Source organism: Falsibacillus pallidus, assembly GCF_003350505.1.
GTDB lineage: Bacteria > Bacillota > Bacilli > Bacillales > DSM-25281 > Falsibacillus > Falsibacillus pallidus.
Genome location: NZ_QQAY01000007.1, coordinates 57,672 through 115,342, shown reverse-complemented (window position 1 = coordinate 115,342; position 57,671 = coordinate 57,672). Strand labels below are relative to the sequence as shown.

Below are 57,671 nucleotides of genomic sequence, written 5' to 3'. Positions count from 1 at the left end.
TTTTTATAGAGGACCAAAAAATTAATAATATCCATAAAATAAATAACGGAGCAAATGCTGCTAACTGGACTACAAGGAATAAAGTAACCACTAGTACCGTCAAAGCACTAATAATTGGATCACGCGTGGAGTCTCCAATTCTACATAACAGTGATATAAAAAGCGGTCCTATTAGAAAACCAAACCAACTAAAATTAGCGATTGCTTCTTCTAACCAACTTGTCGTCATTCCCCAACCAATATATTGAGGTGGCATAGATAACATTGCAGAAGTAAAATAAACTGCATATGGCCATGGTTTTTCCGGCCACCACTTTCTTGGAATATACATTAATAAATTGTAAAGTATACTTTGTCCTCTATACTCTAATATCTCCATACGATCAGGATGTATCTCGGAATAGATTGTCATCTTTGTTACATCATCTCTACCATAATCAACTCTTATATTTTCATATTTTTGCTTAAAACTTAAACTAGGACCGTTGTCGTATCTTAAATTTTGCTGGTAAAGGCTAGAATATCCGACAATAAATATTACCGCTATCATGATTGAGACAAGTAATCTCCAAGACTTTAATAATCCATTATGCCAAAGAGCATAGCCAAGCATTAACACAACTACAGCGACAATCGCTCTCTTACCATTAAGCCATACTGAAAATATTAGCCAAGGAAGAATGATTAAAACATTCGATAATTTAAGTTTATCCCTTAATAAAAGAAGTGCACATCCACTAACTACACTTATAAACGTAATTAACGAAATAATAGAATGGTAGGATCGTATTTCTTCACTAATGAATTCCCCTACCAATATTGCTCCATAATGTGTATAGAATAATGGATTAGGAGCAAAAATTAAAGCTATTAATGGGCTAATTAATAAGATTACAAAGAGCGGTCTAAACGGTTTGAATAATTGATAATCAACCTTTTTTATTAAATCCCTTGAATATTTCTTTGGTTTTCCTGTTAACCACCAAATTATTGGTATGAAACTAATATAAAAACAATAAATTATAGATACAAGATCATCATTTTTTGAAAGCTCAAAACCAGGGTAATATCTGTAAAAAGGTTTACCTATAAAGAGATCTAAGGCAATAGGTATTGCAAAAAAAACATAAAGTACAATAATTGCAAAAAGAATTGAATAAAATGTCCTCTTAACTAATTTCACAATTGAAAATACAAACCATATAGTCAGCCATGTAAATGTTAAGAAGTTTAATATATCAACCATAAATATTCTCCATTTTTCTTACCACGCTTCTAAGATCATATCCTGAAACCCTAAGGGCATTCTCTCTTTCCTCCCAAGATGGTAAGTTTAAAACTAATGAATTTATTATCTCTTTTGTCCAAGTATCAATACCAGCTTTTAAATCTACAAACTTAATTAATTGATTATTCATATCAACTTCTTTAGTTATAGAGCTAGATATAACACATGGTATTCCAGCAGCCTGTGCTTCTACAAGAACGACTGGTAATCCTTCAAAAAGAGATGGAAATAAAAATAGATCAATTGCTGATAATATTTCTGGTACATCATTTCTAACACCAAGAAAGTGAACGTTGCTTTGTATCCCTTTATTAAATACTAAATCCTCTATCTCTTTTTTTAATGCTCCTTCACCAACAAGTAATAGGTTAGAATCAGGAGATTCCTTTAAAACTCCCTCGAATACTTCTATTAATAAATGATGGTTCTTTTGCTTGCTAAAACGACCAATATGCCCTAATAATGGGCCATTGACTGGTAAGTTTAGTTTTTTCCTTAACTCTTTTTTATCTAATTCAATATTTTTGAAAGGAACAAGATCTACCGCATTTGGTATGACAAATACTCTATTGTCTTCCCAACAATTTATTCCGAATAAAGACTCACATGCTGCTTTAGAACATCCAGGAAGGTGTGTTGCATTTTTATCAATTAGCCTACTTGTGTACCAACGATATAAATTCCTTTTTATTGAAGATGCATGTCCATCTTGTGTATTATGGCTGTGAGCTAACCTGATAGGTATATCCATTTGTTTGGCAATTTGTAGTACAAACCCACTAAAATGATGAACATGGCTATGAATTCCTTCAAATGGTCCTTTACTTTTTATAGTTTCTTTAAGTGCTTGTCTGTAAGCTTTTAATCCTGAAGTAGTGGGATTTGGGTGACTGAATATTCGACCGCCTAATGATTTTATTTCCTCATCGAAATGACACTGCTCGGATGTATTTACCGCAAAGTCAAATTGAATCTTTGTCCGATCAATCTTTCTATATATATTCATAATTAAGGTTTCAGCACCGCCGCGATTCATTGCGCCAACTATGTGCAGTATTCTAACTTGATTATTATTATCCATTATTGAATTGACCTCCAGATTGCTTTCTTTTATCTCTAAAAATGAAAATATTAATTAGTAAACTACCAAGAAATTGAATTACCCCGGCAATTATTAATCCGTAAATTGCCCCCCTCATACCAAAAACGGGCACTAATAAAATTGAAAATATTACATTGGAGAGTGTTACAACAATGAATAGTAAAGGTTGGATTTTAAACAAACGCGCAGCGGTCATACTGTAACCTAAAAATGAACTTAAATACGCAAAAAAAGCATAGACCATTACAAGCACAAACTCACTTGAATAATTACTATATTCATTATTGTACAAAAGACTCAATATCTGCTTTCCAAAGAAAAATGCAATTAATATTCCTAAACTGCCTAATAAAGAAGCTATAATAACTAATTTTACTAATAACCGTCTAGCTTCTTTCAACTCTCTATTCGCAAAATTTTTAGAAAGCCTTGGCGTTGCAGACTGCCCTAATGCATTTACAACCGTTGTTCCTGCAATAACAATATATGCGATAGCAGAATAATATCCTAAAGAATCAGCATCTAAATAATGGTCGATTATATATCTTGGAACATTTGAATTAAAAGATAGTAACATCATTACAATTCCTAAAGGTAAACTTAATCGGATTAATTCAAAAAAGGAACCTTTTTCAAAATAAGGTTTTATTGTAGTGAGATGGCGTACATTTTTAATATCATATAGTAACATAACTAGTAACCATGCAAATGCTAAAGCTACTACACTATAAATTAAATTTTGTGTTATCAATAAGGTTATTCCCATAAAAAGAATGGAGGTAATACCTTTTATAATCATAGATTTTGATATAAAATCCATTCTCTCTTCTTTCTGTAATACTCCATATATCACATCACTAGTAGCCTCTATACCTTTTGCAAGACAGATTATTAATAGAACTGCAACCGTTTGGTAATTGTAATTTGCCATAAAAATTATAATTGAAATGATAATTATTGCTAATAATATACAAATTAATCTTAAACCAAGATAATTGTTAAAGGAGTGTTTTCCTTCGGTATCCGTAGCTATTACTGATCTTAATTGTAAATTGGTTAACATAAAAACTGGTGCTGTTAGCGCTAACCCTAAAGAATAAATACCGACCATATCAGGACTTCCGAATTTCGCCAACATTATTAATAATCCCCATTGACAAGCAGCATAAATGATATTACCAATTAAAGTCCAAGAAAAATTCAGACGTAGAGACAGTGGGATTTTATTTTTTTCTAACGTTTTCATATACGATCATCCCTTATTATTAACCTTTGCTCAATTCACAGAACTCTTTATAGAAAGTAAGCCTCTTATTTTCTAATAATTTTGTATCAAATTCTTTCGCCTTTTTAAAACTACGGCATGCCTCTTCTAGCATCATGTTCTTATCCGTGTTTTTTAGCAATCTGTATATCTCATCTACTGATCCAGCACTAAAAGTAAAGTTTTCATCTATCAGTTCAGGTATCCCTCCTATATTAGAGCCCAAAGATGGACATCCTCTACTCATAGCCTCAACCAAAGCTCGAGGTAACCCTTCTGTTTTACTTGGCTGAATATAAATATCGATATTATCCAAGTACTCAAATACTTTTTCATGAGGTAACGATCCTAGAAACTTTACCTTATCAAGAACACCATATTTTTCTGCAATAGACTTCAAATAGGTGTTCTCACCGCCTCCTGCTAAGTGATACTCGATGTTATAACCTTCCCTAATTAACCTTGACATAGCTTTAATGACATATTCTTGCCCTTTATATTTTACATTTACAGCAGCAGTAGTTCCAATTATTAAAGGCTTGTCTTCTTGATTATTAATTCTTAATAACCGCTTCTTAAGTATACCTTCATCTAATTTAGGTAAAGATACATCCGAACACCCTATCACTCTACCTTTACAAGGATATCTATGCTGTAAAAATTCATTTGTTACATATAATGTGTAAGGTGCTCTTTTCACAGCTCTTTTCATAGCTAAATAACTAGGTAAAGCAGCGAACTTCCCTTTATAACTATGACTCCAGTAAACATCCCTAGGACAACCTACCACTTCTACAAGATATGGTTTTTGTTTTGTTTTTGCTGTTTTAACTACTATATTTCCTGTTACGCATGGCAGGCGAGCAATAATTATGTCAGCTTCTGCTACCGCCTTTTCTATTTGTCCTTTTACTTTTAGACTGTTATAAATGATCTCTTTCAAAGAAGATATATTGGGACATTCCGTAACATAAAAGTTCTCTGAATTTATTTTCGTAAATTTTTTAAGTTCTTTCTCATCAAAAACTTCTTTAACTCGTGTAAAGATATTTACTTCATTAGCAATTTTAAAATATCGGGATAGCATTTTATCTGTGATAGTTCTACTATAATAATTCCCTTCTTTATCTTTAATAAGCGGGCCGGTATAACTAAATAATAATTTCATGTTATAACCCTCTAACTCTTTAATATTAATAAGTCTTTCTTTATCTTAGTCGTAGATATCTCGGGCGTTCTTTGTAAGTAGACCACCTCACAAGAATCTTCTAAAAAGTTAAACTTATCTTTCCAGTCATCACCCATTACAAATGTATCAACTCTATATTCTTGGACATCTTTAACCTTCTGGTCCCAATTTTTTTCAGGTATTACCAAATCTACGTATCTAATAGCTTCTAACAATTTTTTTCTTTCTTCATAGGTGAAATAAGTATTTTTGCCCTTTTGCTCGCTGTTAAATTCATCTGTAGATAATGCAACAATCAGATAATCACCTAATGCCTTAGCTCTACGCAACAAGTTTATATGGCCATAATGTAACAAATCAAAAGTACCGTATGTTATTACTCTTTTCATCTTCAATCCCCTCATTCTGAATTAATATTTTTATAAATAGTATCTAAAGAAACTTTTGTTCCATTTCCATAACTCTGAACGTAGAAGCTGCGAAAGTCCCTCACTAACTTCATCACATTTTTATATGGTAAGTCCTTAATTAACTCTAATAGTTCATTCTCGTTAATTGTTCCACCAGGCAATGATTCTCTAATATCAAAGTACAATCCACGTCTATCGACATAATTTTCATAGTCGTATGCATAGCAAAGCATAGGTCTATCTAATATCGAGTAATCAAAGAAAATACTAGAATAATCCGAGATTAATAAATCGGATGCTATCATTAGGTCATTCAATACTGGATAGTTAGATACATCATACACAAATCCATTATCAGCTTTTACATTCAATACTTCTGCCACTTCGTAATGCGCACGAAGTAAAACGATATACTCACTGCCAATTTCCCTTTTCCATTTATCAAAATCAATTGGAGGAGCAATCACGCAATTAAGCTGGTTGTCTCTTTCATATTCCCGAAAGGTAGGTGCATAAAGGATTACTTTCTTATCTAAAGGTAATCCTATTTTCTGCATCATTTCCTTCTTGGTCTTAGCAGTAGCTTTTGCCAAACTATCATTTCTTGGCAAACCGCATACCAAAAATTTCTCCCTATCTATATTAAAGACTCTTGAAAAAATATCAGCTTCATACTTACTTTGCGAAGTCATTATATCAACATTCCATTTAGCCTTTGTCCCGAATGATTTATTCCCATTAGAAATATCCATTCCCATTTTTTTAATTGGCGTTCCATGCCAGGTGTTGAAATAGAAGGTGTTCTTCCCTTTGAAACTTAACCCCCGTTCTACCCTAGAATTAGTAATCCAACATTGTGCCTTTAAAGCCGTAATAAAATACTTAAATGAATCAGTTTTTGCTTTTCTTCCTCTTGGAATTATAAAATCACCTGGATTGTGAAAAGCCCAAACTAATTTATAGTTTTTAAAACGATTATCTTTAATCATCTCATCATATATTTCCCTTGGGCTATCATCAAATTTCTTTCCACCAAAACTGATAAAAAGAACCAGCTTATCGTCTGGCTTAACCATAAACTTAATAAGGTTTAATATAAGTGAACCAGCCCAATAATAAATTATATATAATGGCTTAAAATATTTTATAATCTTCATTAAATATCTCTTCAACGTTACACCTCTGAATATATTTTCTCCATATCATTAATTACATTATTTATATCGAATGCCAATATTAATCTATTATTATATTCACCCATAACCTCTCTTTGAGAAGTATTCTGCTCTAATTTTTTAATAGCATTCGAGAAGCCTTCAATATTATCTGGCTCTAGTAAGTAACCCCCACTACCATCTTGAATTAAATCACTATTTCCTCTAATTCTCGAACAAACCACTGGTAGTCCCGAGCACATAGCTTCCATTAGAGACAGTGATAATCCCTCACGGAATGAAGGGAACGCGAAAATATCTGAAACTTGACTAATTTCAGCTATATCTGTTCGATACCCAAATAACCTTACTTGCTCCTCCAATCCTAGTTCCTTAACTAGTTTTTTTAGGTGGTTTTTTAGCAGGCCTTCTCCACATATTACGTAATAAATATTAGGGTTACCTAATTTCGCTATAGCTCTAATAATGGTTTCATGATTTTTATTCTTATTCAACTCTCCAACAGAAAGAACGATTATACTATCCTTTGGAATCCCAATTTCATTGCGTTTTTTTGTTTTATTTACTAGTATCTCACTGAATTTATGAGTATCTATTCCAACACCAGGAACATACTCTATATGTTTAGCTTTAAATTTCTGGGCCCTACTATAATCTTCTTTATTAATAGTAATAAGTACATCTGTATATCTCGCTAACCATCTCTCAACTGGATAATATAATAACCAATTTGTAATAGGTGCACCTTTATAAAAATGAAATCCATGGGCAGTATAGAAGACCTTAGTGTTATCCCTTCTTGTGTTACGTGCTGCTATTCTTGCCAGAACTCCGCCCATTGGTGTATGACAATGAATAATATCAAATTCATTCGAATCTATTATTTGTTTTAGCTGTTTATAGGTGTTAAAATTATTTTTTTTAATTGGCGACCTTTCAAAAGGAAGGTCATAATAAATGTCGCAATATGGTATGACACATTCTTCTTTGTTTTCATAATCATTTTTTGCACAAACATATGTCTCATATCCATTCTCTTTAAACCATTTTAAAAAAGGAATATGGAACACCATAATATGAGCTTTTACAACAGTAGCTACTAACAATACTTTTTTCTTTTTCATTTTCATTTCTCCGTTAATCTTATAGATGTCTCAAAATCATAAATTGTATATCTATTTTTGTATTCATCTATTTGCTTATCATATACCAAGTTACCAAAAATCTTCTTTACTGTGCTAATCCTAATTAGTCTTATGAAAAAATTAAATGATTTTGTCATTCTTATCTTAGTACCGTGTAATTCTGCTATCATTTCAACCATTTCTGACGTACAGACATAGTCAGCATTCTGGGGGAAGAATAAACCAGAGTTAGAATCATCTATTATGAATCGTATAAATTCACTTAGATTATCAATATAAATCATACTACGCATATTCTCTATTCTTGGAAATATGGGAATCTTTAGTGCGAGACTTCCTAATCTGGAATAGTTACCTTTACAACCTTTACCATATATCATTGGAGGACGAATAATTGCTAGCTTAAACTCATTACTCTCTAGAGGTTTTATTAACTCCTCGGCTTGTAGCTTAGATTTACCATAATTACTTTTAGGTTTAAGAGGAGAGCTTTTATCGATCACACCACTCTCAATCCCATAAACACTCATGGAACTAAGAAATATGAACTGTTTAACGCCTTCAAATTTTGCCTTTTGAGCAACTTCGTAAGCTAAATCACGGTTCACCTTGTAATAAAGAGATGCATTTTCCTTTGTTTCCTTTATATGCGCTATACCCGCTACACAAACTACAGCATCATATTTAGAGAAGTCTTTGTCCTTCCACGATTCACTTCTTAAACTAATTGAATCTAATAAATATTTATCTGGATAATTTGCAAGCCATTTTTGCAAACTAGTTCCTACATAGCTACTTTTCCCTGTTATTAGTATTTTTTTCATTTTGAAATGCGCTCCTTAGCACTTGCTACTTCCTTCTTACTAGTCACTCCCGTACCACCTTCAACAACACCGTCACTTTTTACAACACTAACGATGGTGCCAAAGAAGCACTTTACATCCATCAACAGACTAATCTTTTCAACGTACTCCCCATCCAAATTCGCTTTCACCTCAATAGGAAGCTCATCTCTACCATTGATCTGAGCCCAACCAGTTATGCCAGGTGGTACATCATTGGCCCCATATTTATCTCGTTCAGTTATTAAATCATACTGGTTCCAAAGCGCTGGTCTCGGACCAATGATACTCATCTGACCAACAAAGATATTCCAGATTTGTGGAAGTTCATCTAGTGAAGTTTTCCTCAAGAACTTACCCATTTTAGTAATGTATTGATCCGGGTTATCTAACAAATGAGTGGGAGTGTCCTTAGGCGTATCTATTCTCATTGTACGAAACTTCAATATATTGAAATGTGTCTTATTGATTCCAATACGCTTTTGTTTGAACAGAACAGGGCCTCTAGAATCAAGTTTAATAGCAATAATGAGGATTAAGAAAATAGGTGATAAAACAATAAGTCCAATAAAGGAAAGAAGAATATCTATTAGTCTTTTGACTTTCATATACATGCCTGTAACACTCCTTGAAAAGTTATTTAGTAAGTTAATACTTAATTGGAATCTTCAAATCTCCATTCCAATCAACTACTAAACCACTAAAATTGTTATCTATAAAGCATAGCCACCTCGCATTAAATATGCAATATGAGAAATAGATGAAAATATCAACACGTAGTATATATTCGTTGAAAAATTCAACTTAAACCACTACATATTGTGTTTTCTTATCGAAATCCAATACTCACCTCGTAATATCTATTCAATCTACCTTACAAATACGAAATAGATATTCTTACATTCATCACTTATAATCGTGTTTCTTCCTATTATATACCATTCAATCAATCTATAAATCCCACTAAAAATGCCCCAATCCCTTATCCCGCAAGGTTTCTAGCGTTTAATCTAACTATGATAGTCAGTTCCTTAACTCCATTCAATATTTTTCCATATTTTAGGTTCTTAAAAAGCCCGTCAAATCAACGTTTTCCAGAATCAAAACACCTTATTTTAGCCTTTTTATCTTTTTATACTAACAAAATGATACTATGTTAAATAGATAAAACCCATATATTGAACATTACCTAGATTTTTAACTAAATATCATACTACATGTTGTGGTTATCTGATTACGATAGTCAATTCCCCATCCACCATTCAAAAAAACACCCACAATCAATCCCCTGAACAACGACCAAAAAATCACACCCTACAAATAAGGCACGCCATCTCCCACATCACCATCCTCTTCAGGAACAACTTCAGAGTGTACACTACAAATAACAGCACCCTCCTCATAAACAAACTCCCCACGACCAGGACACAAATCTCTATCATATTGCCTCAAAAATTCAGCAAACAAAACCTCAGAAGTATCTTCACCCTCCAAAGTTAAATATTGACGATAGTCCTTCTCCACTGTCACTCGATTAAGATGACAAACATCCTTTTCCGATTTTTCAATAATAGAAGAGTAAGATAACACCGCAATCGACATAACAATTCCCAATACCACAATCACGGCTAACAATTCGATTAATGTAAATCCCCTATCATTACCATTTCTACAAATAATCCACTTACCCCTATTCACCCAGTAGTTCCTCCTAGTTATCTTTATGTACATGAAAGAAATAATCTAGGTGTTCAAATACTTCATGAATTTAACTACCATTACCATAAATAGTCACGAGACCGAAAGGGCTCGCAATAAAAACAGCTCCACAATCCCACACATCAACAAAAAAAGAGAACGGATCACCTCTAGATCCATCCTCTTCTCATAATAATCCTACTTCACAATAACATCTTCCTCTTCCAAAACCCTCTTCAAGTACTCCAAAACCTGCCCCCTCAGATCCTCCCTCTCCAAAGCAAAATCCAAAGTAGCCTTAATAAACCCAAACTTATCCCCAACATCATGCCTTACCCCATCAAACTCACACCCAACAACCATCTGCATTTCATTCAACTTCTTAATAGCATCAGTCAGCTGTATCTCTCCACCAGCTCCCGGTGTCTGGTTCTCTAAAATCTCAAAAATCTCCGGTCGCAATATATACCGCCCCATAATGGCATAGTTAGAAGGTGCAACTTCTTTCTTAGGCTTCTCCACCAAATCATCAATATGGAAGATACCTTGATCCATTCCATTATTGCTGATAGAAATCACACCATACTTCGAAACATCTTCTTCCGGAACCTGCTTGACTCCAATGACGGAGGAGTTATAGCGGCTGTATACATCAATCAACTGCTTCAAGCAAGGCTTTTCCGGAGAATGAACAATATCATCCCCAAGCAATACCGCAAATGGCTCGTCACCGATAAATCGGCTGGCACATGCAATCGCATGCCCTAAACCAAGCGGCTCTTTTTGACGTATATAGTGAATGTTAGCCAACTTCGAAATCCCTTGAACCTCTGCCAGCTGCTCAAGCTTCCCCTTTTTCGCCAATGTTTCTTCGAGCTCATAAGACTTATCAAAGTGATCCTCAATCGCACGCTTTCCCCGTCCCGTAACGATGATGATATCTTCAATTCCAGAAGCAACAGCCTCTTCAATGATATATTGAATTGTCGGCTTATCGACGATCGGCAGCATTTCCTTCGGCTGCGCCTTGGTAGCAGGCAGGAACCTTGTCCCAAGCCCTGCTGCCGGAATGATGGCTTTTCTTACTCTTTGCATTCAGTAATCCCCCCTATTACACATGATTCAATAAATCGATTTCCTTTTTATTGGCCATGCCTAAGACTATTTCTTTCAACCGTTCTGGTTCCATTTCTAAAAATGAATCAATCAAGTGATTAACTGTTGAATAATTGAACTCCACTGTTTTCCCAATGAAAATCTTCGGAAATACCGGTTTCTGATGAACTTCATTTTCCCCAAGAAGCTCTTCGAACATCTTCTCACCAGGGCGGATTCCGGCGAATTTGATTCCGATTTCTTCTATTGTATAGCCTGACAGTTGAATCAAGTTTTTCGCTAGATCGACAATCTTGACCGGCTCTCCCATATCGAGGACAAAGACTTCTCCTCCACGAGCTAGTGCACCTGCCTGAAGTACGAGTCTCGACGCTTCCGGTATGGTCATGAAGTACCTCGTCATATCCGGATGAGTTACTGTAACCGGACCGCCTGTCTGAATTTGCTTTTTGAACAATGGAATAACGCTGCCGCGGCTGCCGAGTACATTCCCGAATCGAACAGCGACATACTTAGTCGAGCTGTGCTTGTCTAGGTTTTGGATAACCATTTCAGCAATGCGCTTTGTGGAACCCATTACGTTCGTTGGATTCACAGCTTTATCTGATGATACAAGCACAAATGTCTCTACACCGAACGTGTCGGCTGCTTCTGCGACGTTCCGTGTTCCGATGACATTGTTTTTGACAGCTTCTTTCGGATTATATTCCATCAACGGCACATGCTTATGGGCAGCTGCATGATAGACAACATCCGGACGGTGCCTTTCAACAATTTCAAAGATACGGTCTCGGTCCTGGACATCTGCAATGACAGGGATGATTTCGATCTCTTCAAGCTTCAGTCCTCTCAGCTCCATATCGATTCCATAGATGCTGTTTTCTCCATGTCCTAAAAGCAATAGCTTCTTCGGGTTGAAGCGGGAAATCTGACGGCAGATCTCCGAACCGATGGAACCGCCTGCTCCCGTTACAAGGATGGTCTTGCCGGTTACGTACTCCGAGATGCTTTCGATATCAAGCTTGACCGGCTCCCTTCCAAGAAGGTCCTCCACTTGGACATCACGGAATTGATTGACGGATACCTTGCCGGAGATGATATCTTCAATCATCGGCATGATCTGCGTCTTTGCTGCTGTTTTGGCGCATTCATCAAAGATTCTCTTTAAGTCCTGTTTCGATAAGGACGGGATTGCAATGATGATGTTATCGATTTTATAGCTTTCAACCGCCTGTTTGATGGTTGTCGAATCGCCGACAACCGGTATTCCGAAATATTGAAGCCGGAATTTCTTCGGATCGTCATCGATATAGGCTACAGGCATCAAGTCAGTATCTGCATTCTTATTCAGCTGACGGACGGCCATATGCCCTCCCGCACCCGCTCCGATAATCAAGGTGCGTTTTTTAATTCGATTCGTATGTATGTATCGATCACGGTAAACTCGCCACGAGAAGCGTGAACCACCAATGAAAATAATATGTAGCATCCACGTGATCATCAAAGCACGGAAATAAATGTCTCCGTTATAAAGGAATTGGATGATGGCTGTTGTGATGATCGAATAGGTGACTGCTTTGACAATCGCTGTCAATTCACTGACGCTTGCATATTCCCATGCCTTGTTATACAAGCGGTAAAGAGAGGCAAACAAATGATGGCTGACTAATAATGCAATGGAACTCAATATGAGTTTCGGATACTGAAGGACCACCAAATACGGATGCAGTGTGAGGTAGCTTAAGTAGATAGCCGACAAAACAATGATTGAATCTAATACAATTAACAAACTCAGCCTTTTGTGATACGTCAAATCTCTTTCCCCCTTTTTAAATCAATATTTGTAATACTTCTTTTAGGATAAAAATAAATACCTAGTGAAAACACACGTGTCTTGACATGCGCTTTCACTAAGTATTCATATGAATATTCCCTTAATAAATAAGGTGGGCATCTAACCCGCCCTCACGCCACACTATCGACGACTACGCGTCTAAGGTCCTGCTGATTACCACTGCCCACAGCATGGCCGAGTACCTCCATTGATAACGGAAAGGAGACATTACCAGTTATGTAAAATTTTTTAAACCAGATAAAAATCAAGGAATCTTCTTAAAAGATTCCTAGGAATTTCTTCTTCCCAACCCTTTCAGGCATTTCTTTGAGTACACTTTTGCCTTCAAATAAAAGATATGGATTTTCCTGAAATAGATATTCCACATCTGTTCCGAACTGCTTCTTAATCCGGCTGTAGGCTTCTGCCATATAAAAGCCCCGGGTAGTATTATTGTGGGCGTCCGATGCAACAAAATGCGTCAAATTCGCGGCGATAAGCTGAGCAGAAAACCTTTGGATTTTCTTTCCGAATTTACCGGCCACGCTTCCTGCCGTAACTTGTGTGAATGCACCGTTTTTTACCAATTTATAAAGGAGATCTGGATTCTCCATCAGTTCTTGATTACGCTCCGGATGAACAATGATTGGCATGAGCCCTTTCAACTGGAGATCGTATAAGAGCTTTTCCGCATATCTCGGGACATGTCCGGATGGAAACTCAATCAGAATGAATGGCGTTCTGTCAGCAAGCGTGAGGATGTCCCCACTCTCGTATTCCTCCATGATTTCTCCGAATACTCTGACTTCCTGGCCCGCAAGGATCTCTATATCGACTCTCTGTTCCTTAAGATAGTCATTGAGTTTTGCTGCTTCTTCAAGGACGGATTCTTTCGGATTCACATACTTTTCGTTCTTATGATGGGGAGTGGCGATGATCGTATGAATGCCTTCCTCTTCTGCTTTTTTAGCCATCAGCAAGCTTGCTTCCAGATCTGCTGCTCCATCGTCCAACCCTGGAAGTATATGACAATGCAAATCAATCATTACGCCTCACTCCTTGTCGAAAAGTAAAAACAGTACTTTAATAGTACTATTTACTCATTTATCTGTAAACCGTTGTAAATTGTCGAATCTTGACTATTTTGACCCGTAATAATAATAATATTGAGAGTTATTCATTTTCTTATTGTTTAAAACTACACCGATCAATTTCGTTTTTGACGCTTCTAATAAATCTTTTGCCTTAATTGCCTGCTCATTTTCCGTCGATCCACTGGAAATGACCAGAATTGTTCCATCACATTGATTAGCAAGAACTTGGGCATCCGTCACTGCAGTTACTGGAGGTGTATCAAAAAGGACGATATCATACCTTTCATAAACATTCGCCAGGAAATTCTCCATTGATCCGGAACTCAAAAGCTCAGCTGGGTTAGGCGGAATTGGTCCACTGGCCAGGATGTCCAGATTATCGACATCTGATGACTGGATGGCTTCTGTCAAAGTGGTCTGCTTCGAAAGGACGTTTGTCAGACCAACTGTGTTCATCATGCCAAATGTATAATGAACGGTCGGTTTGCGTAGGTCTGCGTCTGTGAGCAAGACTTTCTTCCCTTGCTGTGCAAAGACGACGGCAAGGTTAGCCGTTGTGGTCGATTTCCCTTCTGCCGGCCCCGATGACGTTATCATCAAGGATCGCAGCGGCCTGTCTACTGATGAAAACTGGATATTCGTCCGGATTGTTCGGTACTGCTCTGAGATTGGGGATTTAGGGCTTAATTTCGCAATGAGCTTTCGCTTAGTATTTAATAATGATGATTTTTTTTGTTTTTTAAGAGCCAAGTACTTTCCCTCCTTTTACACGGCTGCGGCGGTTTGCTTTTATTTCTTCCTCATTCAATTCATCGGATTCAATCTTAGAGATTGCGCCCAATACAGGAAGTCCGAGTAACTTCTCGACATCCTGCTCTGTCTTGATAGTGTTATCCAAGTATTCCAGCAAGAAAGCTATACCTACCCCAGCCATCAATCCCACTACAACAGCGATAGCAATGTTCAACAACGGTTTTGGTTTGATGGGGGAAGGATCCTCAGCTACGACAGCTTTCGATAAGATGCTTACGTTGTCGACATTCATTATATTCACGATTTCTTTTTGGAAGACAAGTGCAGTTCCGTTGGCTATGTCCGCTGCCAATGCTGCATCCGCATCTTGGACTGTGATATTCACCACTTGCGAATCCTTCTCGCTGGCCACGTTAATTTTGGAAGTTAACTGACTTACTGTCATATCCAAATCCAGATTTTCAATTACTTTTTCTAATATGACCGGACTCTTCATGATGACATTATATGTATTGATTAATTGAAGATTAGTTTGAACTTCACTCATATTGTACATGCCATTTTGCTGATCTTTGGACTGATTCACTAGAAGCTGGGTAGAAGCCTGGTAAATCGGAGTCAGTATATAAAAGCTCATAATCCCACTGATAACCGCAGCAATAACGGTCAAGGATAGGATTAAAATCATTCGTTTGCGTAATGTGGCCATCAACTCTTTTAAACTAATTGTTTCTTCCATGAGGTCCTCCTGTGCACTTTTTCTCATACTCTTGTTAAATTATACCATGAAAATATTCCTATAATAATATTTTTGTCATCTTTTTAATAGTTTTGAAATTTAACTTCCTTTAGTTAACTATTGTAGCAAAATTATTCAATTGGTGGTGAAGGATTTTTCCCATGGAATAATTTACATAGTTGAAAAGCGGAACCGCCTTGTTCAGCTCCGACCAGCATTAGACGGAACTCGAAGGAAATCCCGATTTCCGTAGAGGTACGGCTTATGACTCGAGGGGCTAGGTGCGGAGCTGGACAATAGAAAAGCGGAGCCGCCTGATTAGAGGCGCCGAGGTTGGACTGAAGCGCTGCGAGATAAAGGAAACACGAAGAGCGGAGCGATTCGATGTTGACTTATCGTAAGCGCGCTGAAGGAAACCTCCCAGCCTCTAGGCGGGGGAGCTGGAAAAGAAAAAACCCCGAAAGCCTTTACGGCTTCCGGGGTTCTTTGTTTCTTAAAACTCACCTAATTTATCCAATAGACGGTATAGCATGACAGCTGCTTCTGCACGTGTCGTTTTATCTTTCGGATCGAAATGGTTGTTCGAACGTCCTTTAATGACACCAAGCTCTGCTGCCTGGGATACAGCTTCAGCTGCATAAGCATTTACTTTGCTGCTATCGCTGAATTTCGCATCGCCTTTAAGATCTTTTAGTAGATCTTTATTTTGGAACTCAACTGCACGGATGATCATCGCTGCGATCTGCTCACGCGTGATTTCCTGATCAGGATTGAATGATCCTTTCAGGTCGCCGTTGATGATGCCTGCTTTGTAGGCAGCTTCCACACTTGTGGCAGCCCAGCCTTTGCTTTCAGGCACATCCGGGAAGATTCCTTCAAACTCGCTGCCTTGAAGGTTAAGGACTCTGGACAATAAAACTGCAAATTCTGCACGAGTCAATTTTTGATCCGGTGCAAATGTATCTGCTGTTTTACCGCCAGTGATGGAACGGGATGCAAGCACCTCGATCTCATCCTGCGCCCAGTTCTTCTTGATATCTTTGAACGTCACTTCTTTTTCAATGACTGCATACTTGGAGAAGTGATGCGTATTGAAAACGAATTGCTCGCCTGATACCTTACCGCCGACATACTCCCAAGTCTTTTCGGACTCGTTGTAGTAGTAAGCAGCTGCTTTGCGCTTGTCGTTGAATGTGTTTCCTTTAACGGAAAGAGCTACAGTTACAGGCTTACTGAATGTGGAATAAGCTGTTTCTTTTCCGTCTTTTTCTACCTTAATGGATAGATCGTAAACATCTGAAGCCAGTTTGCCATTTGCCGCCGGTGCATCAGATTTTGTCAATGCGATATTGACGTTGCCTGTTGCTTTGGATGCAATGTCACTGACTACTGTTTCTGGAAGTGTTACAGATGCAGCACCTGTATCCACTACAAGCGGCTTCTTACTTTCTGCCACTTTCTTCACAGTGCTTGCAGTCATTTGTGCTTTAACTGTGTTCGTGTTTTTATCTGCTGCTTTTGACAAATCAATTGTTACGTTTGATTTTGTCTTATCTTTAATGGATTCTTCTACGTTTGTTTCATTAACTTCAAGTGTGGCAATTCCTTTTGCATCATCGACTTTGATATCGTCAGTAGATGTAGCTGGTGGTGTGGATGGGACAGATGGTACTGTAGCACCGCCACCGCCTGTATTACCGGTATTGCCACCAGTGTTGCCGCCGGTGCCATTGTCTCCACCATTGCCTGTGTCGCCGCCAGTGCCGCTTCCGTTATCTCCGCCTTGATCTCCGCCAGTGCCGTTATCGCCACCGTCGTCGCCAGAAACCGGACCGTTTACCTTCGTAATCTTAATTGTTTTTGTTGTGCGGTGGCCAGAGAAATCTCTGACTTCGAATACAAATGTATTCTCACCGTCTTTCAAATCAAGATTCACTTCAATGTTTTTATCGAATGCTCTCATTTCATACGGTTCTACAAATTCATTGAAGAATTTTTCGCTGCCGTTGACGAGTAAACGAATATCATCAAAGTTATCTTTCACGTTTACGTTTACTTTCACTGTGTCTGTGTTTGCTGTTTCAGGCGCATCTACATCCAAAGTTGCAGGTGTGCTATCTACAAAAATGGTACGGGAGAATCCTGCTTTATTGTCTTCCTTATCTACCGCTTCAACATAGAATGTATGGACGCCGTCTTCTTCAAACGTCAATTCTGTATTGAATTCATACTGTCCAGTTTCTTCATTAAGAGTTACATCGATTGGCTTTCCATCGATTGTAAATGACTTAAGACCGGACTGTTCGTTGATATAGCCTGAGAATGTAGTGGATTTCGTATCAAAAATCCCAAATGGTTCTGGACTCTTCAAATGAATATCCGGAATAAGCGTTTCAAGTACTTGATCGTTCATATTGCCTGCATAATCGTAGGCAATGACATCAACTGTTTGAGTTGTTTTCAATACATCAGGCAGTTCATATGATGGAGTATCAGGAGCAAGCGGAGCATCAAGAATCGATTTTCCGTCTACCAATACATCAATATAGGAAACGCCGCTGCCATTTTCGTTATCTTTAACGTCTGTTAACGTAATGGTCTTTTTGTCTTCGCCAAGCGTTGCTTGAAGATTAGGTGCCGTATTGTCAACGATTACTGGCATCTTGAATGATTGCCATTCAGCTCCAGGGTAATCGATCAATGTACGGAATTCATAGTAATATTGACCTTCAGGTGCTGTTTTCAGATCGATTTGACCATCCCATGTACGATCAGAAACATAGGAGTACTCTGGTTCCAATCCGCGGTCATAATAATTCTTACGGACATTGTTTTCTGTACGGATCGTTCTTAGATTTTTGCCATCTGCGTCCAAAATATTAAGCTGGACTTTTTTCGCATTCCGCAAGAACGAAACGAGTGGAAGAACAGTATCCTGCACGCCATCGCCGTTTGGTGAAATCGCGATATGATTCGGCTCAATCTTATCTGTAAAGTAGTTGTAGCCTAAGAAATTATCCTGTGCATCCAGCATGCCTGTCATTTTGTAGAATGTATTCGCATCCCACATTGGAGCATCCATGACTGGTGCTGCATTCCAATCACCTTTGAACCCGTTGTAAGGTACGGAAAGGGTTGGGTTTGTATCTGTTGAGTCTTTTAGTGTTACATAGCCTTCGACGAAATAGCCGTTCGGGAAGACCTGAGTTGGATTTACATAATTGTCAGCAGTTTCATCAAAAACTTTGGCATCTGTTAAATCCAAGTTAACCGTAATGGATTTTTCTTCTCCTGCAGCAAGTGTAACAGTAGAAGAGTCTCCTCCATTGACTGTCACGACTACGCCTTCAAGCGGCTGTGCTTCAAGCTCACTTGCCTTATAGCCTAATTCGCCAAATAGCGCCAAGTCTGTTTGGACGTTAACTGCTACATCATAAGAAACTTCTTTATCGGAATAGTTTTTCGCCTTCAATGTGAATGAAGCCGTATCTCCATCAATTTGTTTCAACGCAACTTTTCCTTCATTGGATGCCGCTTCTGTTACGACAACAGGTGTTGCTAATGCAGAATGAAGCTGCATCAACCCTGCGCCTTGTCTGCGCGGAGAGTAAGGAATATCAAATCCAAACATTCCATTGATAGTTCCTTTATCAATGATTGGCTTAGCTGTATTCAATAGGATGTTTTTGGCCATGCGTACACGATCAGGGCCTTTCAATCCAAAGTCTTTGTCTACTCTTTCAAGGATTAAAGCAGCTCCGCCGGCTACGTGTGGAGAAGCCATGGACGTTCCGCTCATCATCCCGTATTGATTTTCATTAAATGTAGAAAGAATCTGTCCGCCCGGCGCTGTGATTTCTGGTTTGAAATCAAGGCTTGGCGTTGTTCCCCATGAAGTAAAGTCACTCATGTGATCAGCAAGAGGGTTCTGTGCTTTCGTTTGATCCCCCTTGAATTCGATGCTTACTGCTTTGCCTGCTTTCAATTGCGCAGCAAGGTTATCTCCATCGCTCTTCAGCATGAACAGCTGAGGAATTGTGATAGAAGCATCTGTCGCCATATTGACGAAGCCATCTGCATTGTTGTATACGATGACGCCAAGCGCACCTTTGTCTTGAGCATTTTTTGCTTTTGTTACAAAGTCAAGAGTTCCACGCTGGATCAAAGCATACTTTCCTGCTACATCTGTTAATTCATCCGGATTTCCGATTCCGCCAAGGGCTAAATCGAATGTCTTTGTATCTACATCATTCGGATGGATGCTGCTCGCAGAAAGGAATGGCACTTTGCCGCCTTCTGTCCCATCGATGCTGTACGTGATTGCATCAAGGTTCATAAAGCTGTTCTCAATGGAAGCAACTTCTAATGAACTGTTTGCAAGACCTGGAGATCCGGTTACACCGATATCCGGGTTGGATGCATACGGATTCGCATATGGGAATCCATTGCCCAAGTGTGCAGAGTTGCCTGCGGAAATCGCCACAAGAACTCCGTTGTCCACTGCTTTTTGAACCGCTTTTTGTTCCGGATCATCAGGAGCTACGAAGCCTGCTGTTGCCCCTAAACTCATATTTAACACGTCGACGCCCAATTTAATCGCGTCGTCGATTGCTTTCACATAAATATCGCTGTACGTTGTGGAAAGTTCAGGGTCATTTCCGAATACTTTCAGCGCCAATAATTGCGCTTCCGGAGCAATCCCTTTGATTCCGCCGTTTTCTTCGTCGCCATTGGCTGCAACTGTACCAGATACGTGCATTCCGTGCATGGATGCACCTGCCGCAACATCTCTGATTTCAGAATCATGGTCCATATAGTTGTAGCCGTAAGGCACCTTGTCCGTATAATACTTGCCCGGGAGCTTGTTATAGGATACAAGGTTGTCTACTTTTTCTTTAGTCAGTTTGATCGGCGTGTCTTTAGAAACGATCATATCACGGTGTGTGTAGTCGATTCCTGTATCGATGACGCCGACAAGCATACCTTCGCCTTTATAGCCGTAGTCATCCCAAGCTTTTTGAGCTTGAACAAGCTCTTTGCTGTAGATCATTTCCGGCTTTTCAGTCGGGCGCTGATATTCATGTACGATATGTACATCCTGTACGCCTGATGCCTGTTTAATGAATTTGATATTGCCGTAGTCGACCTCGGCGCTGAATCCATTGACAACAGTCGTAAAGTTATCTAAATACGTCAGGTTTAGTTTTTTAGCATCTAATTGTGATTTAACTGTATCTTGTGATTTTAAAGCATCTGATTCAAGCTTTTGTTTTGTTGCTTTTGATAGATCACTATATTTGACATTCTGCTGTTGAGCATAGTCAATCGTCGGATTATCCGTTAATTCAACAATGACACGGACTTTATCCGTCGGCTTATACTGTTCCCCAAAACCATTCATGCTTTGCGGCGTTGCTGGACGCTGCATTTTAGATGGTTGAGAAATAGAAGCTGCCATTGCCATGCTGGAAAACGATAGCAATAAGATTAATAAGATGGCAAAACTTTTTTTAATCAACGTCTTTCCCCCCAAAAGTTATGATACTTCTAAAAAATGTGCTCCTTTCTATTAATTTCTAATATTCTAGTTAGTAAATATTTTCTGATAATAGTAAAAATATCACAAATTTCTATTAAATGTAAGCTTAAACCTTCGATTGTCGATAGATTTTTGTTACTTTTGTAGGATAATGAAGGAAAATGTCGGAAAAATACATATAAACAGGAAAAAGGACTGCTATACATGCAGCCCCCAATTTCTTTTATGCATACTTTCCTTTAATCATTTTAAAACTACTACTCTAGAATCAGATCTCTAGAGCTCTGATTATCACTTGCCGCGGCTGTTTCTCCCTCAAATGAAGTTGACACCAATTCTGCTAATATAGCAGTTTCTAGGAACTGCTTCTTCGTTTGTTTTTTCCAATTCGAACAGCATTTTATTGTAAAATTCACTTTATTACAATTTGATAGATGGGTAATTTTGTTTTTTCTAATTTTGGTCCTTTTTACTATGACAAGATTCTACATGATGGTTTTGTAGGGATTATTCTATATAGAATTGTTGATATAATTTTGTTAAATTAAGACTCATCTCTCAAAGTTGATTGCTTAAGCCATTAAAACAGGATTACTTAGGCGATTAAATACTGTTTTAGCAGGAAAAGAGCCTGGATGCTATATTGCAAAGCACCAAACAACTAATGTAGCGTTAAAATCGTCATTAAGATTTAAACAACAATGGATACGAAGACGACCTAAATTCAATGCGAGGAGTTACGAAAATGAAGATTACTGACCTGAAAAAACAATTAAAAGATCTTAATCAAAAGGAGCTTATCACGCTTATTGCTGATTTATATAAGTTGAATTCGGAAGTGAAAGACTATTTATCCAGCAAATTTTCCGGAGAAGAAGCCCACATAGAGCTTCATGAAAAAGCGCGTTTGCAAATTCGGAACGAGTTTTTTCCGGATAGAGGACACGGGAAGCTGCGGCTCACTGAAGCGAAAAAAGCCATCTCGACTTTTAAAAAGCTAGTGGGGGATCCTGCGCGGACACTAGACCTCATGCTTTACTATGTGGAACTCGGAACGGAATTTACGAATACCTTCGGGGATATTGATATGACTTTCTACAACAGTTTGGTGTCGATGTATGATAAGGCTGCAGTTGAGTGCGATAAGGATGTGGCTTTAGTAGAGGCATTCCATGATCGTTTTTATCGTTTGGTCCGCGAGTCTGAAGGAATTGGCTGGGGGTATTCTATGGCAATAGAGGAGATTTATTATTCAATGGGCTGGGATGAAGAGGATGCTGATGTTATTGAGTAATAATGTCTTATTACATTGCAACGGCGGGACAGTAAACCTGTCCCCGTGTCCCATGCTTCCTATCATGAAAAAAGAAGCAAGGGAACTTTGCCCTTGCTTCTTCCAACGGGACAATAAACCTGTCCCTGCGTCCCTATATTTATGAACCAACGCGCTTGGTTGCCGGCTGCCAATTAATATCCGGAATGCTGTTATTTCTGTTAGTCCCCTCGTTACCTTCGTAGGATTTGCTGCCGATGTCCAACCGAATGGTGAATTTATATTGATGGTCATCCCATACGGAGATGGCCCTATCTTGATACTCTTTGGAATGGTTGGCGGTCTTGGTGAACGTCTCAATGAATTTCTCTGCTGTCGCCCTGGAATTTGGTACATCCGCACCGTCCTTGAATTCGAGGACAAAGTACAGGATACCCCCTTCACCTGAATAGAAAAACTCTGCTACATCAGGGTTTTTCTTCGCTTCTGCTTCAGCTGCCTTGACCCATTCTTCATCGAATGGCACCCTGTTTTTGATGATGTCTTCAAGATTCACATAGTCTGCAGGGAACTCCACATCCGGCTTATATTTATCGGCCTGTTCGTTTGCGGCAAGTTCTGTTACTTCTATGTCGGAGACTAGTGTATCAGTCAAGTCGTAGCCTTTTAGACTGAGAATGATTCCATTTTCTGTATCGATTTTGGCTTTGAAACGGTCGATATCTGGGTCTCTGTATGCTTTAGCTGGTATTGGTCCAGACAACTCTCCCCTTATTTCAATCCATTGTTCCTTCGTATTGGTTTGTTCTATGGTCCATTTATAGTAGTTGTCAGCGAGAGAATAATGACTGATGGTGTTTGGGAAAATCGGGAGAAGCGTCAATCTGTGATACTTATTCAGTGTATTCATGTTGCCTCCAGTAACACCTTGCTTCTCGTATCTCTTTTGGTTGTGATCCAACAGATACTGTGTACCATTTTTGAAAATGAGGCGCTCGCTGATTTTCGTGAAATCAGGGTTGGCGAAATCTCTGTAATTGTATACCAGTTTTCCATCTTTCATTTCACTGTCGATGATATAGCTATGTCTTGCATCATTCTTATTTAAATAGCTAAAATTCGTCGTATATTTTAGATGGAGGTTATCAAATACCCTGTCTTCCTGCGCCCACAGGTTTTTGAAATGGAGCCTCCATTCCTCTGCTGATTTTTCCTTTGGTTCTGTTTGAGCTGTTTGTTGATTCTGTTTATGTGAATCATTTGGACCTTCAATTCCTTCTAAAGTGTATGCTATTTCATTTTCATTTTTATTTACTTTAGCGGATGTTGCCGAATCACCACTATCATTTTTTAAATTTTGCTGGGTAATCAGTGGATAAGACACAAGGAATACCAAAAATACGGCTGCGGCAATGGCGGTAGGGTATATCCATTTTTTCATTTGTATTCTTTTTGTCTCCTTTTTCATTTTAATTTGATATAAAATTTCACGTTTTTTTGATTTAACTGGGACTTTGGAGAAAATTTCCCGATCAAGCTCCTTCTTCAGATTCTTGAATTGATCGTCTTTCATGCTTCAGCTCTCCTTTCATTGAGCTCCTTCAGCTGCTTGCGCGCCCTGTCCAGCTTCGTCCTGATTGTGGATGGGCTTTGGTCGAGCAGAGCGGCAATTTCGTTTGTATTCAATTCTTCGTAATAGTATAAGATTATGATTTCTCGATATTTGACTGGCAGAGCAAGGACGTCTTGCGCGAGACTTGCGTTTTGGTGTTTTTCCTGAAGCATGTCTTCAGGTGTCTTCTCTTCCTGGTGGGTAAACACCCTTTGGATAAAGGAGGTCAGCTTTCGCTTCCTGCTCTCTTGGACTCTTAGAAAATCTTTGCATTGGTTGGCTGTTATGCTGAAGAGCCACGTCTTCATGGAAGACCTCTGCTGGAAAGACTCCAGCTTTCCGTAGACTTTGATGAATACCTCCTGCGTGATGTCCTGCGCGGCTCCCCAATCCTTGACATAGGTAAACGCGAATTGGGTGATGGCCGTTTCATATTGATCTATTAAATTTTCCAGTATGGCTGTTTGACTTGATGTTTGGTCTTGGTGGTCCTGATAGTCCCGTTCCCCCCGGTACTGGCTTTTCTCCATTGCGCTGTACAATCCCTTCACTTCCTTTTTTTGTATCTGACACTTCGACGTGAGATGGCCGATATGTGTCTCAAAAAAAGGGTATTTTTGGTTCGACATAATTCGAGGCATGACTGTCACTAAAAAAAGCGGAAGCGCCTTGGTCAACCCCGACCAGCATAAGACGGAACTCGAAGGAAATCCTGATTTCCGTAGAGGTACGACTTATGACTCGAGGGGCTAGGGGCTGGAGCTGGACACCGCCCGAAAAATCTTTTTTCGACAAAACCGGGTGGGGACAGCATCTTCGTGCCGCCACCCGGTTTTAGTTGGAATATTTCTTGGCTTTTTCCAGAAACTGTTTGTAATGACATTGTAACAATGGAGGGATTTGATGGGTGTTTCTAGAGGGAAGTTCTTTTTGGTAATTTTTTCAATATCTATACTGACGGCTGGTTGTCAGGCCAGCCCCGGAGCCGAGGCGAAGCAGCCCGGGAAGCGGAATGTGATTTTCATGGTGATGGACGGGACGAATTCCGATGTGGTGACGCTCGCCAGGTGGTATAAGGGCGGATCGCTGAATTTGGATAAGATTTTGACCGGTGGTGTGCGGACGTATTCTTTGGAGTCTTCGATTACGGATTCAGCCGCTGCCGGGACGGCTCTTGCCACGGGGCATAAGACGGTGACGGATGCGATCGGGATGGTGCCTGTTGATTCTGAGGGGAGGAGCGAGAAGCAACGGCGGTCCTTCCGTCCAGTCGTGAATGTACTGGAAGCTGCACAGGCAGAAGGGTTGGCTACCGGAATTGTTTCTACTTCCCCTGTCCAGCATGCGACCCCCGCTGCTTTTTCGTCCCACTCCATTGCCCGGGATGATTTTGACGATATCGGCGAGCAGCAGGTGTATCAAGGGATGGATGTGGTGCTCGGCGGCGGGAAGCTTTCGTTGATTCCTAAGTCGGAGTTGGATGATGGGAATCTGGAGAAGGTGCCATTTGGGGCGAAGGATGCCCGGAAGGATGGCGAGAATTTGGTTAGTGTCATCCGGGACAAGGGGTACTCTTTTGTGGAGACGAAGAGGCAGATGGAACGTGCTTCCGGTTCCAAGTTGTGGGGAAGCTTCGCTTATGGCGATGTTGCCTACGAGTTTGACCGTGCAAAACTGCACCCGAATCAGCCTTCTCTGGCTGAGATGACGGGGAAAGCGATTGATGTTTTGTCCAAGGATCGGGATGGGTTCTTTCTGTTTGTGGAAGGCAGCAAAGTTGACTGGGCTGCCCATAAGAATGATCCGATTGGGATGATCAGTGAGGTTTTATCATTTGATGAAGCCGTTGGTGAGGCGCTGGATTTTGCGAAGAAAGATGGGAATACGATGGTTGTGGCTGTCACGGACCATGGGAACAGTGGGTTGACCATCGGGGGGCGGACGACGAATAAAACGTATGCGCATACGCCGATTGAGAAGATTGTCGGGCCGCTGAAGAAAGCAGAGCTCACCGTGGAAGGTGCGGTTTCCGAGTTGAAGGAAGACCGCTCTAATTTAAAAAGTGTGTTGGCGGACTACGGATTGGATGGGTTGTCTGTCGATGATTTTTCCATGGTGGCGAGTTCTAAAGATGTTGGCGGCGAAATGGTGAAGCTTTTGGCTGAGCATGCGAATCTCGGTTTTACGACACATGGGCACACTGGCGAAGATGTGTTTTTGTATTCGTATGGGCCTGGGAAGCCAACTGGGCTTGTTAATAATATTGAGATTTCGAAGTATATCGCGGATTTTATCGGGATGGATATGAAAGGTGTTGGGTCGAAGCTGTTTGTGAATGCTGCTGAGTATTATAAGGCTGAGGGATTTGATGTTTCTGTGGATGATTCGGACGCGGAGAATCCGGTTTTTGTGGCGAAGAAAGATAGTTTGGTGATTCAGTATCCCGAGAATAAAAATGTGCGGATTGAGAATGGGAAGGCGACGGAACTTAGTGGGGTGAATGTGTTTAATGGTGAGGAGTTTTTTATACCGGTGGAGTGAGTGGGACAGGGGGACAGGTTTATTGTCCCATTGTTGCCAGACAGCATGTTGCCGACTCCATTTTGCCTGTCACGTCCCGGTTTTTGTCGAATGATGTTGGGGCAAATTTAATAAAGTTGGTGGAGGATTGGACGGTGGCGCATAGGATGGTGTTTTTCGCGCATAGGCCGTTTGGTTTGGCGCATAGCCCTGGGGTTTTGGCTCATAGACTGGAGGGTTTGGCGCATAGGCCAACAGTTTTCACGCATAGAGCCTGTTTGGCGAGTGATTACCCCATGATTTTTCTGCAATTCATCTTATTCTCGCTTCCTTCCACCCAATTTTGCCCAGCGAACACTCCTTTTCGCACAATTTCACGGCAGTATCTTCATCCTTTTCATCAATAGCAGTTCTTTTCGGACACGAGTCCATTTAGATTACGAAATCAGCCCCGCTTGATGATCGAGCAGGGCTGGTTTCGTGCTAAAATCGTTTATCATTCCAAAAATTCATTTCAACATTTTTTCCAGGGGCGTATTTTTCAAGGGAATATCCCTGATTGTGAAGGTACTCGATCAGCTGCGGCAGGATTTTAGCCGTGGCTTCTTTTTCGTGCATGAGAATGACGAGCGGTTCTTTGCTGTTGATCCGCTGCATTCTGGCGACACCGTTTTTGATGTTGGCCATAATTTGAGTTGTATTGTCTCCGAGTGCCCAGTCGTCAGAGTCGACGTTCCAGTCCCACAGTTTGTAATGTTCTGCAGCCAGAACGTTCCTGTAGTCGCCTGTCAGGTAGGGTTTGCTGCCGTATGGGACTCGGACAAGTTGTGTATTGAATCCGGCATTTTGCTTGATGAGATTTTGGGTGACGGTGATTTCGTTCATGAAGCTTGCCGGGCTGTAGTAGACCTTTGATTTGTCATGGGAATAGCTGTGGATCCCGATATAGTGGCCAGCTTGTGCTTCGGCTTTGGATGCTTTAGGGTATTCTTTTACGTTCAGTCCAATTTGGAAGAAGGTCGCTTTGATGTCGTATTTGGAGAGGGCTGAGATGAATTGTCCTGTATAGCGGCTTGGGCCGTCGTCGAATGTAAGGTAGGCAGTTTTTGGCTCTTTTCGCTCGATGACGATGCTGGTGCTGTTTTTTGTGATGAATTCATTGTGGCTCAGGTGCTTCGGATTGTCGAGGAGCCGAACTGTTCCCTTGCCTGATAGGTAGTCTACCCGAAAACCAAGCTTCTCGCCGAAGAGGCGGAGCGGGACATAGGTTCTTCCGTCGATTTCGAAAATGGTGGCCGGGATGACCCCATTTTCGGTTCCGCTGATGCTTTCTATAGATATTTCGTTTTTATGGATGTAAAATCTCATGGTTCGCTGGTTATATGTAAAAACGGCAGAGCTCGTTTTGGAGTCGTAGGTTACTTTCCCACCCAATGCTTCTCCTATTCTTCTGATAGGGACGTAGGCGGTAGAATTTTCGATATATGGCTTGGCATCGTAGAATGGGATGACTTGGTCGTTGACGCCGATAGCTATGTATGTCCGTTTAGCTGACTGTTTGGTTGCAGTAGTCGCTGCTGTCTGAACGGAAGCCTTGACTGACGTGAGAGTTGCGCCTTTCGTGTTGGTCATGGCAATCTGCATGGCGGATGCCATTGCGGGCTTTGTTTCATTCATTGCAAATAGTCCTATTAAAAAGAAAATGATCAACCCTAGTAAAATATTTAATGGTTTCATAGATTCATTCGCCCCCTTACTTAACTCTATGAAATTGGGACGGAAAAGTGTACTAAAAAAATAGAAGAACATCCGACATAAACCGGGGGGTGACAGGCATCTCGGGCTTGATTAATCGACATGATTCGGGTGATAACTGTCACCTGGGGTGTTATTTAGATTTTAGACAGTTTATGCAAGTCATTTATCAGGGAGCGGTCTGCGGTTTTTCCACTGCCTTTAAATATGCCGGGTACATTCTTGGAACCTGTCTCTATACTAGTGAAATGGATTCTGCTCTTCTTATAGCCACCATTTCTAGGGCGCGGCAGATCCTTTTTGTCGTAACTTTTATGTATAGTTTTTTGTACTGATGGATTTTTCAACATTTTAATTAATGGAATGAAAACTGGAAAAACATCTTCAATGACTGACTTTATGTTGGCAAAGGCAGGAGTATCGTGTTTATTAACAATTTTCTCTGCCCATTCAAATAATAATAATAGCCTTCTTATTTCTTCTATAATTGAATTAATTTCGGTTGTGAACCATTCTAATGATACTCCTTCTATTGCATAACCAATGTCTATCCAAGCTGCCTCTATTTGCGTATGAACGTACTGGAAATCAGGAATATCGTATTTGCTTTTTAAAGGAGCAAGTTGAATTTGTGGAGCATAGTACTTCTCGTTTCCCTTCAGCCTTTCTACCTTTTCATCCAATTTACTTAATCGTAAAATAACTTCTGTTAATTTTGGCAAAAGTATGGGATTCTTTGATAATTGGAGTTCTTCTGCTCCATAACACAATGTATCAATAGCCGTTTCGAAATCGACAAGCTCTAACGATTGTTTAATCTTCATGTATTTAGATTCTCCTTAAATATATTAGTATCATTATAATGTTAAAAAATAGTAAATGAAGGATTTTTTGTATTCGTTTATATTCTGGAAAGCAAAAGAGGCGTGCTCGCGGTGCGAGCACGCCTCTTTTGCTGGATATAAATAAATTGTAATCTGATAAAATCTGATGTCTCAGTTAAACATCCGACATAATCCGGAGGGACAGGCACCTCGGGCTTAATTAATCGACAGGGTTCGGGTGGTGTGTGGCTACAAGTGTGTTAGTTTAGGGATCGGCTGTCGCGAGCGTGTGTTTTGGGTTATAATAGGATAATGTGGTTTTTTATGTTCGGATGTTTGAGGAGGGTTTGTTGTGGCTGTTGGAGTGGAAGAAATCCGGAATCAAGTGGAGTATTATGGGGAGCAGGTTTTGGAGCTGCTTGATGCTTCGAATGATGATCATCAAGCGCTTGTCGTGAAGGGGCTGCACCTTTATCGCCAGGGCATGGTTTATGCTCTGGACATCACCAGTAATCATGTGGAGACGATGGTCCAGGATGTGACGCCGTTTGAGGTGGTGCTGGATCTGCTTTTCCCTGTCTTGAATGAGTGCACCTGTCCGGTTGACGGGATATGCCGCCATGAGATGGCTGTGTTTTTCAGCCTTTACTCCAAGGTGCACAGTGTGGAGCAATGGCTTGAGAACTGGCGGAATGCGAAGGCTCTTAAGTTGGTTCAAGGGTTGAAGCGCGGTTCTGACCTTTTGAAGGACTCAAAGCCGGAGCTTTCGGGCTATGAAAAGTGGCTCTCCTTCTACCAGTCTGCCTATGCCTCCCTGGATTCCCGCAATCCCTACCTCTTGGAAATGCACACCCAGAATGCCTACCGCAATTTGCTGCGGAAGGGTCCTGTTGAACGGGAGTGGAAGCCGCTGTATCAGCTTTTCACTGCCTATTTCTCTTATAAAGAATTGAATCGGATTGTCCTTGAGCTTGAAGAGGAAAGAGATTTTGACAAAACGCATATGCTCTCTATTTTTCAATATTTCCTTGATGAAGCTGAGGAAGCGGTCAATCGGTTGACAGTGACAACTATGCCGTTTGCATTTGATGACTATATTGCTTTTTTGCGCGAAAATCTACCGGAGCTCATTGAAGATATACCTGCTTTCCGCTATGAAACGATCGAACTGTACCGTGTAATATGGACTCAGCTGTTTAAGAATACGGCGTGGCGGAAAAGTGAGCTCGCCCGCCTGCAAGAGTTGACTTTGACCACTTTCGAAGAGGATATCGCTACCGCACACCTCTCCCTCCTGCTGCGCGAGGATGAGGCAGCATTGGAAATCCTTGAGGAGCTGGAAGTAGATGCCCTCCCTTATTTGCCCTATTGGCTCAAATGGCTCGGCAGCCATGGACAGATGCGCCGGTATAAGCAGCTCCTGCAGTTTGCCGTAGATTGGATTCCTGAATTTCTTGAAGGTCTTGAGCGCGATTTCCACCGCGTCTCCTTCACTCGTTTTTTCCTTGATTCTATCGACCAGGGTTTTTTGGAAAAAGAGGATTCATCTTTCATGGAGAATCTGTACATCAAGCTTCTTCCATACAGCTACCATTATTACCGTGAGTTTTTGTCGGTAAAAAAGCAGTACAAGAAGCTTTTGGAGCTTGAGGTCATGATCGGAAACGGCATCGACGATTTGGATAAAGGCGATGTTAAAACCATCAATGCCGAAGCGCCGCATCTGCTGCTGCCGTTTTACCATACAGCCGTTTCCCGCTTTCTTGAGGAGCGGAACCGGGATTCGTATAAGAAAGCGGTCAAGCACTTGAAGAAGCTTCGCACGATTTATCGAAAAGAGAAAAAATTGCCGCAATGGGAGCATTTTTTCCAGAACCTGCTCGACCAAACGAAACGCCTTCGTGCCTTCCACGAAGAGTGCAGAAAGGGTAAGTTAATCGATGGCTACTAATCGGCTGTTATCTGTTGAATTGAAAAAATCGAATAATGGCGCCTACCTTATGTCTGTCCATAATGAAGACGGGGATGAGCTGTATTCCCGTGATTGGATCCCGAAGCTTTTCCTTTGGCATGAAGAGTCCTACTTTGGCACCCAATTTGAGAGGTCATTCAGCACCGAGCTTGAAGTGGATAGCTGGAGCCTGTTGAGCCTTTTTGGAAAAGAAAGCTTCAATTCCCTTTATAAGTGGGAATGGGATGACTTGGGTGAGCTGTTTCTGGCCGCTTCTCCTGTCATGCTTGATGCGATTCAGGAGGGCAAATGGCAGCCGAGCTTCAGTGAGCAAGAGGGATCACCTCTTAAGTGGAAGCTTCCGCAGATGGTGAAGGATGAATTCGGCGAGGAATTTTGGATGGAGCTTTTCGATATGGGCATGACCGCCATGGATGTCGCCGAAGAATTTTTCCATCATGCTGTCACGGATTATGTCCAAAAAAGCGCGGATGGTTCGGATTTGAAAGCAAAACTTGAACGCCTGCAAAACGGACCGCTGACAGGAAGCGAGCTCGCTCTTTATTTTGACGAACACCGTTTCAGCGAATGGAGCGGCATGGGCGAAAGTGAACTGCCATTCACGATGGGCCTTCGTTTAACGGAGCCGGAAGTTGATGAGGAGCCGTGGACGCTTGAAACTGTTCTGCGTGACCGAAAAAATCCGGATATCCTGATCGGAGTCGAGGAAGAAGGACCATTTCCAAAATCGTGGCGAACCCATCTTTCCGAAGTCGACGAAGAGGAAGAACGGTGGATCCGCCTCATTCCATCTTTAGAGGATGAAGATTGCCAATTGCGCCGGGAGTTAAGTGAAGTGGAAGCTTGGGATTTCTTGACGGATACGAGCGAGAAGCTCCTTCAAGTTGGCGTCGAAATCCTGCTCCCATCTTGGTGGCAGGCGATGCAGGACGAGAAGTTCATGCTGAAAGCCAAAGTGAAATCGACCAATACGAGCTACCGCCCTTCCTTTGTCGGACTCAATGCGATGCTCGATTTTGATTGGCGTCTGTCCATGAACGGGACGGAGATTTCCGAAGACGACTTTCACAAAATGGTGGAGCAGCAGCGCCGTTTGATCAAGGTGAATGGAGAATGGATGAAGCTCGATCCTGACATGATCCGCCGCATCCAGGATCTGATGAAGCGTGCAAAGCAGGAAGGTCTAAGGGTTCAGGATTTGCTGCAGCAGGAAATGGGCGGAATGGGTGAAGCGGATGAGGATGAAGATTTCGATCCCCGTGCGTTTGCACAGGTTCAGATTGAGTTGAACCGCTCGCTCCGGAATATGATGACCCAGCTTGAGGATTTTTCTGAAATCCCGTCAGTCATGGTGTCTCCGAATTTTGAAGGCACATTGCGACCGTACCAGCATCAGGGAATGAGCTGGATGCTTTTCTTGCGGGAACACGGCTTCGGCGCCATTTTGGCCGATGATATGGGGCTTGGGAAAACGGTGCAGCTCATCACGTATCTGCTGCATGTGAAGGAACATGGGAATCCTGCCTCCCCCGCTCTCATCATCGCTCCAACTTCTGTGCTCGGAAACTGGCAGAAGGAGCTGGAGAAATTTGCACCAACGCTGAAGGTGATGCTTCACTACGGCAGCAATCGTGCAAAAGGCGAAGAGTTTGTTTCTCGGATTGCCGATGTTGATGTCGTTCTGACGAGCTTTGGGATTTCCCATCTTGATTTTGAGGATATTTCCGAAATTGAATGGTCGACGATTGCCCTAGATGAAGCGCAGAACATTAAAAATGCGCAGACAAAGCAATCACGCGCCATTCGCAAGCTGCGCGGCCAGCACCACATCGCTCTTACAGGGACGCCGATGGAAAATCGCCTGAGCGAGCTTTGGTCCATTTTTGACTTTACCAATCATGGCTACTTAGGGACATTCGGCCAATTCCAGAAGCGATTCATCCTACCGATTGAGCGCGATGATGCGAAAGGAAAAATCCAGCTCCTGCAGCGTCTGATCAAGCCATTCCTGATGCGCCGGACGAAGAAAGATCCTGAAGTTGAATTGAATCTTCCTGATAAGCTGGAGCAGAAGGAGTATGTGCCATTGACTGCAGAGCAGGCATCGCTGTACGAACAGCTGGTCAAGGACACTTTCGCACAGCTTGAAACGCTAAGCGGATTTGAGCGACGGGGATTGATCCTGCAGATGCTCAACCGTTTGAAGCAGCTATGCAACCATCCAGCCCTCTTCTTGAAGGAAGCGGATCCGCGCATGATCCTGGAGCGCTCCGAGAAACTTGAGAAGCTTGTGGATTTGGTGGATGCCTTGATGGAAGCCGGTGAGGCCTGCCTCATCTTTACCCAGTACTTGGCGATGGGCGAAATGATCCGCGGCATTCTGGAGAAGCGTCTCAAATTGAAGATTCCGTTCTTGAATGGAAGCATGCCAAAAGCGCAGCGAGATGAATACGTCCAGCGTTTCCAAGATGGCGAATTCCCGATCTTCCTGTTGTCGCTTAAAGCCGGCGGCACCGGGCTTAACTTGACGGCTGCCAACCACGTCATCCACTACGATCGCTGGTGGAATCCCGCTGTTGAGAATCAGGCGACGGACCGGGCTTACCGGATTGGACAGAAACGCTTCGTCCACGTGCACAAGATGATCACCACCGGAACGCTGGAAGAAAAAATTGACGCCATGCTGGAGAAGAAGCAGGCGTTGAACGATGAAATTATTCAGAGCGACCAGTGGATTACGGAGCTTTCGAATACGGATCTGCGTGAGCTGTTGAGTTTGTCTTAATCTTGATGATAGATAGAAAGAGCCCCCGACCTGGGATCAGGACGGGGGCTCTTTCTTTGAACTATTTCACTGTAAATGGAACAATGATCCCTTTTAACATGTTGAGGCCATTTTTCCCTTTGATATCAGGATTGATGATGATTTGGTAGCGGCCACCTGTTTTGAAGTTTTCGTCGGGCACAAGTGTCACTGATTTTTTATCTTTGCTTAGGATTGCTTTTGTTAGTGGGATATTTTCCAGCGTCCCATATTCTTTTACATAAATGTTGTCTGTAGTGATTGTGTTCGGATCAAGTTCCTGGTTGAACTTGACGACCCATTTCTTGTCTTTCGCGATATCTGGGCGCATTTCCCAAACATCTATCTCTTTTACCGGCTCCCCAATCAGCTCTTCACTCGTCTCGCTATCCAGGAAGCTAAGTGAAACAGTCTTTGGCTTCGCCATTTTCGCCACAATGTACGGATATGTGATGACTTCGGCATTCATGGCCTCCGGGTCCGGCTTCGTTTCCTTAAAGTAGAGCATGATCTGCTCCCAGCTTTCTTTTTGCTTCACGAAGTTGAGAGTGTATCCCGCTGTAGGCTTGGGGCCAAGCGCGATAACATACAGGTCGTCTTTCTGATAAATCCCCTTCATCGTCTTTACTTCATCAACAAACTGCTTCTCTTCCTTACTGAGGTCCTCCACCTGAAGGACGGTGAATTTCATGAAATGATTGTCATTGCCTTGCTGATTAGCATACGTGCTATGCCCGTTCAGCATGAACATGAGCGCAAGCACCATTGATGCTGCGAGGAATTTAATTTTTCTCATGATCCACCTCATCGGTTTGGCTTCTTTAGGAAATTAGACGGATGTTCTTCACAAATGGTTACATACTTTCGTAAAAGATAAAGAGGGACAGGTTCCTTGTTCCACCCATAATAAAGGGGATCCCGATATAAACCGGGATCCCCTAATGTTACCTATTGCGTTGAAAACTCGGGACAAGGAACCTGTCCCCACCGTCCCATGTAGCTGGTTGGGGATCAGAGCCCATTATTGACCACCCTTTTATTTATTTCATATAAATCCTTATATCTAGAAACGATGTTCTCTACGGTAAATCCGTATTCTTGATATAGATCCTGCGCTTGGCCTGATGCGCCGAATTGATCAATCGTTACGGCCATACCATAATCTCCGGTATATTCCCTCCAGCCGAATGAGGCACCCATCTCAATGGCAAGACGTGTTTTAATAGAAGGGTTTAGGACACTTTGTTTGAATTCTACTGATTGCTGCTCGAATCGATCCCAACTTGGCATACTCACTACAGAGACATATAACCCATCTTTTTCAAGTTCTTTCTGGACTTGAATCGCAATCGAAACTTCTGATCCTGATGCAAGTAATAAACCCGTAGCTTTCTCTTTTCCATAAGATACAATGTAGGCGCCTTTTCTTACTCCCACACTCACTTCAGATTGTTCATTTGCCAGTGTAGGCAGGTCCTGACGAGTAAGGACCAGAGCAGTTGGTTTATCTTTACTCTCCATCGCAAGCTGCCATGCCGCAAGGGTCTCCTTCGCATCAGCTGGACGGATGACCGAGATTCCAGGCATTGCACGGAACGAAGCAAGCTGTTCAACCGGTTGGTGAGTTGGGCCATCTTCTCCCACCGCTATACTATCATGCGTAAATATGTATGTTACCGGTAATTTCATCAAGGCCGCTAGTCTTATGGCCGGCCTCAAGTAATCGGAGAAAACAAAAAATGAGGCGCCAAACACTTTTAATCCGCCATGCAGCGCCATTCCATTAAGAGCCGCACCCATTGCAAACTCACGGACACCAAACCAAATATTACGCCCAGCATAGCTTTCAATCCCAAAGTTTCTTTCTGTATTCATTAACGTCTTATTTGAACTGGCCAAATCGGCAGATCCACCCATAAACTGCGGCACGGTTTTAGCTATTTCATTCAGTATCCTACCAGATGATGATCGTGTCGCGATTTTCGCACCGGTTTCAAATTCCGGCAAGGAATAGATCCAGCTTTCTGAAACATCCCCTTTTAAAGCTGCCTCAAATTGCTGTGCCAGGTCCGGGAATTGGTTTTTATACTTCTCAAACATCTCATTCCATTTTATTTCTTTTTCTTCACCCGATTCACTTAACTGATTAAAGTGCTTCGAAACTGATTCTGGAACGTAGAAGGTTTCATCATACTCCCATGAATAGCTTTCCTTCGTCAATTTTACTTCTTCCTCCCCAAGCGGGGCCCCGTGGGAAGCAGATGAACCAGACTTATTAGGCGAACCATAACCTATTCTTGTTTTAACCTCGATTAACGTCGGTCTATTTTCCTCCATCTTTGCTTCTTGAATAGCCTTTTGAATTGCACTAACATCATTACCATCTTCTACGCGCAATACCTGCCACCCATATGCTTTGAACCTTCCCCCTACATCTTCCGAGAATGAAAAATCCAAGGCACCATCCAGTGAAATATCATTGGAATCATACATTAAGACTAATCTGCCCAGATTAAGATGACCGGCCAGGGATGCTGCCTCAGCAGAGACTCCCTCCATCAGATCTCCATCCCCACAAATGCAATAAGTATAATGATCTACAATATGGAAGTTGTCCCTATTATACGTTTCAGCTAGATGCCGCTCGGCCATCGCCATTCCGACTGCCATGGCAATACCTTGTCCCAGAGGTCCTGTAGTCGCTTCCACACCCGGGGTATGATTGAACTCAGGGTGACCCGGGGTTTTACTGCCGAATTGCCTGAATTTTTTCAGGTCATCCTTGGTCAGTCCATAGCCAAATAAGTGCAATAAACTGTACAGCAGCATTGAGCCATGGCCCGCTGATAAAATAAAACGATCTCGATTAAACCAGTTTGGATTATATGGATTATGATTCATCTCTTTTGCCCACAGCGTGTAAGCCATTGGAGCCGCACCCATCGGCATTCCGGGATGCCCCGAGTTTGCTGCTTCAACCGCATCAATAGAAAGTGTACGAATCGTATTAATGGATAGCTGATCGATTGAACTACTTGTCATCGTTTGCATTACTACCACTCCTAATATCACATTTTATATCCTTATGATATCAGCACAAAAACGCAAATTCAATTAAAATTTATGCGTTTTTGTAATTGTTGATGAGTTTTCGGGGGTGCAGGGTCTCATATTATCTGTATTTTCCGCTGGAGTCTTCGTCTATCACTCCAATCAACCGCTGAAAAGAGCTCCATTTAAAAGGGCATTTGAACAAATGAAAAACCCGACCGAATAAGCCTCAAAGAAGACAAATTCGTTCGGGATTTACTTAAACTAAAACTCTTTTGTTCCAGTCTCTTTTCTTTAATAATAAGTAATCAACCTTTAACACATGTACAAAACAATCCTCACTGTTCTTTTAAATCACTCAGCAACTTCACAAGTTTCGGATCGCCAATATAATTTTCAATCGTAATAATTTCATTGTTTTCAAAAGAAAGCCTCGTTCGATCATAAAGATTTTTATGAACCACAATGATGTCTGAATCTTTTGGGACATCTTCAATTCTATAATGCTTGACTTCAATGCCCTCAATGTTCTCTTTTTGGAGCTTCCTTCTAAAGGTTGTTGCTCCTAAAGCACTGCTTCCGGCACCTGCATCACAGGCAAAAGAAATTTTATTTATTTTCTTTGCAGCAGCGTCAGCAGTAGACTGATGGAAGACTTGCTTCCCTTCAGACTTCATTGTTTTAGACTTTTCAATGGACTCTGTTAAGGCCGCTTCATCGTCCCCTTTTCGGTCCAGCTTCAGGATCAGAGATGTCACAAGAAAGGAAACGACTGTTGCTACAAGGACACCCAATATAATCCCCAGGAAGTTCCCTTTCGGTGTTAAGGCTAAATAGGCGAAAATCGAACCTGGACTTGGACCAGCTACCAGACCGGCATCGAACAGCTGGAACGTAGCGATACCAGACATCCCGCCTGCAATCACACCGATGATTGTAAGTGGTTTCATTAATACGTACGGAAAATACAATTCATGGATACCGCCCAGGAAATGGATGATGATTGCACCTGGTGCCGTCCTTCTTGATATTTTATTCCCAAATACCGTATACGCTAAAAGCAGACCCAGTCCTGGCCCAGGGTTTGACGCTACAGTAAAGTAGATGGATTTACCCATTTTAAGTGTTTCCTGCATACCAAGAGGATAATAGATCCCTTGGTCAATTACATTATTTAAAAACAGAACTTTCGCCGGTTCATTTACCAGAGACAATAATGGCAGGAAACCGGTTTCAACTAATGCTTTAATTGCAGCAGTAACCATTTCGTTAGCCGCTTCAATTACTGGACCTATAATAGTATAAGAAAGAAGTAGTAGTATAAATCCTAAAATACCAATTGAAAAGTTGTTAATGACCATTTCAAATCCAGCTGGTATTTTATTTTCCAGCAGATTATCAAACCGTTTGATGACCCAGCCGCCAACAGGCCCGATAACCATTGCGCCTAAGAACATTGGGATATCAGAACCGATAATTAATCCGATTGCCCCAATCGCCCCCATTACGGCCCCTCTTTGTCCGCCTACCATTCTTCCACCCGTATAAGCTAAGAGCAGAGGCAATAAGTACGTAATAGTCGGCCCGACCAATTTTGCGAGGTATTCATTCGGCAGCCAGCCTGTGGGGATAAATAGCGCTGTCACGATCCCCCATGCTATAAATGCGCCAATATTAGGCAGCACCATATTGGTCAAGAATCCACCCATTGCTTGTATTTTCGCACGGGTTGACGGCTTTGATTTTGATACAGCAGTCTGCTCCATAACAGTTTGAGTTGACATACAATTCCCATCCCTTCAATTTAGATGTAGTAAAATTGCATTAGTATTCCCAAAGTTAAACGATCATCTACACTCTGGAGAAAAGGATGCTGCTCCTATAAAGCCATTAAATATTACTCAACATCCCTGATCAGTCTAAGGATTTCTTCCTTACTTTCTGCATTCTCCAAGCTGGTCTTCACCTCTTCATCCGCTAATACAGAAGATAGGTCTGAAATTAAATCAAGATGACCGGAACTGTCGGTTGCTGCTAAAACCAGCACAAGATTGACTTCCTTATTTTCTGGATAAAGTACCGGCTTGTTCAATTTTAACAAGGATACCCCATTCTGATTAACGCCGCCCTTATTCTGGGCATGCGGCATGGCGATTCCGGGTACAATCACAATATAAGGACCAAATTTGTGAATATTGCTAATCATATCCTCGACATAACTTTCATCAATGTTCCCATGCTTCAATAGAGGCTGAGCAGCCGCCTTAACAGACTCCTCCCATGTGGATACTGAATCCATGAAGTTTATCGTATTCTCCAAATAATTACTTAACATTGTTCCCATTCCTTTCTCTAATCAATTCATACAGAAGGTAGGTCTTCCCTTACTTTTAATTTAAAATAGTGCTCTTTTAAACTAGAAATAATCCGATCATCCGTTATTCCAGTAAAATGTTGGATTGCCTCTTCTATGCCGTGTTCACGAATGAAGGCCTGTAATCTGACAGATTCCTCGTCTTGAGGGTTATCATAGATAAAACCAGCAGAAATGGCCAGAACCAGATTTTCACTTTGCAACCCCAACTCTGATAATTCTCTCATAGGCCTTACTAGACGTTCATGATAACCCAATTTCCTGATAGGGGATCTGCCTACTCGAAAAATATTATCACTAATATTCTGATTTTTAAATCGAATTATTGTTTTTTCAATATAATTTTTCATTTCTTCCTGGCTGACGTTGTATTTCTTTATGAAGTATTGAGCCGCTTCATTCATGGCCCCTCTAACAACCTGCTCAATTTCAGGTCTCTTCAAGGCACTTTGAATGGTTGATTCATTGTAAAGATATCCCATATACGCGGTTGTGGCATGCCCCATGTTCACTACAAATAGTTTTCTTTCAATATAGGGTTTTAAGTCTCCCACATATGTTGCACCTTCTATTAAAGGAAGTTCAGGATTAATCAGTTCTGTTTGATTGATCACCCACTCATACACAGGTTCAACAATTGCAATTTGGTCCTGCTCACATTCCCTCGACAGTGCAAGCCGGTCGATTGAAGAGTTCGGAAAGCTGACCAATGTCAGTATCTCATCCATCTCTCCCGGCGCAGCAAGTTTCTCTATTTCAGCTCTCAATGTGGAAGAAGCGTTAATGGCATTTTCATTTGCGATAATGTCCAGCTTGTTTTTGTTCTTTTTAATTCTTCTCCTAAGACCTTCTAATAGGACAGGTGCAATCCTGGACAAGTTATTGACCCCGACTGAGGTAGTAATGATATCTGCATTCTCGATTCCTTCAATGACTTCTTCACTTTGAGTTAAACTATTCAACGCGGAAACAGGAGAAATGGATTCGACTGTTCGGGCATCATCTAAAATTTCAACAAGGTACCTGTTGTTTTTGTTAAATTGATCAACGGCTTTTTGATCAACATCGACAAAACAAACCTCGTATCCTGTTTTGTTAAGGAAATAGCCAATAAATCCCTTTCCGATATTTCCAGCCCCAAAATGCACTGCTCTCATTTTTCTCCTCCTCTGAAAAAAAGATTCACTATTCCAAGTTAGCGTGGTATTTCCACAAACTAGGCATGTCTATATTTTGTTCCCGGATCAGCATCAAGGAAATAGAATCACCTAACAATAACAGGCTTTGTTCAAATAAACTTGTCATTGGCTGAACAGAAGGGATTTCATTCGGTAATTGCAGTTTGGTGCTGACTGGAATCCTTACAAAATGATCGGAGAATTCCTTCATGGAACAGTTCGGATTTGCCCCAATATGAGCTACTCTGGCCTTATATTGCTTTGCTTTTTTAGCAATAATCAAAGGAAATGCAGATTCGCCGCTTCCTGAACCCACGATTAACAAATCTTTTTCAGTGATGGCCGGTTCAGTGATTTGCCCCACCACATATGTGTTGATGCCAAGGTGCGCCAACCGTTTGGCAACCGCTTCCAAAGAAAGAAGGACCCTGCCAACTCCTACAAAGAATACTTTTTCTGCTTTTTTAATCTCCTCTACTAATCCCGCTACACTCTCACTATCAACCTGACCTAATGTATTGGAAATCTCTTGTGCAATTTCTTTTTGAACCTGATTATAATTCATCCTCTCACTGCCTCCCCTAAAGAAATCCCTTCGGATATTTTCTTATCCATGATCTGTTTATTTTCAGCTAAACTATTTCCTTTAACGAATAAACTTGTGCTTCCGGCAACCAAGAAATCCGCACCGGCTTCCACTAAGGCAGGAATCGTATCTAAGGACACCCTTCCATCTACCTCTATTCTGGTTTTCAAACCGGCCTCTTGAATCGTTTGATGGAGGTCCCTTACCTTTTTCACTGCATAAGCTATCTGTTTTTCTGCCTTATCCGTTGCAAAACCTGGATTAATTAACATTAATAAAACTGTGTCACATTGAGGAAGAACATAGTCTAGAGCTGATAATGGAGTTGCAGGGTTCAAGGCTATTCCAACTTTAGCTCCACTGTTTCTGATTAAATTGATATATCGATCGATATGAACGCTGCTCTCAATATGAAATGTGATCTGTTCTACACCAATATCAATCATCTCTTGAATGAAAAACTCATTATCATTGGCCATGATGTGTACATCAAAATTCATATTCGTGATTTTTCTTAATTGTTTAACGGTGTCGATTCCAAGCGGCATACTGGGACTAAATGAACCGTCGATGATATCTATGTGTAAAGTGTCAATTCCTGCGCTTTCAATCTCTCTAACACTTTTTTCCAAATTCAACAGATCCGCACACATAATGGATGGAGAAATCGTTATCGTTTTATCTTGCATGTTAATGCCTCCCTCTTCTGTTTTTTATTATTATAAAGCGTTTTCACGCAAAAGTAAATATAATAATTGCGTGTTTGTGTTAAATTAATGCACGTTTATAATTGTTTAGCGTGAATATCATCAGTTGTGGTACTATTTAAATATCAATATAAAAATCTATCTTTTAAATAAGGGTGAAAAACCATTGCTAAAACTTGAACGTCAACAAAAGATACTGGAAATATTGAATGAAGAACAAAAAGTGATTGCAACTGATCTTAGCCAGCGACTTGCCGTTTCAGAAGATACCATACGCAGGGATTTAAAAGAACTGGACAATAAAGGGTTAATTAAGAGGGTTCACAGCGGTGCTTTAAGAATTGGCCCACCGGTTGTAGATTTTACTACAAGGCAGCACGTAATGAATGAAGTGAAAATGGATTTAGCGAAAAAAGCATTAGAGTTTATTAGAGATGGCATGGTCTTGTTAATAGATGGAGGAACGACAAATCTCCACCTCGTCAACCAACTGCCATTAACGTTAAAAGCAACAGTCGTCACAAATAGTCCTCCGATTGCTAATGCCTTAATGAATCATCATGATATTGAAGTAATCATGATCGGCGGCACTCTATTTAAAGAATCCATGGTTACCTTAGGGATTGATACGGTGGAGGCATTAACTAATTTGAGAGCTGATTTATACGTCATGGGGATTCATAAAATCGATCCCAATATCGGAATCAGTGTGCCCAGCTTAGCAGAAGCAGCGGTTAAAAGAAAAATGGTGTCCATATCCAATGAAGTACTCGGGATGGTCACATCCGATAAATTAAATACGTTCTCTAATCACATCGTTTCTCCTTTAAACGTCTTAACTTATCTCATCACGGATACGATTCAGCCTGAAATCACCCGATTATATGAAAGCCAGCAGATAACGGTCATCAATGATTAAGCAGTAAAACGAAGAGACAGAGGGAGGACAGGTTCCTTGTCCCACCCATAATAAAGGGGATCCCGATATAAACCGGGATCCCCTTGTTATTGTGAGCTGCATTCTAAATCGGGACAAGGAACCTGTCCCCAGTTACGCTGTTTCGTAAATATAACAAAAAACAAGCCGGACACGAAAGCCGGCTTGAACGATGAGGCATTTAGGGGTAAATGCAATCATTATTTGATGGAGATAAAGGGGTGTCCGAAAATATGGACGTTAAAAAGGAGGTTTCGCAGCGGTTATCTTCGTGTGTGCCGCGGTGATAATAAAAATTGTTGTGTTTTTACATTGGGGTCTAATGTTATTTGGAGCAGCTGCTGCTCCAGTAGCTGTGTTTTGCAGGTTAATTGATGGATTTCGTTATTTGCGCGGCCTATGATGCGGATTAAATCTTGTAGTAGCTTTTCAATACTTTCCAATTGCTGTTGTTTGCGTCTGTCGTTCCAATCATTGTCTCCGGTTTCCTTGAACCAAGTACGAATTCTTCTCTCCTCCATTTGCGATCTGAATTCTAGTGCTGCTTAGCGGGCACCGCTTGAAGCTCCCGATCTTCAGTCGGTCTTCCGCCAAGAAATTTCACTGAGTCTGCCATGATCTCAGTCACATATACCTTTTTCCCATCGGAATTTTCATAATTCCTCGTTTGAATTCTTCCCGTCACTCCTATTACAGATCCTTTATCGCAATACTTGGCCGTGTTTTCGGCTGTCCGGTTCCATAGTGTGCAGAGAACAAAGTCTGCTTCCATATCTCCATTGCTATTGCGATAAGGCCTATTGACTGCAACCGTCACGTTCAATACCGGCTTCCCTTCAGTGGTATATTTCAGATCGGGTGTCCTTGTCAATCTCCCCACAATCGTCACTTGGTTAATCAAGCCTCAACTTCACTCCTTTCTTTGAAAGTAAGGCAAGTGTACCCCATATTATTCCAGGAGTAAAATAGCGAAAATGTCGTTTTCGAGCCTAAAAACAGCCGATAATCACATTTTGGGGTACCGAAAAAGTGATTATCGGCCAAAAACAGGTCCGAAAAAGTGATTTTCCTAAATTTCGGACTTTCTATCGACAAATCCCGACAAAAACCGGGTGGTGACAGTGCTCTTTCGTAACGGCTTGTTTGTGGATTGGCCGGGGTGTGGTATACTTTTTTTAATATATTTTTGTGGAGGTTTTAGGATGAAAACCTTTAAGTTGATTACGCTTCAGATTGCGGATAATGGGGATTTCAGTGAATACCCGCTTATAGATGGATTGATTATCAATAAAGAGAATGAGCGCCGCACGTGGCTTGTGGAGGCATTTGTGGAAGAACGCTATTTAGAGCCGTTCCAGGCGATGGAGCGCGCTGGGGAGGATCTTGATGTTCAGGTGGTTATCTCCCATCCCGCTAATGATCCCGCTTTTCTCAGCATGCATGTGTCTAATATCAAAAAGATTGGAAACAAGCTCAGCATCCTGATGGAGGGAACAATCAAGAAACCTCGCAGCGAGTATGCAGAGCTTCTTTTGACGGACTTAATGGAAAAAGGATTTACAGGGGGAGAACTCCTGCAGGAATTTAAGGACAAAATGGAAACGAAGCCTAAGATTCCGAAGAAAGTGAATCAATGATTGCAATATAAAAAAGCCTTAAATTCATTCTTTGTATTGAACAAAAATTAATTAAATTGTCATCATTCTTTCACGAATAATATGTTCTTTATATGGAACAAATCGGTTTTTTATGATAAAATTTAGACAATTAAAAATGAAAAGAGATGATGGACTATGATGATTGGGGATCGCATTAATCAATTGCGCAAAGAAAGAAAAATGTCCATGTCTGAACTTGCTGAAAAAGCTGGTGTAGCAAAATCATACCTTAGCTCGATTGAACGAAATATGCAAACAAATCCTTCGGTTCAATTTCTAGAGAAGATCGCCTCAGCTTTGCATGTTCCATTGGATTTACTAATTCAACCAAATGCAGAAGAAAAAAACCTTGATTCTGAATGGGTGAACTTAGTGGAGGATGCCATGAATTCCGGCATTTCTAAACAGCAATTCAAGGAGTTTATCGAATTTAATAGATGGCGGTTAAATCAAAAGTAAAATCTTGCCTCTACCTCAGTGGCAAGGTTTTTTTATTTTTGATCCAGATACTAGAGCAAGATCCTAAACTTTAGTTTTTACGACTCTTTCTTACTGCCCATAAAATCCATTTTTGACATCACTGCGGGAGATTTTAAGAAGGTTCTTATTTCATCTTTAGTCAAACCTACGTCTAATGCCTCTTTAATCAACTCCAGCCACTCTAAATCTAATTCAGCTGATTTCCTTACATTTTCCACGCATATCCCTCCTAAAATACACTGAAAGTATTCCAGGTAGTCCAGCCATCCTAGCAAAAAGGCCTTAGATCTGTGACTTTGCGTCCTCTTTTTTCAAAGAGTTTGCCTTTTTCTGTAAAAACGCATTTCTTTTTACCTATTAACATTATATAAGGTTGTCTTCATCTTTTTGTGTTATATTTTGTCTTTTCTGAAAAATAATCATCTTTTTTTTCCTACAAATTTCTACATAAAAAAACTCCTAGACATTATGTCTGGAGTCTTCAATGAATAACATCGCTTTGCAAAAAGTCCTCTTGACTCTTCTGCTTGTGCATGAGCAGCTCAATAATATACCGTATGTCTTGCTTTCGATATTCTCTTTTTGGGAGCTCTTCTTCATATAATAAATAATATAAGAGCGAAGCATAGTTGAGCTCTCCTTCAGAAGCGGGCATCAATTGTTCTTCTTTTTTTTTAGTTCGTTCTGGATTTGCTCCAGGACATATTTGGCTTCTGCTTTGCATGAGTATGCATAGTCGGTGCCAGCTTCTTCTTGAAGCTTTTCGATTTCCTCGATCTGCTCATCTGTTGGAGGTTCATTGAGGATTTTCTCAATGGTCTCATTTATTTTTGAGGCAAGCGCTTCATGAAAGACGGGATCGTTCTTGATGGATTCGTCGATGCTGCTGTACCAAGCAGCGCTTGTCGTTATGTAGTTCTTCCAATCTTGAATAAAATTGTGAAGGTTAAATTTGTCTTCTTCCCATTGTATTCTAGCCATATACTGTTCGAACGCGGTTGAGATGGAGCGAGTGATACTTATCTTTACGCCCTGTGATAATCCTTTATACATGTATGTTAAGTACCCCCTAGTCTTAAATACTTTTCACGCAATTTTACTATATCATATATGTAAAACTTTCTGCAGTGCATTCAGCAGAAAGAAAGTTGAGAAATATTGGTATTTCCACCTGCTCAGTACCCATTACTGCATTTTACTGTATTGCGGGAGATTGAGCAATAAAAAATTGAATAGGGAAGATCAGACTGACCTTCCCATGTTTTCTACTCTTGCTTTTCCCCAAGGGCAAACATGATTTCTGTTTCGCAGACGATTTCGCCATCCACGGTTGCCACGCCTTTGCCTTTTCCGATCGGTCCGCGCACGCGTACCATTTCCACTTCTAACCGAAGCTGGTCGCCGGGCTTCACTTGCTTCTTGAATCGGCAGTTGTCGATTCCTGTGAAGAATGCCAATCGGCCTCGGTTATCTTCTTTTTTCAGCATGGCCACTGCACCGACCTGCGCCAATGCCTCAACAATCAATACGCCAGGCATTACCGGGTAGTCAGGGAAATGTCCGTTGAAGAACTCTTCATTCGCCGAAACACTTTTGATTCCGATGGCTTTCTTTCCTTCTTCTATTTCCAAAATGCGATCCACCAATAGGAACGGATAGCGGTGTGGGATGATTTCCTTGATCTGTTGAATATCTAGCATGTTGGTACCTCCTCTATGTAATACTGTTATTTTACCAAAACTTCTGCCCAAAAATAAGGGAGGCGCCGGCCCCCCTTATTTTTTGTTCACTATATCGTAAATATGAGTCCATGTGGATTTTTTAAAAGTATCGCCGGGCTTGCCGTCCCCCATGACACTGTATCCTACAACCGCTCCTGCCCCAGCACAAACAGCTATCAGAACAATCACAATCAAGACACGCATCCAAATAGGAATCAGACGGACACGCGCTTTTCTCTTGCGTCCTTTTGGTTCCTGCTCTTCTGCTTGCCTTGATTCTTTTCTATGTTCTTCTCTTGTTTTTGTCTGCTGCGGCTGGATTTCCTTCATGGTCATTATTCAAAACTCCTTTTGCCAAAGGCCATTTTCTCCTCAATAGCTGTCCCTGCCAATCGGAACATATCTATTTTAACAGAAAACAGCGCCTTATCGAATGCCATTTACCAATCCCATCATCTGATCCGCCATGGTAATGGATCTTGCTTGAAATTGGTAGGCACGCTGAACATTGATTAGTTCTGTCATTTCTTTGCCCATGTCAACGTTCGATTGTTCAAGTACGCCCTGCCTCATGGAAATGGCTGCCCGATTCGCACCCGTCATCTCTGTATAGATATCGTTTGCACTAACGCCCAAACCATTCATGTTTTGAGGGAGGCCAAACAAATTTTGTCCTTTTTGCTCTAAAAATTGAGGTTTATTGACGGCAATGACCCCAAGATTATAGGAAACCTTCTGGCCGGATTCTAATTTTGCTGTAAACTGGCCATTCGGGGAAACGATGTAGTCTTTCACTTTTCCCGGTATGACAATCTGCTGGTTGTTTTCATCAAGTATTGGCCTGCCATCGCTGTTCACGAGCATGGTTTCCTGCCCATTCACATTGGATAAATAAAATGCACCATCCCTCGAAAATTGCACATCAGATCCATTTTCGTCCTGGACAAGCACTTTCAAGAATTGATTTTCTTTCGTAAAGGCGATATCAAGAGGGCGGTTGGTGCTGATGATATTTCCCTGTGACAGGTTCAACTGGGCTTGACCGACTCTGGCACCGCTGCCCTGCCTGATGCCATACGGAGTGCGGCGTCCGACTTCCTGGTTATTGTTGAGCTGATTGTTGAACTGCTGATACATTAAATCCGAGAACTGCACATCGCGCCGTTTGTAGCCGGAAGTATCGACATTGGCCATGTTGTGGCTGATGATGTCCATCTTCTGCTGCAGCTGGGAAAGGGTGTTTGTCGCTGTGATCATTTGTCTATTCATTTGATAGCCTCCCTTCTATTGATATTAGCCGTTCACTCGTCCGACTTCGTTTACTGCTTTATCCATGCTTCGGTCATATGCCTGAAGGATCTTTTGGTTGGCTTCAAATGCTCTGTACGCTGTAAGCATGTCCGTCATGGTCTTCCCGGAATCAACATTGGAGCCTTCTATGTATCCCTGCTGGGTGGTGAACCGCACATTCGGGTTGTTGTAGGCGGAAGGAAGCGGCTGATTATTTTCCGGCAAAAATAACCCGTTCCCTTGCTTTGAGAGTCTTTCAGGATTTGCAGAAAATGCAATTCCAAGCCTGCCGACCTCTGCACCATTTTCGGAGATGACCCCGTTTTCGCTAAGATCAAACTGATCGCTGTTCAACTGGATTCGATTCCCCTGGTCGTCGAGCACATATTGGCCATTTCCTGCTGTAAGGAAGCCCTGTGCATCTACAGTGAAATTCCCGTTTCTCGTATAGCGGGGCTGTCCGTCCGTTCCTTCAACGGTGAAAAAGACGCTTCCCGGAAGTCCTGTTGCCTCGTTGATCGGCATGTTGACATCCTGAAGGGCAAAGTCAGTTTTCCGATCCGTCGATTCAAGTGCGCCCTGAATGAACGATGGGTTCGCATCCTGCATGTAAACGCCATTGTTCAGCGTCCCGATTTCAGGAGATTGGCGAAGGTTCAGCGTTTTTTCAGTCGGTATTTCAACGCGGTCAATTCTGCTCAAAAGCATTTCGGGAAATGCCCTCATTGATGATTGATCCGCTTTAAATCCAGGAGTATTCGCATTGGCCATGTTATTTGTCAGCATCTCAGTTTTTCTTTGCTGCGCCAGCATTCCGGAAGCAGCTGTATAGAATCCTCTAAGCATCTTTATTCCACCCCGTGCAGACCGGTGATGCGCTTCACGCTGCATGCGGCCGGTCGTTGATTTTTCATGTCATGTCCAAAAACTAAACGGTCGATTTGTACTTATCTTCCATTATAAAGGATTACATTCGACAAAGACACAGAAAATTTGCGATTTTTCTTTGGTTAGCATCATTGAGGTGGCTGTGGCGACGTGAGGGTGCCTGGTCACCACCCGTTTTTTGTCGAATGGTGGCGGAGGCTGCAGCATGGTTTGAGTTCGCGATGAGGCCACTGGCACATAGGGAGGGGTTTTTGGCTCATAGCCTTGGTGGTTTGGCGCATAAGAGGAGGGTTCTCGCGCATAGAGCATGAAGAACGGCGCATAGGCAATCGATTCCGGCGCATAGAGCCCGTGCAGAAGGCAATTTCATCATTTATTTTGTGGTTTTTTACTCTTTTTACTCACTTCAGTGTATGGTTTTCAGCCCCAGTGTGGCCATTTTGCCTCCGCACCATCTAAAAACCACAAAAAAGGATGGGCACAAGACCCATCCTTCTGGTTATTTTATTATATATATGCTCTTCTTGGCAGCTTGTCCATGTTTTCGAGCATGAGGCCTGTTCCGATGGCTACGCAGTCCATTGGGTTTTCTGCCACGAGGACAGGTACTTTCAATTCTTCTGCAAGCAATTGGTCGATGCCGTGGAGCAATGCGCCGCCGCCTGTTAAGATGACGCCGCGGTCGATGATGTCCGCAGATAATTCAGGCGGTGTTCTCTCAAGTACGTTCTTAGCTGCCTGTACGATGACGGCTACAGATTCGCGAAGAGCGCCTTCGATTTCTTCTGAGTGGATGGTGATTGTACGCGGAAGTCCTGTCACCATGTCGCGGCCACGGATATCCAGCTGCTCTTTGCGGGAGCCTGGGAATACCGTTCCGATCTTAATTTTGATTTCTTCTGCCGTACGCTCCCCAATCAGAAGCTTGTACTCTTTTTTGATATAGCTCAGGATTTCAGCATCAAATTTGTCACCGGCCATTTTGATCGAAGCAGATGTTACGATGTCGCCCATTGATAAAACAGCTACATCCGTTGTACCACCGCCAATGTCGACTACCATGTTTCCGCTAGGCTGGAAGATATCCATGCCTGCACCGATTGCAGCTACTTTCGGTTCTTCTTCAAGGTAGATTTTCTTTCCGCCGCTCTTTTCAGCCGCTTCCTTAATGGCCTTTTGCTCAACGCTTGTGATGTTCGTCGGGCAGCAGATCAAGATGCGCGGTTTGGATAGGAATCCTTTGACATTCAGCTTATTGATGAAATGTTTCAGCATGGATTCGGTTACATCAAAATCCGCGATGACCCCGTCTTTCAACGGACGGATCGCTACGATGTTTCCAGGCGTACGCCCAACCATTCTACGAGCCTCTTCCCCTACAGCCAGCACCTTGTTCGTATTCTTATCGATTGCAACCACGGAAGGCTCATTCAAGACGATACCCCGGCCTTTCACATGGATTAAAACATTTGCCGTCCCTAAATCAATTCCAATATCTTTCGCAAACATTCAACATGCTCCTTCCTGCCCCAAGCGGCTTCTATTATATATTTTTTAATCATCATGAATAGGTCCATATTCATATGCATGAAGTTCTATTTCCCCAATTTTCTATTTTAGCACAAAAAAAGCGAAGATAGGAATCAAATTCCAATTATTTTTTGAAAAAAGATGGACAAAAAAAGAGGAGCAGTTCCGCAGGCTGCGGCCCTCTCCACTTAACTATTTTACAGTTTCCCCTTCAAACTCTTCTTTTGCATACTTTTGCTTTGTTGCTTCACCGCCGCGCAGATGGCGAATTGATTTATGATAATCCAGGATTACTTTTACTTCATTCGCCAGATCCGGGTTTATTTCCGGCAAGCGTTCTGTGAGGTCTTTATGGACAGTACTTTTGGACACGCCAAACTCCTTCGCAATTACGCGAACTGTTTTCCTCGTCTCCACGATATACTTTCCAATCTTGATAGTTCTCTCTTTGATGTAATCGTGCACACCACTCTACCTCCCTAAATTGGATGTAGAAAGTGTGAAATGAGACCCGCTTTCTCTTCGACGGAGTACTGTATCCCGCATCATTTAAAAACTGGAACCGCCGATTGCGGCTTTACGTGCTGCCGGGTTGGCGAATTTCAAAAAACCAGCCTCAATATTCAATGCGGCAGAAGGTGGTGGCCTTCTGGAATTACAAGGATTAAACAAATCTCCAGCTGTCAATCGCTGCACCTTAACGACTCTTCACCTCAAACACTCTCTCTTTATTGTCAGGTTTGTATCAGTTTATTAGCTTGGTTTTAGGTTTATGCACGAAAACCACAATAAGGACAAGGATTCGGTGAAAATATTCATTTATTTTTAATGGAATATTCATTTAGTCTGTACCATAGGGAGTGCTGGAGGTTTGCAGTTTTTGGAAGTCGATTGGAGTTATTTCCTGAGAAATGTGTCGATTTATTTGGGTTGGTGGCGAAGGGATTGATCCAAAATGGGGAGAGTGAGATGGTAGGTCGTATGTTTCAATTTGCCTGCCCTCGGGCATTGTAGTGATTTTAATATTTTTTGAGAAATAGAACGTGAATCAATCGTTAAAAATGATCTAAGCTGTTTATTTGTTATCGTTTCATCGATTAGGAGGAAATAATCCATTATAGCGAATTTATACGCATCCTTGGAGGTGTGCTTGCAGATGGGGCACTCCCATTTACTAAAGACCCTCCTTAGAAGCACTTCATCTTCGCAGTCAGGGCAAAACACACCCCTTTTTAAATGATCGGGTGAAATATCATATTTTGATAATACATCAGCATCGTACGGAGAATGCTTCCTTTTCAATGTGGAAATTAATTTTTTCATTTCATTCTTTGAAAGGATCGTTTTACTGTGAGTGTTCTTTTGTTTCATTAAAAACTTGTGCAGCATTTTACCTCTAATAATGTACTTCATATCTTTCGAGTTTTCCGGAATCATTTTGATGATGGTTGATGGGTGTGGGATAACAGCAGCAATCGCGATGGGGATTTGAGGAAATTTGTGCTCAGTGAGCCATTGGTGAAGTTCAAATTCCTGTTCTTGTACTTGCAGGATCGGGTCTTGAAATGATTCCGTTATGCCGTTTATCGTCCGAAGCAGCTGATGATGAATTCTATCAAATAGGAGTTCTCCTGCCATGCTTTTCACTTCTAATATCACGAGGAAATTCGGAGTGATGATGAGGTTATCCATTTGAAAATAATAGCCATGCCTGCCCTTCAATCGGATACTGCCCATCACGTTATATTCTTGTTTATCAAGATGGCGCAAATGATAGGTCATTGATTTTTCACCGTTGAATCCAGCATGGCGAATGGCCGCCTCTCTCTTAATTTCGGATAAACGCGGGTGATTGGGGGTCAGTCTTCTTTCTAGCGCAAATAAACGGTTTAAATATAACGGTAAATCGGGGTCGTATTTCTTCAAAACATCCCTCCTCTGGACTTTTACATGATAATTCTATAAAAATAGCAGGGTTTCCTGCTTTTTTTATAGGAGATTTTTGATATGGCAGAGGCTTATGCGCCAAAGGATTTCCGCTATGCGCCGGAACGAGTGCCTTATGTACGGGCTCTCAGCTTCTATGCGCGAGAATCCAGCCCTATGCGCCAGACCTCCGCCTTTATGAGCCATTGCTCCATATTTGGCTCCACTGGCGACCTGGCCACTGGATCGAAAGCCATAAAGCCCATCAATTTGCCCACCAGCCCGGCCGCAGCCGGACTGGCGATTCATTCGGCAAAACCTTACACCATGACTCCGATAATAATCTCCACTGCACGCTGAATATCTGCCTGGGCCATGCTTGGGATGGATCGCGGCATGCGGACTGCCAGTTCATGTGAAGCAGGGACATGGATGAATCCCGCGGGCACCGACGAAGCGTGCTCACCCGCGGTCAATTCGTGGAGGACAGAGTACATGACATTGTTGCACAGATAGGTTCCAGCTGTGTTGGAGATGCGGGCCGGGACTCCAGCGTCGCGAAGGGAATCTATCATTTTTCTGATAGGCAAAGTCGAGAAATATGCGGCTGGGGCGTCAGATAAAATGGGTGAATCCTCGGGCTTAATGCCGCGGTTATCCGCTTCGCCGTCACGGATATTTATCGCGACTCGCTCAGGGGTTATACTCTCGCGGCCAGCGGCCAAACCTAGCGAAATGACAGCATCCGGCTTTACTTGTTTCACTTCTTCTAGCAAACGCAACGGGCCTTTTTCAAAATCGACTGGTAGCAGGACTCCGTGGACCTCATACGATCCTATTACCGCTCCGTGCAATTCCTTTACAATTTGTTCAGTCGGGTTGATCGGGTTGTCTAAGAATGGTTCAAAACCTGAAAGCAGCAGTTTTTTCATTGGTACAATCCTCTCCCTCTTTTTTCCACCACTATACCATATTTGTGCAGAAAAATCGGGTGGTGACAGTCACTAAAAAAAGCGGAAGTGCCTTGTAAGCCCCGACCAGCATAAGACAAGACTCGAAGGAAATCCTGATTTTCGTAGAGTTTTGGCTTATAACTCGAGGGGCTCGGCGCTGGAGCTGGACATCACTCGGTTTTTGACGAAAAAAGATTTTTCGGGATGTGACAGTCACGCCCCGGTTTTTGTCGAATGAAAAAAGGCAGGTAAGCCCTCCCTTTGTTAAGGGCTTATCTGCCTTGAGTGCCTGGCACCGGGGTGCACAGGTTAGTTTGTTTGTTTACAATCAGCTGTTGCTGTCGTCGCTGTTTTGATCAGCGTTGTCTTGGGAATTATCAGTGCCTTGATCAGTACCTTGGTCAGCGCCTGATTGGTCTCCGGAAGTTTTGTCATCAGAAGATTGATCTCCTGCTGATTGGTCTTCCTTCGCTTTGTCAGCATCTTCTTTCGATTTTGCATCTTCTTTCGCTTTTTCTTCTAGAGCTGAAAGAGATTTACCAATGAATGCGACTGGGTTTACAGGAACATTGTCATTACGGATTTCGAAGTGTACGTGTGTACCAGCTTCTTCATTGTATAAGCTTTGTCCTGCTTTTGCGATCACTTGACCTTGTTTAACTACATCGCCAACCTGAACCTGAAAGTCCTTAACGGATTGGTATTGAGTCACTACGCCATTGTCATGCTCAATTTCAATGACGTTTCCTAATAACGAGTCTTCTTTGACATTTGTCACTGTACCGCTCATGGAAGCAACAACATCGAAGTCTTTATTGTCCTTCATGGCGATATCGATACCGCGGTTTGGATGATACGTATTGTTGTAGACAACCAATGCAGCTTCCTGCTCTTCTTCTGAAGCGTCTTTGTCATAGAATTGTTTTTCGATGACGACTGCATCTGGATTTACCACCGGCATTGCGAAGTTTTCGAATGCACTGTTTACTTCCACTGAAGGATTGTCATACGGGTTGTTTGTTGCTTGCTCATCCGTTTTTCCCTTTGGATCAGCGACATCGTTATTAGCAGCCTGATACCATAGGATTGCTGAAATCAGCAGGGCTGCACTGACTAAATACATTGCTGGGAATACCCAACGTTTTTTAAAGAAACTTTGAGAAGGTCCTTTCTTTTCTTCCTCTCTCATTTTCATCACCTCAGCAATCATTCTGAACAGGTGGATGAAATTATATACATTTTTCAAAAAAAATTTTTAGTACTTATCTTTCGACAAATGCTAAATAAATATGTATGAAAGCGGAGATTTTTATTTGAAAAGTTTTTATAAGGCTAGCCGAGTTGTGTATTTTATTGTGGCAGGCAACTTGGATTGTGCGTGAAATTGGGTTTGGCGCATAAGAGGTGGGGTTTGGCGCATAGGCTCCTTTGGCCGGCGCATAGCCGGGGAGTTTTCGCGCATAGGGTATGGGTTCTCGCGCATAGGCCACCTTTTCCCGCGCATAGGGCTCATGGACAGGGGATGTCCCCTATGATTTACTTGTATTTTCCCTCCCTTCGAACCTTTTAAAGTGATGAAATGCACTAATCTATCTAATTTCAGCCTCAATTTGCAAATTCCCCGGACATTTTCACCATAGTTTGCGAGTAGTCCTCCAGCAAAAAAGGAGCCGCCATGGCCCCTTCACTTTTTCGCAGTAACTTTATTCAGATAAGAGTCGTCTGATGCAATTTCGGTTCCTTTGTAGTAGTAGGCGACGATTTGTTTGTAGGTTTTGCCTTCTTGGGCCATGCCGTTTGCTCCGTATTGGCTCATGCCGACGCCGTGCCCGTTTCCTTTTGTGGTGATGATGATGTTCTTGCCTTTTTTGACCCAGCTGAAGTCGGATGAATTCAGTTCTAGTTTTTCCCTCACTTCGCGTCCGGTGAAGGTTTTTCCTCCGATTTGGACCGTTCCTACTCTTTTTCCAGATGTTCTTGCTGTCACCGTTCCGACTGATCCGTCGCTGCCGAGGTGAATCCCAAGTTTATTCTCAAACTCCTGGGTGGACATGGTCTTTTTGGCTATGAATTTAGGAGACTCTTTATCCCATGGACTGGCGACGCTCTGCAGGTATGGGACGCTATTTTCCCAATAGTCCTGGGAGTTTTCCGTGTAGCCATTGCTTGTTGAAAAAAATGCAGCGGTAATGGGCTCATTTTTATAGGTAATGATTTGGCCGGCCGTGGCTTTTACGGCATCCGTTACTTTTTTCAACTTCCAGTTGTAGTCTTTTCCCCAAATTCCCTTTAAATCGGCAAGGCTTTTATAGACTTGATGCTGGACCGTGTCCGTCACAACTGCTCCATCCGGAACCCCCACATGACTTTTTAGCATCAATTGATTGATGATATACGTCCGCGCCGTCAACGCCTGCGCTTTCAAGGCTTCTTCTTCGAAATCTGCCGGCATTTCAGATGCAACCACCCCGATGACATATCTTTCAATCGGCAGTTTTTCGACTGCTTTTTCATTTGAACGGAACACGGTAATGGATGGCCCTTTCGCCAGCCATGCATTGTCTTGGCCGCTTGTTTCTTTAGTTAGCTGCTCATCAAGCTTTCCCGTTGCTTTTTCAGATGAAAACGGGAGTACGAGTAAGGATGGTACGGCGAATGTAATGACGAGTAATACGGCAACTGTTAGAAGGATGAATTTGCTTTGCTTCATGCTTGATGCCTCCAATGCTAGATTTGGGCAAATCTCTTTTTCGCCCAGCCTCTTTCATACATATGGTTTTGGACAAGCAATTATGACAGAAAAGCGCAGAAGGCTGCCAAGAGGCGCCGAGACTGGACTGAAGCACCACGAGATAAAGGAAACACGAAGAGCGCAGCGATTCGATGTTGACTTATCGTAAGTGTGCTGAGGGAAGTCTCCCAGCCTCTAGCCTGCGGAGCTAGACAGAAAAGCGGATCCTCTTTTTAGTGGGTCTTGATCGTGGAAACCGTGGTCCTATTTTCCTGCCGACACTATTTTTCTACAATAATCTCCGTTTCTTTATTACCGAAAGAATAAAAGACCCGTCCAATCTCCTATTGAAAAATCGTACCGAAACCCTTGGTACTTCTAGGTTTTGCTTCGAATTTCTTATTTGCGTGGTGCTATGTATTCAATTGTTGTCAAAATAGTTTGAATATTAATTTCGACATGATATGCTACCCCTGTAATATAAATTTTTCCAGTGGGGGTGGATAATGGAATGAAGAAAAAGAAGTGGCTTGGAATGGGACTGGCGATTGGCCTTGTCTCCAGCAGCTTTGCTCCGACAACATTTGCGGCATCGACTGGACCAGTGAAAATGCAAATGAATCACAAAGTGGGATCTCCCGAATTTGTGTCAGGGAAATTGACCGCTCCATCTAGTTTAAGCTCGGAAAAAGTATTGATGCAATACTTCAATAGTCATAAGGATAAGTTTAAATTCGGTTCAAAAAAGGCTGAGGATTCGTTTCAGGTTCTTGATGTTTCCAAGGATTCGCTTGGCAACACAGTTGTCCGGCTGCAGCAGCTGTACAACGGCGTCCCGGTTTGGGGTTCTACTCAAGTCGGTTTGGTGGATGAGAACGGTGCATTGAAAGTTGTTTCCGGTACTGTCCAGCCGGATTTGGAAGGCAAACAGAATTTGAAGAAAGGGAAGAAAATCAAGGCGGACAAGGCCATCGAGATAGCTAAGTCAGACCTTGGATTCGATCCGAAGCTTCAAAAGGAGGCGGAAGCGCAGCTTGTCGTTTTTACCGGAAATGGCTCGCCTGAATATGCTTATTTCGTCAATCTGAACTTTCTGGATCCGGAACCTGGAAACTGGAATTACTTCGTTGATGCCCATGATGGCAGCATTTTGAATAAGTTTAACAACATGGATGAAGTGTCCGGATCGAATGCAGTTGGTACGGGCACCGGGGTCCTCGGCGACACTAAGTCCTTGAATACTACTTTGTCCAGCGGTGTTTACTATCTGCAGGACAACACGAGAGGCTCGGGAATTTTTACCTATGATATGTCTGGATACAGCTTTTTCCCGGACTTTTTCCTCCCAGGATCTCTTTGGAAGGACTCCGACAATGTCCTGAATGCAGCGAAGGATAAGGCAGCGGTCGATGCCCACTACTATGCAGGCGTGACTTACGACTATTATAAAAATGTTTTCGGACGGAACTCCTATGACAACAAGGGTGCGGCGATCAAATCCTCCGTCCATTACAGCAGCAATTATAACAACGCGTTCTGGAACGGCTCTCAGATGGTTTACGGAGATGGCGATGGTACGAACTTCATTTCCTTCTCAGGCGGCATCGACGTTGTAGGACATGAACTGACGCACGCCGTGACTGAAAAAAGCTCCAATCTTGTTTATCAAAATGAGTCCGGCGCCTTGAACGAGTCTCTTTCCGACATTTTTGGT

Annotated in this window: 48 protein-coding genes and 1 riboswitch (2 of these 49 cut by a window edge); of the genes, 8 read left to right on the top strand and 40 right to left on the bottom strand. The window is 41.9% G+C overall.

Annotated elements, in window-relative coordinates; all coding sequences use genetic code 11:
- The 16 genes from DFR59_RS12525 to DFR59_RS12450 all read right to left on the bottom strand — a co-directional run.
- Positions 1 to 1,246 carry the 5' portion of a hypothetical protein gene (locus DFR59_RS12525; protein ID WP_114745990.1) on the bottom strand. Its footprint begins 50 nt before the window's first position, so the window shows 1,246 of its 1,296 coding nt (coding positions 1–1,246); it begins with the start codon at positions 1,244 to 1,246; its stop codon lies off the left edge, out of view.
- A complete protein-coding gene (locus DFR59_RS12520; RefSeq protein ID WP_114745989.1) occupies positions 1,239 to 2,369 on the bottom strand; it encodes a glycosyltransferase family 1 protein in 1,131 nt (376 codons plus the stop codon). Before DFR59_RS12520 ends, DFR59_RS12525 begins: the two co-directional genes overlap by 8 nt.
- A complete protein-coding gene (locus DFR59_RS12515; RefSeq protein WP_114745988.1) occupies positions 2,362 to 3,636 on the bottom strand; it encodes an oligosaccharide flippase family protein in 1,275 nt (424 codons plus the stop codon). The genes DFR59_RS12520 and DFR59_RS12515 overlap by 8 nt, the downstream gene beginning before the upstream one ends.
- A gap of 19 nt (positions 3,637 to 3,655) precedes the next feature.
- Positions 3,656 to 4,822 carry a glycosyltransferase gene (locus tag DFR59_RS12510; RefSeq protein ID WP_114745987.1) on the bottom strand — a complete coding sequence of 389 codons (1,167 nt, stop codon included), beginning with the start codon at positions 4,820 to 4,822 and terminating at the stop codon, positions 3,656 to 3,658.
- 11 nt (positions 4,823 to 4,833) lie between these two features.
- Positions 4,834 to 5,232 (bottom strand): glycerol-3-phosphate cytidylyltransferase, encoded by a 399-nt coding sequence (gene tagD / locus DFR59_RS12505; RefSeq protein ID WP_114745986.1) that lies wholly within the window; start codon positions 5,230 to 5,232, stop codon positions 4,834 to 4,836.
- 11 nt (positions 5,233 to 5,243) lie between these two features.
- On the bottom strand, positions 5,244 to 6,410 hold the full coding sequence (locus tag DFR59_RS12500) for a CDP-glycerol glycerophosphotransferase family protein (protein ID WP_114745985.1): 1,167 nt from the start codon (positions 6,408 to 6,410) through the stop codon (positions 5,244 to 5,246).
- A 17-nt stretch (positions 6,411 to 6,427) separates the two neighbouring features.
- On the bottom strand, positions 6,428 to 7,552 hold the full coding sequence (locus DFR59_RS12495; protein ID WP_114745984.1) for a glycosyltransferase family 4 protein: 1,125 nt from the start codon (positions 7,550 to 7,552) through the stop codon (positions 6,428 to 6,430).
- 2 nt (positions 7,553 to 7,554) lie between these two features.
- Positions 7,555 to 8,397 carry an NAD-dependent epimerase/dehydratase family protein gene (locus DFR59_RS12490; protein WP_114745983.1) on the bottom strand — a complete coding sequence of 281 codons (843 nt, stop codon included), beginning with the start codon at positions 8,395 to 8,397 and terminating at the stop codon, positions 7,555 to 7,557.
- A complete protein-coding gene (locus tag DFR59_RS12485) occupies positions 8,394 to 9,029 on the bottom strand; it encodes a sugar transferase (protein WP_114745982.1) in 636 nt (211 codons plus the stop codon). Before DFR59_RS12485 ends, DFR59_RS12490 begins: the two co-directional genes overlap by 4 nt.
- A gap of 700 nt (positions 9,030 to 9,729) precedes the next feature.
- Positions 9,730 to 10,113, bottom strand: a complete 384-nt coding sequence (locus tag DFR59_RS12480; protein ID WP_245948479.1) for a type II secretion system protein — start codon at positions 10,111 to 10,113, stop codon at positions 9,730 to 9,732.
- 198 nt (positions 10,114 to 10,311) lie between these two features.
- Positions 10,312 to 11,208 (bottom strand): UTP--glucose-1-phosphate uridylyltransferase GalU, encoded by an 897-nt coding sequence (gene galU / locus DFR59_RS12475; RefSeq protein WP_114745980.1) that lies wholly within the window; start codon positions 11,206 to 11,208, stop codon positions 10,312 to 10,314.
- 16 nt (positions 11,209 to 11,224) lie between these two features.
- Positions 11,225 to 13,042, bottom strand: a complete 1,818-nt coding sequence (locus DFR59_RS12470; protein WP_114745979.1) for a polysaccharide biosynthesis protein — start codon at positions 13,040 to 13,042, stop codon at positions 11,225 to 11,227.
- Between the two features lie 299 nt (positions 13,043 to 13,341).
- Entirely contained in the window at positions 13,342 to 14,109 is a 768-nt protein-coding gene (locus DFR59_RS12465) for a tyrosine-protein phosphatase (protein WP_114745978.1), read from the bottom strand.
- Between the two features lie 93 nt (positions 14,110 to 14,202).
- Entirely contained in the window at positions 14,203 to 14,907 is a 705-nt protein-coding gene (locus DFR59_RS12460) for a CpsD/CapB family tyrosine-protein kinase (RefSeq protein WP_114745977.1), read from the bottom strand.
- A complete protein-coding gene (locus DFR59_RS12455) occupies positions 14,897 to 15,649 on the bottom strand; it encodes a YveK family protein (protein WP_114745976.1) in 753 nt (250 codons plus the stop codon). Before DFR59_RS12455 ends, DFR59_RS12460 begins: the two co-directional genes overlap by 11 nt.
- A 493-nt stretch (positions 15,650 to 16,142) precedes the next feature.
- Positions 16,143 to 21,167 carry a S8 family serine peptidase gene (locus tag DFR59_RS12450; protein ID WP_114745975.1) on the bottom strand — a complete coding sequence of 1,675 codons (5,025 nt, stop codon included), beginning with the start codon at positions 21,165 to 21,167 and terminating at the stop codon, positions 16,143 to 16,145.
- 766 nt (positions 21,168 to 21,933) lie between these two features.
- Here DFR59_RS12450 and DFR59_RS12445 point away from each other — a divergent pair.
- Complete coding sequence (locus tag DFR59_RS12445) at positions 21,934 to 22,482, top strand: DUF6155 family protein (protein WP_245948478.1); 549 nt, start codon at positions 21,934 to 21,936, stop codon at positions 22,480 to 22,482.
- A 139-nt stretch (positions 22,483 to 22,621) separates the two neighbouring features.
- Here DFR59_RS12445 and DFR59_RS12440 read toward each other — a convergent pair whose 3' ends face one another.
- Both DFR59_RS12440 and DFR59_RS12435 read right to left on the bottom strand, forming a co-directional pair.
- On the bottom strand, positions 22,622 to 24,034 hold the full coding sequence (locus DFR59_RS12440) for a hypothetical protein (RefSeq protein ID WP_114745973.1): 1,413 nt from the start codon (positions 24,032 to 24,034) through the stop codon (positions 22,622 to 22,624).
- Complete coding sequence (locus DFR59_RS12435; RefSeq protein ID WP_158538377.1) at positions 24,031 to 24,615, bottom strand: sigma-70 family RNA polymerase sigma factor; 585 nt, start codon at positions 24,613 to 24,615, stop codon at positions 24,031 to 24,033. Before DFR59_RS12435 ends, DFR59_RS12440 begins: the two co-directional genes overlap by 4 nt.
- A 361-nt stretch (positions 24,616 to 24,976) precedes the next feature.
- On the opposite strand from DFR59_RS12435, the gene DFR59_RS12430 reads away from it, so the two are divergent.
- Positions 24,977 to 26,614 carry an alkaline phosphatase gene (locus DFR59_RS12430; protein WP_114745971.1) on the top strand — a complete coding sequence of 546 codons (1,638 nt, stop codon included), beginning with the start codon at positions 24,977 to 24,979 and terminating at the stop codon, positions 26,612 to 26,614.
- Positions 26,615 to 27,076: 462 nt separating this feature from the next.
- Here DFR59_RS12430 and DFR59_RS12425 read toward each other — a convergent pair whose 3' ends face one another.
- On the bottom strand, positions 27,077 to 28,330 hold the full coding sequence (locus DFR59_RS12425) for a polysaccharide deacetylase family protein (RefSeq protein ID WP_158538376.1): 1,254 nt from the start codon (positions 28,328 to 28,330) through the stop codon (positions 27,077 to 27,079).
- Positions 28,331 to 28,485: 155 nt separating this feature from the next.
- On the bottom strand, positions 28,486 to 29,172 hold the full coding sequence (locus DFR59_RS12420; RefSeq protein WP_114745969.1) for a hypothetical protein: 687 nt from the start codon (positions 29,170 to 29,172) through the stop codon (positions 28,486 to 28,488).
- Positions 29,173 to 29,524: 352 nt separating this feature from the next.
- On the opposite strand from DFR59_RS12420, the gene DFR59_RS12415 reads away from it, so the two are divergent.
- Positions 29,525 to 31,123, top strand: coding sequence for an SWIM zinc finger family protein (locus DFR59_RS12415; protein ID WP_114745968.1), 1,599 nt, complete (start codon positions 29,525 to 29,527; stop codon positions 31,121 to 31,123).
- A complete protein-coding gene (locus tag DFR59_RS12410) occupies positions 31,113 to 33,929 on the top strand; it encodes a DEAD/DEAH box helicase (protein ID WP_114745967.1) in 2,817 nt (938 codons plus the stop codon). Before DFR59_RS12415 ends, DFR59_RS12410 begins: the two co-directional genes overlap by 11 nt.
- A 61-nt stretch (positions 33,930 to 33,990) precedes the next feature.
- Here DFR59_RS12410 and DFR59_RS12405 read toward each other — a convergent pair whose 3' ends face one another.
- The 7 genes from DFR59_RS12405 to DFR59_RS12375 all read right to left on the bottom strand — a co-directional run bounded on the left by DFR59_RS12405 (position 33,991) and on the right by DFR59_RS12375 (position 41,825).
- Complete coding sequence (locus tag DFR59_RS12405) at positions 33,991 to 34,743, bottom strand: protease complex subunit PrcB family protein (RefSeq protein ID WP_158538375.1); 753 nt, start codon at positions 34,741 to 34,743, stop codon at positions 33,991 to 33,993.
- 215 nt (positions 34,744 to 34,958) lie between these two features.
- On the bottom strand, positions 34,959 to 36,998 hold the full coding sequence (gene tkt / locus DFR59_RS12400) for a transketolase (protein WP_114745965.1): 2,040 nt from the start codon (positions 36,996 to 36,998) through the stop codon (positions 34,959 to 34,961).
- A 338-nt stretch (positions 36,999 to 37,336) separates the two neighbouring features.
- Positions 37,337 to 38,782, bottom strand: a complete 1,446-nt coding sequence (locus tag DFR59_RS12395) for a PTS mannitol transporter subunit IIBC (RefSeq protein WP_245948477.1) — start codon at positions 38,780 to 38,782, stop codon at positions 37,337 to 37,339.
- A 113-nt stretch (positions 38,783 to 38,895) separates the two neighbouring features.
- A complete protein-coding gene (locus tag DFR59_RS12390; RefSeq protein ID WP_114745964.1) occupies positions 38,896 to 39,333 on the bottom strand; it encodes a PTS sugar transporter subunit IIA in 438 nt (145 codons plus the stop codon).
- A gap of 26 nt (positions 39,334 to 39,359) precedes the next feature.
- A complete protein-coding gene (locus DFR59_RS12385) occupies positions 39,360 to 40,529 on the bottom strand; it encodes a mannitol-1-phosphate 5-dehydrogenase (RefSeq protein ID WP_114745963.1) in 1,170 nt (389 codons plus the stop codon).
- Between the two features lie 28 nt (positions 40,530 to 40,557).
- A complete protein-coding gene (gene hxlB / locus DFR59_RS12380) occupies positions 40,558 to 41,115 on the bottom strand; it encodes a 6-phospho-3-hexuloisomerase (RefSeq protein WP_114745962.1) in 558 nt (185 codons plus the stop codon).
- Complete coding sequence (locus DFR59_RS12375; protein WP_114745961.1) at positions 41,112 to 41,825, bottom strand: ribulose-phosphate 3-epimerase; 714 nt, start codon at positions 41,823 to 41,825, stop codon at positions 41,112 to 41,114. Before DFR59_RS12375 ends, hxlB begins: the two co-directional genes overlap by 4 nt.
- A gap of 184 nt (positions 41,826 to 42,009) precedes the next feature.
- On the opposite strand from DFR59_RS12375, the gene DFR59_RS12370 reads away from it, so the two are divergent.
- The gene (locus DFR59_RS12370; protein WP_114745960.1) at positions 42,010 to 42,762 is read left to right on the top strand and encodes a DeoR/GlpR family DNA-binding transcription regulator; all 753 of its coding nucleotides are present in this window, start codon (positions 42,010 to 42,012) and stop codon (positions 42,760 to 42,762) included.
- A 553-nt stretch (positions 42,763 to 43,315) separates the two neighbouring features.
- On the opposite strand, the gene DFR59_RS12365 is transcribed toward DFR59_RS12370, so the two are convergent.
- Positions 43,316 to 43,681, bottom strand: a complete 366-nt coding sequence (locus DFR59_RS12365) for a single-stranded DNA-binding protein (RefSeq protein WP_114745959.1) — start codon at positions 43,679 to 43,681, stop codon at positions 43,316 to 43,318.
- 301 nt (positions 43,682 to 43,982) lie between these two features.
- On the opposite strand from DFR59_RS12365, the gene DFR59_RS12360 reads away from it, so the two are divergent.
- The gene (locus DFR59_RS12360; protein WP_114745958.1) at positions 43,983 to 44,417 is read left to right on the top strand and encodes a YwpF family protein; all 435 of its coding nucleotides are present in this window, start codon (positions 43,983 to 43,985) and stop codon (positions 44,415 to 44,417) included.
- Between the two features lie 159 nt (positions 44,418 to 44,576).
- Positions 44,577 to 44,897, top strand: a complete 321-nt coding sequence (locus DFR59_RS12355; RefSeq protein ID WP_114746016.1) for a helix-turn-helix domain-containing protein — start codon at positions 44,577 to 44,579, stop codon at positions 44,895 to 44,897.
- Positions 44,898 to 44,974: 77 nt separating this feature from the next.
- On the opposite strand, the gene DFR59_RS12350 is transcribed toward DFR59_RS12355, so the two are convergent.
- The 12 genes from DFR59_RS12350 to spoIID all read right to left on the bottom strand — a co-directional run bounded on the left by DFR59_RS12350 (position 44,975) and on the right by spoIID (position 55,936).
- Positions 44,975 to 45,136 carry an anti-repressor SinI family protein gene (locus DFR59_RS12350; RefSeq protein ID WP_342768318.1) on the bottom strand — a complete coding sequence of 54 codons (162 nt, stop codon included), beginning with the start codon at positions 45,134 to 45,136 and terminating at the stop codon, positions 44,975 to 44,977.
- Positions 45,137 to 45,168: 32 nt separating this feature from the next.
- Positions 45,169 to 45,253, bottom strand: a riboswitch (cyclic di-GMP riboswitch).
- 319 nt (positions 45,254 to 45,572) lie between these two features.
- Positions 45,573 to 45,971: a hypothetical protein gene (locus DFR59_RS12345; protein WP_114745957.1), complete on the bottom strand. Its 399-nt coding sequence runs from the start codon at positions 45,969 to 45,971 to the stop codon at positions 45,573 to 45,575.
- Positions 45,972 to 46,183: 212 nt separating this feature from the next.
- The gene (gene fabZ / locus DFR59_RS12340) at positions 46,184 to 46,618 is read right to left on the bottom strand and encodes a 3-hydroxyacyl-ACP dehydratase FabZ (protein ID WP_114745956.1); all 435 of its coding nucleotides are present in this window, start codon (positions 46,616 to 46,618) and stop codon (positions 46,184 to 46,186) included.
- Positions 46,619 to 46,693: 75 nt separating this feature from the next.
- Complete coding sequence (locus tag DFR59_RS12335; RefSeq protein ID WP_114745955.1) at positions 46,694 to 46,975, bottom strand: DNA-directed RNA polymerase subunit beta; 282 nt, start codon at positions 46,973 to 46,975, stop codon at positions 46,694 to 46,696.
- Positions 46,976 to 47,065: 90 nt separating this feature from the next.
- Positions 47,066 to 47,908 carry a flagellar hook-basal body protein gene (locus tag DFR59_RS12330; RefSeq protein ID WP_114745954.1) on the bottom strand — a complete coding sequence of 281 codons (843 nt, stop codon included), beginning with the start codon at positions 47,906 to 47,908 and terminating at the stop codon, positions 47,066 to 47,068.
- Positions 47,909 to 47,932: 24 nt separating this feature from the next.
- Entirely contained in the window at positions 47,933 to 48,775 is an 843-nt protein-coding gene (locus tag DFR59_RS12325; RefSeq protein WP_114745953.1) for a flagellar hook-basal body protein, read from the bottom strand.
- A gap of 549 nt (positions 48,776 to 49,324) precedes the next feature.
- On the bottom strand, positions 49,325 to 50,326 hold the full coding sequence (gene mreB / locus DFR59_RS12320) for a rod shape-determining protein (protein ID WP_114745952.1): 1,002 nt from the start codon (positions 50,324 to 50,326) through the stop codon (positions 49,325 to 49,327).
- 213 nt (positions 50,327 to 50,539) lie between these two features.
- Positions 50,540 to 50,812, bottom strand: coding sequence for a sporulation transcriptional regulator SpoIIID (gene spoIIID / locus DFR59_RS12315; protein ID WP_114745951.1), 273 nt, complete (start codon positions 50,810 to 50,812; stop codon positions 50,540 to 50,542).
- A gap of 456 nt (positions 50,813 to 51,268) precedes the next feature.
- Positions 51,269 to 52,273 carry a nuclease-related domain-containing protein gene (locus DFR59_RS12310; protein ID WP_114745950.1) on the bottom strand — a complete coding sequence of 335 codons (1,005 nt, stop codon included), beginning with the start codon at positions 52,271 to 52,273 and terminating at the stop codon, positions 51,269 to 51,271.
- A gap of 320 nt (positions 52,274 to 52,593) precedes the next feature.
- Complete coding sequence (locus DFR59_RS12305) at positions 52,594 to 53,205, bottom strand: pyroglutamyl-peptidase I (RefSeq protein WP_114745949.1); 612 nt, start codon at positions 53,203 to 53,205, stop codon at positions 52,594 to 52,596.
- A 349-nt stretch (positions 53,206 to 53,554) separates the two neighbouring features.
- Positions 53,555 to 54,415: a stage II sporulation protein SpoIIQ gene (gene spoIIQ / locus DFR59_RS12300; protein ID WP_114745948.1), complete on the bottom strand. Its 861-nt coding sequence runs from the start codon at positions 54,413 to 54,415 to the stop codon at positions 53,555 to 53,557.
- A 495-nt stretch (positions 54,416 to 54,910) separates the two neighbouring features.
- Complete coding sequence (gene spoIID, locus DFR59_RS12295; protein WP_114745947.1) at positions 54,911 to 55,936, bottom strand: stage II sporulation protein D; 1,026 nt, start codon at positions 55,934 to 55,936, stop codon at positions 54,911 to 54,913.
- A 532-nt stretch (positions 55,937 to 56,468) separates the two neighbouring features.
- Between spoIID and DFR59_RS12285 the strand changes: the two genes are divergently transcribed.
- A protein-coding gene (locus DFR59_RS12285) for a M4 family metallopeptidase (protein WP_114745945.1) crosses the window boundary here: on the top strand, positions 56,469 to 57,671 show its 5' portion. Its footprint extends 432 nt past the window's final position; 1,203 of the gene's 1,635 nt are visible here — the first part of the coding sequence; the start codon lies at positions 56,469 to 56,471; the stop codon falls past the right edge of the window.

Excerpts from the sequence above, each read along its gene's own strand:
- DFR59_RS12520 (WP_114745989.1), bottom strand. The coding sequence starts at position 2,369 with ATGGATAATAATAATCAAGTTAGAATACTGCACATAGTTGGCGCAATG.
- DFR59_RS12515 (WP_114745988.1), bottom strand. The coding sequence starts at position 3,636 with ATGAAAACGTTAGAAAAAAATAAAATCCCACTGTCTCTACGTCTGAAT.
- DFR59_RS12510 (WP_114745987.1), bottom strand. The coding sequence starts at position 4,822 with ATGAAATTATTATTTAGTTATACCGGCCCGCTTATTAAAGATAAAGAA.
- tagD (WP_114745986.1), bottom strand. The coding sequence starts at position 5,232 with ATGAAAAGAGTAATAACATACGGTACTTTTGATTTGTTACATTATGGC.
- DFR59_RS12500 (WP_114745985.1), bottom strand. The coding sequence starts at position 6,410 with ATGAAGATTATAAAATATTTTAAGCCATTATATATAATTTATTATTGG.
- DFR59_RS12495 (WP_114745984.1), bottom strand. The coding sequence starts at position 7,552 with ATGAAAAAGAAAAAAGTATTGTTAGTAGCTACTGTTGTAAAAGCTCAT.
- DFR59_RS12490 (WP_114745983.1), bottom strand. The coding sequence starts at position 8,397 with ATGAAAAAAATACTAATAACAGGGAAAAGTAGCTATGTAGGAACTAGT.
- DFR59_RS12485 (WP_114745982.1), bottom strand. The coding sequence starts at position 9,029 with ATGTATATGAAAGTCAAAAGACTAATAGATATTCTTCTTTCCTTTATT.
- galU (WP_114745980.1), bottom strand. The coding sequence starts at position 11,208 with ATGCAAAGAGTAAGAAAAGCCATCATTCCGGCAGCAGGGCTTGGGACA.
- DFR59_RS12465 (WP_114745978.1), bottom strand. The coding sequence starts at position 14,109 with ATGATTGATTTGCATTGTCATATACTTCCAGGGTTGGACGATGGAGCA.
- DFR59_RS12455 (WP_114745976.1), bottom strand. The coding sequence starts at position 15,649 with ATGGAAGAAACAATTAGTTTAAAAGAGTTGATGGCCACATTACGCAAA.
- DFR59_RS12445 (WP_245948478.1), top strand. The coding sequence starts at position 21,934 with ATGAAGATTACTGACCTGAAAAAACAATTAAAAGATCTTAATCAAAAG.
- DFR59_RS12440 (WP_114745973.1), bottom strand. The coding sequence starts at position 24,034 with ATGAAAGACGATCAATTCAAGAATCTGAAGAAGGAGCTTGATCGGGAA.
- DFR59_RS12430 (WP_114745971.1), top strand. The coding sequence starts at position 24,977 with ATGGGTGTTTCTAGAGGGAAGTTCTTTTTGGTAATTTTTTCAATATCT.
- DFR59_RS12425 (WP_158538376.1), bottom strand. The coding sequence starts at position 28,330 with ATGAAACCATTAAATATTTTACTAGGGTTGATCATTTTCTTTTTAATA.
- DFR59_RS12420 (WP_114745969.1), bottom strand. The coding sequence starts at position 29,172 with ATGAAGATTAAACAATCGTTAGAGCTTGTCGATTTCGAAACGGCTATT.
- DFR59_RS12410 (WP_114745967.1), top strand. The coding sequence starts at position 31,113 with ATGGCTACTAATCGGCTGTTATCTGTTGAATTGAAAAAATCGAATAAT.
- DFR59_RS12405 (WP_158538375.1), bottom strand. The coding sequence starts at position 34,743 with ATGAGAAAAATTAAATTCCTCGCAGCATCAATGGTGCTTGCGCTCATG.
- tkt (WP_114745965.1), bottom strand. The coding sequence starts at position 36,998 with ATGCAAACGATGACAAGTAGTTCAATCGATCAGCTATCCATTAATACG.
- DFR59_RS12395 (WP_245948477.1), bottom strand. The coding sequence starts at position 38,782 with ATGTCAACTCAAACTGTTATGGAGCAGACTGCTGTATCAAAATCAAAG.
- DFR59_RS12390 (WP_114745964.1), bottom strand. The coding sequence starts at position 39,333 with ATGTTAAGTAATTATTTGGAGAATACGATAAACTTCATGGATTCAGTA.
- DFR59_RS12385 (WP_114745963.1), bottom strand. The coding sequence starts at position 40,529 with ATGAGAGCAGTGCATTTTGGGGCTGGAAATATCGGAAAGGGATTTATT.
- hxlB (WP_114745962.1), bottom strand. The coding sequence starts at position 41,115 with ATGAATTATAATCAGGTTCAAAAAGAAATTGCACAAGAGATTTCCAAT.
- DFR59_RS12375 (WP_114745961.1), bottom strand. The coding sequence starts at position 41,825 with ATGCAAGATAAAACGATAACGATTTCTCCATCCATTATGTGTGCGGAT.
- DFR59_RS12360 (WP_114745958.1), top strand. The coding sequence starts at position 43,983 with ATGAAAACCTTTAAGTTGATTACGCTTCAGATTGCGGATAATGGGGAT.
- DFR59_RS12355 (WP_114746016.1), top strand. The coding sequence starts at position 44,577 with ATGATTGGGGATCGCATTAATCAATTGCGCAAAGAAAGAAAAATGTCC.
- DFR59_RS12345 (WP_114745957.1), bottom strand. The coding sequence starts at position 45,971 with ATGTATAAAGGATTATCACAGGGCGTAAAGATAAGTATCACTCGCTCC.
- fabZ (WP_114745956.1), bottom strand. The coding sequence starts at position 46,618 with ATGCTAGATATTCAACAGATCAAGGAAATCATCCCACACCGCTATCCG.
- DFR59_RS12335 (WP_114745955.1), bottom strand. The coding sequence starts at position 46,975 with ATGACCATGAAGGAAATCCAGCCGCAGCAGACAAAAACAAGAGAAGAA.
- DFR59_RS12330 (WP_114745954.1), bottom strand. The coding sequence starts at position 47,908 with ATGAATAGACAAATGATCACAGCGACAAACACCCTTTCCCAGCTGCAG.
- DFR59_RS12325 (WP_114745953.1), bottom strand. The coding sequence starts at position 48,775 with ATGCTTAGAGGATTCTATACAGCTGCTTCCGGAATGCTGGCGCAGCAA.
- mreB (WP_114745952.1), bottom strand. The coding sequence starts at position 50,326 with ATGTTTGCGAAAGATATTGGAATTGATTTAGGGACGGCAAATGTTTTA.
- DFR59_RS12305 (WP_114745949.1), bottom strand. The coding sequence starts at position 53,205 with ATGAAAAAACTGCTGCTTTCAGGTTTTGAACCATTCTTAGACAACCCG.
- spoIIQ (WP_114745948.1), bottom strand. The coding sequence starts at position 54,415 with ATGAGAGAGGAAGAAAAGAAAGGACCTTCTCAAAGTTTCTTTAAAAAA.
- spoIID (WP_114745947.1), bottom strand. The coding sequence starts at position 55,936 with ATGAAGCAAAGCAAATTCATCCTTCTAACAGTTGCCGTATTACTCGTC.